General features: G+C 66.2%; 51 protein-coding genes and 2 tRNA genes. 27 read left to right on the top strand and 26 right to left on the bottom strand.

Annotated features, from left to right (window positions below):
• Nucleotides 1-170: 170 nt before the first annotated feature.
• Together BM436_RS17065 and BM436_RS17070 are read left to right on the top strand one after the other, a co-directional pair.
• Nucleotides 171-725 carry an FxDxF family PEP-CTERM protein gene (locus BM436_RS17065; RefSeq protein WP_177307277.1) on the top strand — a complete coding sequence of 185 codons (555 nt, stop codon included), beginning with the start codon at nucleotides 171-173 and terminating at the stop codon, nucleotides 723-725.
• A 157-nt stretch (nucleotides 726-882) separates the two neighbouring features.
• Nucleotides 883-1,968, top strand: coding sequence for a type II asparaginase (locus BM436_RS17070; protein ID WP_093556733.1), 1,086 nt, complete (start codon nucleotides 883-885; stop codon nucleotides 1,966-1,968).
• A gap of 45 nt (nucleotides 1,969-2,013) precedes the next feature.
• Here the strand turns inward: BM436_RS17070 and BM436_RS17075 are convergent, their stop codons facing one another.
• From BM436_RS17075 to BM436_RS17120, 10 genes are all read right to left on the bottom strand, one after another.
• Nucleotides 2,014-3,102: an esterase-like activity of phytase family protein gene (locus tag BM436_RS17075; protein ID WP_229490385.1), complete on the bottom strand. Its 1,089-nt coding sequence runs from the start codon at nucleotides 3,100-3,102 to the stop codon at nucleotides 2,014-2,016.
• A 92-nt stretch (nucleotides 3,103-3,194) separates the two neighbouring features.
• The gene (locus BM436_RS17080; RefSeq protein WP_093556734.1) at nucleotides 3,195-4,109 is read right to left on the bottom strand and encodes a nucleoside hydrolase; all 915 of its coding nucleotides are present in this window, start codon (nucleotides 4,107-4,109) and stop codon (nucleotides 3,195-3,197) included.
• Entirely contained in the window at nucleotides 4,106-5,026 is a 921-nt protein-coding gene (locus tag BM436_RS17085) for a ribokinase (protein WP_093556735.1), read from the bottom strand. The genes BM436_RS17080 and BM436_RS17085 overlap by 4 nt, the downstream gene beginning before the upstream one ends.
• Nucleotides 5,023-6,015: a carbohydrate kinase family protein gene (locus BM436_RS17090; protein WP_177307279.1), complete on the bottom strand. Its 993-nt coding sequence runs from the start codon at nucleotides 6,013-6,015 to the stop codon at nucleotides 5,023-5,025. Before BM436_RS17090 ends, BM436_RS17085 begins: the two co-directional genes overlap by 4 nt.
• A gap of 37 nt (nucleotides 6,016-6,052) precedes the next feature.
• Nucleotides 6,053-7,096, bottom strand: a complete 1,044-nt coding sequence (locus BM436_RS17095; protein ID WP_229490387.1) for an ADP-ribosylglycohydrolase family protein — start codon at nucleotides 7,094-7,096, stop codon at nucleotides 6,053-6,055.
• 2 nt (nucleotides 7,097-7,098) lie between these two features.
• A complete protein-coding gene (locus BM436_RS17100; RefSeq protein ID WP_093556737.1) occupies nucleotides 7,099-8,067 on the bottom strand; it encodes an ABC transporter permease in 969 nt (322 codons plus the stop codon).
• Nucleotides 8,064-9,140, bottom strand: coding sequence for an ABC transporter permease (locus BM436_RS17105; RefSeq protein ID WP_093556738.1), 1,077 nt, complete (start codon nucleotides 9,138-9,140; stop codon nucleotides 8,064-8,066). Before BM436_RS17105 ends, BM436_RS17100 begins: the two co-directional genes overlap by 4 nt.
• Entirely contained in the window at nucleotides 9,137-10,729 is a 1,593-nt protein-coding gene (locus BM436_RS17110) for an ABC transporter ATP-binding protein (RefSeq protein WP_093556739.1), read from the bottom strand. Before BM436_RS17110 ends, BM436_RS17105 begins: the two co-directional genes overlap by 4 nt.
• A 9-nt stretch (nucleotides 10,730-10,738) precedes the next feature.
• Nucleotides 10,739-11,836 (bottom strand): BMP family lipoprotein, encoded by a 1,098-nt coding sequence (locus BM436_RS17115; RefSeq protein WP_093556740.1) that lies wholly within the window; start codon nucleotides 11,834-11,836, stop codon nucleotides 10,739-10,741.
• A gap of 69 nt (nucleotides 11,837-11,905) precedes the next feature.
• A complete protein-coding gene (locus tag BM436_RS17120; RefSeq protein ID WP_143133199.1) occupies nucleotides 11,906-14,374 on the bottom strand; it encodes a TonB-dependent receptor in 2,469 nt (822 codons plus the stop codon).
• 258 nt (nucleotides 14,375-14,632) lie between these two features.
• Between BM436_RS17120 and BM436_RS17125 the strand changes: the two genes are divergently transcribed.
• The gene (locus BM436_RS17125; protein ID WP_093556742.1) at nucleotides 14,633-15,391 is read left to right on the top strand and encodes a GntR family transcriptional regulator; all 759 of its coding nucleotides are present in this window, start codon (nucleotides 14,633-14,635) and stop codon (nucleotides 15,389-15,391) included.
• Between the two features lie 438 nt (nucleotides 15,392-15,829).
• Here the strand turns inward: BM436_RS17125 and BM436_RS17130 are convergent, their stop codons facing one another.
• The gene (locus BM436_RS17130; RefSeq protein ID WP_093556743.1) at nucleotides 15,830-16,336 is read right to left on the bottom strand and encodes a MarR family winged helix-turn-helix transcriptional regulator; all 507 of its coding nucleotides are present in this window, start codon (nucleotides 16,334-16,336) and stop codon (nucleotides 15,830-15,832) included.
• Nucleotides 16,337-16,400: 64 nt separating this feature from the next.
• On the opposite strand from BM436_RS17130, the gene BM436_RS17135 reads away from it, so the two are divergent.
• Nucleotides 16,401-17,714 (top strand): chloride channel protein, encoded by a 1,314-nt coding sequence (locus BM436_RS17135; RefSeq protein WP_307665761.1) that lies wholly within the window; start codon nucleotides 16,401-16,403, stop codon nucleotides 17,712-17,714.
• Between the two features lie 133 nt (nucleotides 17,715-17,847).
• Here the strand turns inward: BM436_RS17135 and BM436_RS17140 are convergent, their stop codons facing one another.
• Nucleotides 17,848-19,581: a cation:proton antiporter domain-containing protein gene (locus BM436_RS17140; protein WP_093556745.1), complete on the bottom strand. Its 1,734-nt coding sequence runs from the start codon at nucleotides 19,579-19,581 to the stop codon at nucleotides 17,848-17,850.
• Nucleotides 19,582-19,615: 34 nt separating this feature from the next.
• A complete protein-coding gene (nhaA, locus tag BM436_RS17145) occupies nucleotides 19,616-20,929 on the bottom strand; it encodes a Na+/H+ antiporter NhaA (RefSeq protein WP_093556746.1) in 1,314 nt (437 codons plus the stop codon).
• Between the two features lie 746 nt (nucleotides 20,930-21,675).
• Here nhaA and BM436_RS17150 point away from each other — a divergent pair.
• The 18 genes from BM436_RS17150 (at nucleotide 21,676) to BM436_RS17225 (ending at nucleotide 35,308) form a co-directional block, all read left to right on the top strand.
• On the top strand, nucleotides 21,676-23,040 hold the full coding sequence (locus tag BM436_RS17150; protein ID WP_093556747.1) for a tyrosine-type recombinase/integrase: 1,365 nt from the start codon (nucleotides 21,676-21,678) through the stop codon (nucleotides 23,038-23,040).
• Nucleotides 23,041-23,184: 144 nt separating this feature from the next.
• Nucleotides 23,185-24,033: a hypothetical protein gene (locus BM436_RS17155; protein WP_093556748.1), complete on the top strand. Its 849-nt coding sequence runs from the start codon at nucleotides 23,185-23,187 to the stop codon at nucleotides 24,031-24,033.
• A gap of 132 nt (nucleotides 24,034-24,165) precedes the next feature.
• Nucleotides 24,166-24,387 (top strand): hypothetical protein, encoded by a 222-nt coding sequence (locus BM436_RS17160; protein WP_093556749.1) that lies wholly within the window; start codon nucleotides 24,166-24,168, stop codon nucleotides 24,385-24,387.
• A complete protein-coding gene (locus BM436_RS17165; RefSeq protein WP_177307281.1) occupies nucleotides 24,387-24,788 on the top strand; it encodes a hypothetical protein in 402 nt (133 codons plus the stop codon). Before BM436_RS17160 ends, BM436_RS17165 begins: the two co-directional genes overlap by 1 nt.
• On the top strand, nucleotides 24,785-26,746 hold the full coding sequence (locus BM436_RS17170) for a plasmid recombination protein (RefSeq protein WP_093556750.1): 1,962 nt from the start codon (nucleotides 24,785-24,787) through the stop codon (nucleotides 26,744-26,746). Before BM436_RS17165 ends, BM436_RS17170 begins: the two co-directional genes overlap by 4 nt.
• A gap of 95 nt (nucleotides 26,747-26,841) precedes the next feature.
• A complete protein-coding gene (locus BM436_RS17175; RefSeq protein ID WP_093556751.1) occupies nucleotides 26,842-27,084 on the top strand; it encodes a hypothetical protein in 243 nt (80 codons plus the stop codon).
• Nucleotides 27,085-27,304: 220 nt separating this feature from the next.
• On the top strand, nucleotides 27,305-27,523 hold the full coding sequence (locus BM436_RS17180) for a hypothetical protein (RefSeq protein ID WP_093556752.1): 219 nt from the start codon (nucleotides 27,305-27,307) through the stop codon (nucleotides 27,521-27,523).
• Between the two features lie 38 nt (nucleotides 27,524-27,561).
• Nucleotides 27,562-27,969: a DUF2280 domain-containing protein gene (locus tag BM436_RS17185; RefSeq protein WP_093556753.1), complete on the top strand. Its 408-nt coding sequence runs from the start codon at nucleotides 27,562-27,564 to the stop codon at nucleotides 27,967-27,969.
• Between the two features lie 257 nt (nucleotides 27,970-28,226).
• Nucleotides 28,227-28,526, top strand: coding sequence for a hypothetical protein (locus tag BM436_RS17190; protein ID WP_093556754.1), 300 nt, complete (start codon nucleotides 28,227-28,229; stop codon nucleotides 28,524-28,526).
• Between the two features lie 331 nt (nucleotides 28,527-28,857).
• On the top strand, nucleotides 28,858-29,094 hold the full coding sequence (locus BM436_RS36255; protein ID WP_143133201.1) for a hypothetical protein: 237 nt from the start codon (nucleotides 28,858-28,860) through the stop codon (nucleotides 29,092-29,094).
• An 839-nt stretch (nucleotides 29,095-29,933) separates the two neighbouring features.
• On the top strand, nucleotides 29,934-30,635 hold the full coding sequence (locus BM436_RS36260) for a hypothetical protein (protein ID WP_143133203.1): 702 nt from the start codon (nucleotides 29,934-29,936) through the stop codon (nucleotides 30,633-30,635).
• A gap of 494 nt (nucleotides 30,636-31,129) precedes the next feature.
• Nucleotides 31,130-31,333: a hypothetical protein gene (locus BM436_RS17195; RefSeq protein ID WP_093556755.1), complete on the top strand. Its 204-nt coding sequence runs from the start codon at nucleotides 31,130-31,132 to the stop codon at nucleotides 31,331-31,333.
• Complete coding sequence (locus BM436_RS17200) at nucleotides 31,330-31,794, top strand: hypothetical protein (protein ID WP_093556756.1); 465 nt, start codon at nucleotides 31,330-31,332, stop codon at nucleotides 31,792-31,794. The genes BM436_RS17195 and BM436_RS17200 overlap by 4 nt, the downstream gene beginning before the upstream one ends.
• Complete coding sequence (locus tag BM436_RS17205) at nucleotides 31,791-32,012, top strand: hypothetical protein (RefSeq protein ID WP_093556757.1); 222 nt, start codon at nucleotides 31,791-31,793, stop codon at nucleotides 32,010-32,012. The genes BM436_RS17200 and BM436_RS17205 overlap by 4 nt, the downstream gene beginning before the upstream one ends.
• Complete coding sequence (locus BM436_RS17210; protein WP_093556758.1) at nucleotides 32,009-32,263, top strand: hypothetical protein; 255 nt, start codon at nucleotides 32,009-32,011, stop codon at nucleotides 32,261-32,263. The genes BM436_RS17205 and BM436_RS17210 overlap by 4 nt, the downstream gene beginning before the upstream one ends.
• Nucleotides 32,260-32,577, top strand: coding sequence for a hypothetical protein (locus BM436_RS17215; RefSeq protein WP_093556759.1), 318 nt, complete (start codon nucleotides 32,260-32,262; stop codon nucleotides 32,575-32,577). Before BM436_RS17210 ends, BM436_RS17215 begins: the two co-directional genes overlap by 4 nt.
• A 14-nt stretch (nucleotides 32,578-32,591) precedes the next feature.
• Nucleotides 32,592-33,779 carry an AAA family ATPase gene (locus tag BM436_RS17220; RefSeq protein ID WP_229490389.1) on the top strand — a complete coding sequence of 396 codons (1,188 nt, stop codon included), beginning with the start codon at nucleotides 32,592-32,594 and terminating at the stop codon, nucleotides 33,777-33,779.
• 962 nt (nucleotides 33,780-34,741) lie between these two features.
• Nucleotides 34,742-35,308 (top strand): recombinase family protein, encoded by a 567-nt coding sequence (locus BM436_RS17225; RefSeq protein WP_093556760.1) that lies wholly within the window; start codon nucleotides 34,742-34,744, stop codon nucleotides 35,306-35,308.
• A gap of 9 nt (nucleotides 35,309-35,317) precedes the next feature.
• Here BM436_RS17225 and BM436_RS36265 read toward each other — a convergent pair whose 3' ends face one another.
• From BM436_RS36265 to BM436_RS17255, 7 genes are all read right to left on the bottom strand, one after another.
• Nucleotides 35,318-35,899, bottom strand: a complete 582-nt coding sequence (locus BM436_RS36265; protein ID WP_143133205.1) for a hypothetical protein — start codon at nucleotides 35,897-35,899, stop codon at nucleotides 35,318-35,320.
• Between the two features lie 88 nt (nucleotides 35,900-35,987).
• Nucleotides 35,988-36,064: transfer RNA gene (locus BM436_RS17230), tRNA-Arg, on the bottom strand.
• Nucleotides 36,065-36,154: 90 nt separating this feature from the next.
• Nucleotides 36,155-36,231 (bottom strand) — tRNA-Pro (locus BM436_RS17235).
• Nucleotides 36,232-36,285: 54 nt separating this feature from the next.
• Nucleotides 36,286-37,635 (bottom strand): phosphoglucosamine mutase, encoded by a 1,350-nt coding sequence (gene glmM, locus BM436_RS17240; RefSeq protein ID WP_093556761.1) that lies wholly within the window; start codon nucleotides 37,633-37,635, stop codon nucleotides 36,286-36,288.
• Between the two features lie 21 nt (nucleotides 37,636-37,656).
• Nucleotides 37,657-38,490, bottom strand: a complete 834-nt coding sequence (gene folP / locus BM436_RS17245) for a dihydropteroate synthase (protein ID WP_093556762.1) — start codon at nucleotides 38,488-38,490, stop codon at nucleotides 37,657-37,659.
• A gap of 65 nt (nucleotides 38,491-38,555) precedes the next feature.
• A complete protein-coding gene (ftsH, locus tag BM436_RS17250) occupies nucleotides 38,556-40,439 on the bottom strand; it encodes an ATP-dependent zinc metalloprotease FtsH (RefSeq protein WP_093556763.1) in 1,884 nt (627 codons plus the stop codon).
• Between the two features lie 181 nt (nucleotides 40,440-40,620).
• Nucleotides 40,621-41,304 (bottom strand): RlmE family RNA methyltransferase, encoded by a 684-nt coding sequence (locus BM436_RS17255; protein WP_093556764.1) that lies wholly within the window; start codon nucleotides 41,302-41,304, stop codon nucleotides 40,621-40,623.
• A 41-nt stretch (nucleotides 41,305-41,345) separates the two neighbouring features.
• Between BM436_RS17255 and yhbY the strand changes: the two genes are divergently transcribed.
• Nucleotides 41,346-41,813 (top strand): ribosome assembly RNA-binding protein YhbY, encoded by a 468-nt coding sequence (yhbY, locus tag BM436_RS17260; protein WP_093556765.1) that lies wholly within the window; start codon nucleotides 41,346-41,348, stop codon nucleotides 41,811-41,813.
• Nucleotides 41,814-41,874: 61 nt separating this feature from the next.
• Here the strand turns inward: yhbY and BM436_RS17265 are convergent, their stop codons facing one another.
• From BM436_RS17265 to carA, 4 genes are all read right to left on the bottom strand, one after another.
• Nucleotides 41,875-42,327, bottom strand: a complete 453-nt coding sequence (locus BM436_RS17265) for a DUF4149 domain-containing protein (protein WP_093556766.1) — start codon at nucleotides 42,325-42,327, stop codon at nucleotides 41,875-41,877.
• A complete protein-coding gene (greA, locus tag BM436_RS17270) occupies nucleotides 42,327-42,803 on the bottom strand; it encodes a transcription elongation factor GreA (protein WP_093556767.1) in 477 nt (158 codons plus the stop codon). Before greA ends, BM436_RS17265 begins: the two co-directional genes overlap by 1 nt.
• A 94-nt stretch (nucleotides 42,804-42,897) precedes the next feature.
• Nucleotides 42,898-46,128 carry a carbamoyl-phosphate synthase large subunit gene (gene carB / locus BM436_RS17275; RefSeq protein ID WP_093556768.1) on the bottom strand — a complete coding sequence of 1,077 codons (3,231 nt, stop codon included), beginning with the start codon at nucleotides 46,126-46,128 and terminating at the stop codon, nucleotides 42,898-42,900.
• A 4-nt stretch (nucleotides 46,129-46,132) separates the two neighbouring features.
• Complete coding sequence (gene carA / locus BM436_RS17280) at nucleotides 46,133-47,293, bottom strand: glutamine-hydrolyzing carbamoyl-phosphate synthase small subunit (protein ID WP_093556769.1); 1,161 nt, start codon at nucleotides 47,291-47,293, stop codon at nucleotides 46,133-46,135.
• A gap of 336 nt (nucleotides 47,294-47,629) precedes the next feature.
• On the opposite strand from carA, the gene BM436_RS17285 reads away from it, so the two are divergent.
• The 3 genes from BM436_RS17285 (at nucleotide 47,630) to BM436_RS17295 (ending at nucleotide 50,575) form a co-directional block, all read left to right on the top strand.
• A complete protein-coding gene (locus BM436_RS17285) occupies nucleotides 47,630-48,604 on the top strand; it encodes a sensor histidine kinase (protein WP_177307283.1) in 975 nt (324 codons plus the stop codon).
• Nucleotides 48,605-48,686: 82 nt separating this feature from the next.
• Nucleotides 48,687-49,103 carry a hypothetical protein gene (locus BM436_RS17290; protein WP_093556771.1) on the top strand — a complete coding sequence of 139 codons (417 nt, stop codon included), beginning with the start codon at nucleotides 48,687-48,689 and terminating at the stop codon, nucleotides 49,101-49,103.
• Nucleotides 49,100-50,575, top strand: a complete 1,476-nt coding sequence (locus BM436_RS17295) for an ATPase domain-containing protein (protein ID WP_093556772.1) — start codon at nucleotides 49,100-49,102, stop codon at nucleotides 50,573-50,575. The genes BM436_RS17290 and BM436_RS17295 overlap by 4 nt, the downstream gene beginning before the upstream one ends.
• Before the next feature lies 1 nt (nucleotide 50,576).
• Here the strand turns inward: BM436_RS17295 and BM436_RS17300 are convergent, their stop codons facing one another.
• Together BM436_RS17300 and BM436_RS17305 are read right to left on the bottom strand one after the other, a co-directional pair.
• Nucleotides 50,577-50,987: a GlcG/HbpS family heme-binding protein gene (locus BM436_RS17300; RefSeq protein WP_093556773.1), complete on the bottom strand. Its 411-nt coding sequence runs from the start codon at nucleotides 50,985-50,987 to the stop codon at nucleotides 50,577-50,579.
• Nucleotides 50,988-51,049: 62 nt separating this feature from the next.
• The gene (locus tag BM436_RS17305) at nucleotides 51,050-52,024 is read right to left on the bottom strand and encodes a patatin-like phospholipase family protein (RefSeq protein ID WP_093556774.1); all 975 of its coding nucleotides are present in this window, start codon (nucleotides 52,022-52,024) and stop codon (nucleotides 51,050-51,052) included.
• 174 nt (nucleotides 52,025-52,198) lie between these two features.
• Between BM436_RS17305 and BM436_RS17310 the strand changes: the two genes are divergently transcribed.
• Nucleotides 52,199-52,457 (top strand): transposase (locus BM436_RS17310; protein ID WP_177307285.1); only part of this gene is annotated, 259 nt, incomplete at its 3' end.

Raw genomic sequence — 52,457 nt, forward strand, 5'->3', positions numbered from 1 at the left:
ATTGCTACGCTGCACCGCAACACATTACATTAATGAAGTAATTTTAAAGCGAGCTGTGCTACATTATCAAGGTTGGTAGATAGGAAAACTTGCTTGAAAGACATTAAACTGTGATGGGGATTGCAGTTTTCCGTCTACCGGCGACGTTTCCACATCTAGAGGGGTATCACATGACGAAAACCTTATTCAGCAAGGCTACGGCCTCGCTGCTGCTGTCGGCCGGCCTGTTGGCAAGCCAGGCGGCAAGCGCGGACGTGCTGGTTTTCGACGAGTCTGGCAACGCCACGTTCGGTGTCACGCACACCGACGCCGGCAGCTATACCGACGAATTCCTGTTCAGCGTGGCCGCTGAAAGCGAGGGCTGGGCCAGCGGAACGGCCATAGCCGGCAAAACCCTCGTTGGCGCAAGCCGGCTCTTCAACTACGGCCTCACCAGTATCGGATTTTTCCAGGTGAACGCCGACAGTACCCGCACCTTGCTGGGCACTGGCTTCAGCGGTGGCGGCACGGCCGATTTCTTTCCGGCCGGCAAGCTCACCGCAGGGAACTACGGCTTCACCGTCCAAGGGCAAACGACTTTGAATGGCCTGGGCGGTTCTTACGCGGGCAACCTGAACCTGGTCACCGCCCCCGTCCCCGAACCGGCAAGCTACGGCATGCTGGCCGCGGGACTGGGCATGCTGGCGTTCACCGCGCGCCGCAAGAAGAACGAGAAGCTCGGCTGAGTTCCTGTTGTGCCTGCAATCCGCGCCGCGCGGGTTGCAGGCCCTTTCCCTTCCCATTTTCTTTCCGATACAGCCTTCCGGGCAGGTATGCAAAATTTGCAACTCGTCGCTTGCGATTTTTGCTAACATCGCCGTTCCCAGCCCTACAGGAGGTTATATGGTCCACCAGAAGACGGCCCGTTTCATGGCCGCGTTGTTTGCAATGTTGATGATTTCCGGCGCACCCGCGCTGGCCGAGCAGGCCGCACCCAAGCTGGCCAATGTCACCATCCTCGCCACCGGCGGCACCATCGCCGGTAGCGGTGCCACTTCCACCACCACCGTCGGCTACACCGCCGCCACCGTCGGCGTGCAGCAGCTGATCCAGAGCGTTCCCGAACTGGCCAAGGTGGCCAATGTGACGGGCGAGCAAGTATTCCAGATCGCCAGCGAAAGCATGACCAACGAACACTGGCTGGCGCTGGCCAAGCGCGTCAACGCGCTGCTGACGCAGAGCAACGTGGACGGCGTCGTCATCACGCACGGCACCGATACGATGGAAGAGACCGCCTACTTCCTGAACCTGGTCGTCAAGAGCCGCAAGCCGGTGGTGCTGGTGGGCGCGATGCGTCCTTCCACCGCCATGTCCGCCGACGGCCCGATCAACCTGTACAACGCGGTGCTGCTGGCCGCCCATCCGGATGCGGTGGGCAAAGGCGTGCTGGTGGCCATGGGCGACCAGATCCACGGCGCGCGCGACGTCTCCAAGACCAACACCTCGACCCCGGACGCGTTCAAGACCACCGAACTGGGCATGCTGGGCTACCTGCAGGGCGGCAAACCGTTCTTCTACCGCGTATCCACCCGCAAGCACACGGCCGACAGCGAATTCGACATCGGCGGCCTGACCGCCCTGCCGCAGGTCGACATCGTGTACGGCTACGCCAACATGAACTCCGTGGCGCTGGACGCCTTCGTCGCCGCCGGCGCCAAGGGCGTGATCCACGCCGGCGTGGGCGACGGCAGCCTGGCCGCCAGGGTCAAGCCGGCGCTGAGCGCGGCGCGCCAGAAGGGCGTCGTCATCGTGCGTTCCAGCCGCGTCGGCCAGGGCATCCTGGCGCGCAACGGCGAGGCCAACGACGACCAGCTGGACTTCGTGGTGTCGGACACGCTGTCGCCGCAGAAGGCGCGCATCCTGCTGATGCTGGCGCTGACCAAGACCAGCGACACCAAGGAACTGCAGCGCCTGTTCTACGCCTACTAACGGCCGATCGCCACCGGCGGCGGCCCGCCGCCGGTGGCCCCCGCCTCACGGCATCGCTTCAAACAGCAGCAACTGCGTCACCTGCGTGGCGCTGAAATTATCGTCCGATACCAGCACCAGGGTGTCGTGGCCATTGGCCAGCCTGGGCCCCCACGCCATCCCCTCCAGATTATCCCGCCGCGCCAGCGGCAGCCGGTCGACATCGAGCACCAGCCTTTTGCGCGCCGCCACATAGGCCGCGCCGGACAAGGCCGCGATGCGCTGGATATCGGTGGCGCCCCCCGTGTCCATCTCATACAGCCGCACATGGAAATGGAAGCGCCCCTCGGCGTCCTGCCTGCCGGCGCGCTCCAGTACATACAGGCGCCGCTCGTCCAGCGCCAGGATTTCGGCAATGCCGTTGTCGGCCGGCCTCCCCGGCGCGGCGGCGTGGGGAATCGCGTCCAGCGGATAGGCGTACTGCGCCAGCACCTTGCCGCCCCGGTCCAGCCGCGTGATGCGCGCCACCGCCCCCGCCTCCGTCGTGGGGGGCGCGCCATCCTGGTACAGCGTCGATTCGGCGGCCAGCCAGAGCGAGGCGCCGTCCGGCGCGAAGTCCAGGCCCTCGAACACCCGGTTGTCGCGCGCGCCGTATTCGCGCCCGGGCCAATAGCGGAACATCTCGGGCACCGGCAGCGTGGCGGAGCCGCCGCCACCGGAATGGCGCACCCAGGGCTGCCAGCCCCGCCCGCGGTCGCCCTCGCTGGCGTACCAGATGCCGCCGTCCAGCGGGTCGTGGCGCACCGTTTCGATGTCCGGCGCCTCGCCATCGGGATGGGCGAAAAAGCGCACGCCGGTCAGCGTCGCCGCCTTGAACGCCCGCGCGTCGTAATCGAGGCGCGCCGTGTAGTAGCGCGCCGGGCTGTGCTCCGAGCGGTCGTCGCTGGCCAGCACCCACTCGCCGCCGGCGGGATCGTAGGCGATGCCGGACAGGCCGCCCACCACCGTCCCCATGAAGGCCATGCGCGGCGGCAGGCGCTGCTCGCCGATGAAGCGCAGGCTGGCGCCGGGGACGTGCGCCGCCGCGCCGCGCCGCGGGGCCTCGGGCATGCCGGCGCAGCCGGCCAGCGACGAGGCCAGCAAACAAGCCGCCACACAAGCCGCCAAATAAGCCGCGGAACAAGGCGCCAAACACGCCAGCGCGGCGGCCGGCGCGCGGCCCGGCCGCGGCATGGCCGGGCGGCGGCTCACGGCAAGGTGCCGATGGCCGCGCGGACCAGCGCCAGCAGGGCGTCGTTGCGCACGGCGGTCATCGCCATGGCGTTGGCCTGGTGCCCGCCGTCCATCATCTCGCCGAAGCGGGCCAGCACATGGCCGGCGGTGGCGCCGGGACGCCAGTCCACCTCCAGGTGGCAGGGTTCGCCGGTGAACAGGGTCTCGTCCAGCAGCCAGGCCACCGGGCAGGCGTCGTGCAGCAGCGGGTCCAGCGCCGCGTAGGCCCGCAGCATGGCGGCGGCCGCGCGGCCGCAGGCCGTGTCCAGCTCACCGAAAGAGCCTATCCACGACGGCGACATGATGGCCGAACTGGTGACGTCCAGCGGGAACAGCATGGTGTTGGCGCCGCTGGCCAGCACCATCTCCGCCGCCACCGGGTCGGCGTAGAAATTGAACTCGGCGGCCGGCGTGACATTGCCCGGCACGCGCAGGGCCCCGCCCATGACCAGCAGCCGCCGCGCGCGTCGCAGGATGCCGGGCGCCAGGCTCTCGGCCAGCGCCAGGTTGGTCAGCGGGCCGACCGCCACCAGTTCCACGCTGTGCGGCGGATGCGCCGCCAGCAGCTCGACCAGGCGCACGGCGGCATGGCCTTCCTGCACCGGCGCCGCCGCGCCCAGGTCGACGCCGCCCACGCCATCCTCGCCGTGCACCAGGTTGCAGCGCGGCTCGGCGTAGCCCAGCGGGCGCGCCGCGCCGGCGTACACCGGCACCCGGCCCCGGCCGGCCAGGTCGAGCAGCCTGCGCGCGTTGACGGAGGTGGTCGCCACCGGGCGGTTGCCGGCCACGGTGGTGACCGCCAGCAATTCCAGCGCCGGGCTGCCGGCCGCCAGCAGCAGCGCCAGCGCGTCGTCTATGCCGGGATCGCAGTCGATAATGATGTGCCTCATGCTTGCTCCTGTCCAGATGGGATGGCGGCGCAGCGCGCCGCGTCGATTTCCTGCCGCGACGGCTGCGCCGCCTGGGCGCCCCGGCGCGTGCACGCCAGCGACGCCGCCACGGCGGCGCGGTCCAGCGCCGCCTGGTAAGACCCGCCCGAGGCCACGGCGGCGGCGAACACGCCGGCGAAGGTGTCGCCGGCGCCGGTGGTGTCGAGCACCGTCACCTGCGGCGCCGGCGCGCGCAGCAGCGCGCCGTCGGCCTGCGCCAGCAGCGCGCCCTCCCCGCCCAGCGTGACCAGCACCGCGTTGCCGTGGCCGCGGGCCAACGCCAGCGCCAGCTCCGCAGGCGCGCCGCCGCGCCCGGCCAGCCGCGCCAATTCGCCCTGATTGACGATCAACACATCCACCGCCAGCAGATCCGGCGGCAGCGCGTCGCCCGGCGGCGAGGCGTTCAGCATCACCAGGCAGCCCAGGGCGCGCGCGCGGCGGGCCAGCGCGGCGGTTTCGGCCAGGTCCGTTTCCAGCTGCAGCAACAGCACGCGGGTGGCGCGCAGCGCCTGGTCCGGCACCTGGGCGGCGCGCGCGGCCTGGTTGGCGCCCGGCGCCACCACGATGCTGTTTTCGCCTTGCGCGTCGAGCACGATCAGGGCCAAGCCGGTGGCCAGCCCCGCGATCACGTCCACGCCGCCGGTGTCGACGCCGGCCTGGCGCAGGCAGCGCAGCGCCGGCGCGCCGAACGCGTCGTCGCCGACGGCGCCGTAAAGGCGCACCGGCGCGCCGTAGCGCCGCGCCGCGTGGGCCTGGTTGGCGCCCTTGCCGCCGGGCGACAGCAGGCCCTGGCCGCCCAGCACGGTTTCGCCGGGCGCCGGCAGATGGCTGGCGGCGACGCTGATGTCGGCGTTGATGGAACCGAACACGGTGATCATGCCCCGCTCCCCGCGGCCGCCGGCGCCGTCGTCCGTGCGGGCGTGCCCCCCGCCTCCCGCGCCAGCACCGCCTCCACGGCGGCGCGCGCCGGCAGCGCCGTGCGCGCGCCCAGCGCGGCCACCGTGCAGCTGGCGGCGGCGCAGGCGAAGCGCAGCGCCCGCGCCAGATCGGCGCCGCCGCGCCAGGCCGCCAGGAAGGCGGCGTTGAAGCTGTCGCCGGCGCCGGCGGTGTCGACCACCGTGGCGGGAAACGCGTCCTGGGAGGCGAAGTCGCCGGCGCTGGCGGCCATCGCCCCGGCCGCGCCCATGCTCACCACCACCAGGCGCGGTCCCAGGGCCAGCACGGCGCGCATCGCCGTCTCGCCGGGCGCCATGCCGGTGCCGGCCTCGAAGCCGGCCTGGTTGAAGAACACGATGTCGGCGCGCGAGGCGCGCAGGCGCATGGCCGGCACGTCCGGCGCCACCGCCGCCTCCAGGTCGATCGCGACCAGGGCGCCGTGCCGCCGCGCCAGCGTGCTCAGCAAATCGAACTCCTCCAGGCCGTAGGGCATGGCGTACACCAGCTCGGCCCGCGCCACCGCCTCGGCCAGTTCCAGCGGGTCCGGCGGCGCCGCCGCCATCGGCTGGTAGATCACCGACTTCTCGCCGCCCGGCGCGACGATGACGATGGCCGACGCCGAGGCCTCGCCGGCGTCGCGCCGCAGGCAGCCGTGGTCCACGCCGAACTGCTCGAACGAGGCGCGCAGCAGGTCGCCGTGGGGGTCCGCGCCGGTGCGGCCGTACACCGCGCTGCGCAGCCCCAGGCGCGCCGCCGCGCAGGCGACGTTGGCGGTGGTGCCGCCGGCCAGCACGCCGAGCGGCCGGCCCAGCACCTTGCCGCCCAGCTCCGGCGGCCGCTCGGCCGCCAGCACGATGTCGGCGCAGGGGTCGCCGTAGGACAGCAGTTGCCAGCGCCGCGGCGGCGGCGCCCCGTTTTCGGTTTGTCTCATGTCTATCGCTCCTGTCATCGGCCGTGTCGTCGCGCGCTCAACGCGCCAGCGCGGCCAGGCCGGCGGCCAGCGCGTCGAGATCGAATTCGGCGGCGTTGGCCTGTTTGAATTCCGCCAGCATACCCGGCGGCAGCGCCGCCGTGCCGCGCAGCGCGCCGACGATGGCGCCGGCCATGGTGGCGATGGAATCGGTGTCGTTGCCGATCGAGGCGGCCAGCGCGATGGTGCGCAGCGGGTCGCCCTGGGCGTAGGCCACCACGCCCAGCGCCGCCGGCACCGATTCGGCCGCCAGCACCGAGTTGCCGACCTCGCTCTCCATGCGGCGCAGGAAGGCGTAGTCGTCGCGCTCCTCGGCGGCGATGCGCAGCGCCATCCGCAGCCGCGCCGGATAACTGGGGCCGGCCACCGCGCGCGCGCTGTCGCGCGCCATGCGCGCGCCCGTTTCGGCGCCGGCCAGCGCCGCCGCCAGCACCGTGTCCAGGTCGCGCGTCGCCAGGGCCTGGGCCGTCGCCGCCGCCACCGAGCAGGCGGCGGCGATGGCCACGTCGGTGTCGTGCGAGGGGAAGCAGGTCACCAGCGCGGCGCGGCAGGCGGCGTCGATGCGGCCGGGATGCAGCAGGCCGGCCGGCGCCACGCGCATGGCCGCGCCGTTGGTGGTGCCCACCGTCGTCATCTTGCGGCGCGAGCTGCCGATCACGCCCACCGCGGCCGTGTCGCCGCCCTCCCGCAGGGCCTTGACGATGCCGGCCGTGCTGGGCCCCATGAAGCCGGCCTTGGGGCTGTGCTCCACCCAGTCCAGCAGGCAGTCGACCCACTGCCGCCCGTCCAGGTCGCCGCCGGCGGCCACCATGGCGCGCGCCAGGTAGTACATCTGGCTGGCGTCGTCGGTCACCTCGGCGCGCCGGCCCAGGTTGGCGCCGGCGAAGGTGTCGGCCGGCGGATCGTCGAAGGCCAGCACCAGGCCGCCGTACTTGGCGGCGATTTCGTCTATCGACCATTGCTCGGTCGGCGCGCCCAGCGCGTCGCCCATGCCGGCCAGCGCCAGCGATGCATGGATGCGGTCTTGCAGATCGGATGTCAAAGTCACTCCTTGGTTTTTTTGTTGGATTGCATGCGTCCGGCCAGCACCAGGGCGGCCAGGGTGGTCAGCGGCGGCAGCATGGCCACCAGCTGGGTCGGCCAGTCCAGCGCGCCCAGCCGCATGGCCAGCACCGAGGCGCCGCCGAACAGCAGGGCCGCCGCCAGCGTGCCCGAGGCGCGGCGCGCGCCGAGGAAGACGGCGGCCAGCGCCAGGAAGCCGCGCCCGGCCGTCATGTCGGCCTGGAACAGGGTCAGGTAGCCCATGCTGAGGTAGATGCCGCCCAGGCCGGCCAGCAAGCCGCTCAGCAGCAGGGCCGCGTACTGCATCCGGCGCACCGGGATGCCGGCCGCCAGCGCGGCGCCGCGGTTTTCGCCCACGGCGCGCAGCCAGACGCCGTGGCGGCCGCGGGCCAGCCAGCCGGCCAGCAGGGCCGCCGTCACCGGCGCCGCCAGCAGCAGCACGTGGTGGCCCTGGCCGGATTCGCCGTTCAGCAGCAGGTCCAGCAGGGGCCAGCCGGACAGGCCGGGGATATGCAGGCCCGGCAACGCCGGGCTGTTGATACCGGCCGTGGAGCCCTTGTCGCCGACCAGCGTGGCCAGCAGGAACACCGTCAGGCCGGCCGCCAGCAGGTTGACGGCGATGCCGGCCACGATCAGGTCCGCCCCCAGCTCCAGGTGGAACACGGCCAGCAGGCCGGCCAGCAGCAGCGCCGCCAGCAGGCCGGCCGCGCAGCCCAGCCACGGATACAGCGCCGGCGCCAGACCGGGGAACCAGCGCTGGCCGTACACCGCGCCCATCACGCCGAAGAAGGCGGCCAGCAGCATGATGCCCTCCAGCGCCACGTTGACGCAGCCGGCCAGCTCGGACACCAGGCCGCCCAGCGCCGCGAACAGGATGGGCGTGGCGGCGCGCAGCACCGCCAGCAGCACGGCGGCGGCGCCGCCCCAGGCCAGTTGGTCGAAGGCGCTCATTGGCCCTCCCCGCGCCGGCGCCGCAACGCCAGCTCCAGGCGCCGCGGCAGCAGCCGGTCCGCCACCACGAACAGGATGATCAGCGCCTGGATCACCAGCACCATCTCGCGCGAGACGTCGCTGCCGCGCTCCATGGCCTGCGCGCCGGTGCGCAGGTAGGCGTAGAACAGCGCGGCCCACGGCACGGCGCGCGGATCGTTGCGGGCCAGCAGCGCCACCAGCAGGCCGTCGTAGCCCAGGCCGGGCGCCAGGTCCACCGGCAGCCGCTTCAGCAGGCCGTTGCCGATGTGCAGCCCGGCCAGGCCGGCGAAGGCGCCGCCGGCCGCCATGGACAGCGCCACCGCGCGCCCCACCGGCAGGCCGGCCTGGCGCGCGAAGGCGGGGGCGGCGCCGGTCAGGCGGATCTCGTAGCCCGCCGTGGTGCGCGCCAGCAGCAGCCAGGCGGCATACGCCGCCAGCGGCGCGGCGAACAGCAGCGGCGTGACATTGGTGTGCGCCAGCAGCGGGGCGAAGGTGGCGGCGGCCGGCAGCATCGGCGTGACCAGGAAGCCGGCGGCCGGATCGCACAGCCAGCGCGTGATGGCCAGGCGGTAGAACTCGATGGCGATCAGGTTCAGCATCAGGCTGGACACCATCTCGTTGGCGCCGTGGCGCGCCTTCAGCAGGCCGGGCAGCAGGCCCCAGGCGAAGCCGGCCAGCATGGCCGCCAGCGCGGCGGCCGGCAGCACCAGCCAGGCCGGTCCGCCCAGGTACAGGCTGACGGCGGCGGCGGCCAGCGCGCCCAGGAACATCTGCCCGTCCGCGCCCAGCGAGAACTGGCGCGCGCGGAACGGCAGCGCCACCGCCAGGCCGAGGAAGGTCAGCGTGACGGCGTCCTCCAGCACGGTGCCGAAGCGCGCCAGGCGGCGCACTTGCCAGCCCTGGGCCGGATCCCAATGGGGCTGCGGCAGCGCGCCGGTCAGCAGGGACAGGTAGGCGTGCACCGGTTCGCGGCTGGCCAGCGCCGTCAGCAGCAGGCCGGCCAGCAGCGCCGCCAGCACGGCGATCAACAGGCGTGGCTGGACCGGGCTCATGCCTGCACCCCGCCGCGCGCGCTGAACGGCGAATCCAGCATGGCGGCCGCGCCCTCGTCGCGCCGCGCGCCCGTCATGCGGGCGCCCAGTTCCTCCGCGCCGGCCTCGCCGCCGCGGAAGTGGCCGACGATGCGTCCCTGGAACAGCACGGCGATGCGGTCGGACAGCTCCAGCACCTCGTCCAGGTCGGCCGAGATCAGCAGCACCGCCGCGCCGCCGTCGCGCAGTTCGGCCAGCTGGCGCCGCAGTTCGCGGGCGGCGCCGATGTCCACCCCGCGGGTGGGCTGGCTGGCCACCAGGAAGCGCGGCCGGCTTTCCAGCTCGCGTCCCATCACCACTTTTTGCATATTGCCGCCCGAGAGCGAACCGATGGCCTGCTCCGGCCCCTGGGCCGCGACCCCGTAGCGTTGTATCAGCCGCCGCGCCATGGCGCGCACCGCGCCCGCGTCCAGCCAGCCGAAGCGCGACAGCGGGGCGCGGTGGTAGGCCGCGGCGATGGCGTTGTCGGCGATGCTCAGTTCCGGGGCGGCGCCGTCGCGCAGCCGGTCCTCCGGGATGGCGGCGACGCCGCCGGCGCGGGCCGCGCGCACGCCGGCGCCGGTGAATGCCCGGCCGCCGATGCTGGCGCCGCCCCGGTCCGGCGCCAGCAGGCCGGCCAGCACGCCGGCCAGCGCGTCCTGGCCATTGCCCTCGACCCCGGCGATGCCGAGGATTTCACCGGCGGCGATGTCGAAGGAGACGTCCCGCAGGCGCGGCGCGCCGTCCGGGCGCAGCAGGCCCAGTTCGCGGGCGCTGACCAGCGGCGCGGCGCCGGGCCGGCCGGCGCGCGCCGACGGCGCCGGCGCCATGGCGCGGCCGACGATCATGCGGGTCAGTTCGGCGGCGTCGGCTTCGCGCGCGGAGCCCCGCCCCGTCACGCGGCCGCCGCGCAGCACCGTGTAGCTGTCCGACACGTCCAGCACGTCGGACAGCTTGTGGGTGATCAGGAGCACCGCGTGGCCCTGTTCGGCCAGCGCGCGCAGGGAGGCGAACAAGGCGCGCGACTCGGCCGGCGCCAGCACCGCGCCCGGCTCGTCGAGCAGCAGCACGCTGGCGCCCCGGTACAGGGTCTTGAGGATCTCGACCCGCTGCTGTTCGCCCAGCGACAGCCCGGCGGCGCGCGCCAGCGGATCGATCTCCAGCCCGAAACGCAGGGCCGCCGCGCGCACCCGGCGCGCCGCCTCGTCCATGTCGACCAGGCCGGCGCGCATGGGCTCGCAGCCCAGCACCACGTTCTGCGCCACGCTGAACGAGGGCACCAGCTGCACATGCTGCGGCACCAGGCCGATGCCGGCGGCGATCGCGTCGCGCGGGCCGCGCAGCCGCAGCGGCCGGCCGTCCAGCAGCATCTCGCCGGCGCTGGGTCGCTCCAGCCCGTAGATCATCTTCATCACGGTCGATTTGCCGGCGCCGTTCTCGCCGACCAGCGCGTGGATCTCGCCACTGCGCAGCGCCAGGCCGACATCGTCGTTGGCCAGCACGCCGTTGTCGTAACGCTTGCGGATGCCGCGCAACTCCAGGCGCGGCGTTTCTAGTCGATTGCCCTGCACTGTTTCCCCTTAACGCGGCACGGCCGCGAATGCGCCGGGCACGCGGATGCGTCCGGCCACGATGGCGTCCCGCTGCGCCTCCAGCTCGCGCCACAGCGGCTCGGGCGCCGCGTCCAGCACGCGCGAGCGGCGCGCCAGGCGGATGCCGCCCTCGGCCAGCCCCAGCGACTCGGCGCTGCCGTACGCCAGCCCGCCGTCCAGCTGCAGGCGCAGCGCGCGCAACAGGCCGGCGTCCACCGCCTTCAGCACCGAGGTGACGATGCCGGCGGCGCGGCGCGGATGGCTCTCGCTGTACAGCGCGTACTGGTCCATGTCCACCGCGATCGCGTAGCGGCCCGCCTCGGCCGCCGCCTCGTTCACGCCCTGGCCGGTGGCGCCGGCCGCGTGGAACACCAGGCCCGCGCCCTGCCCGAACTGGGCCTTGGCGATTTCCTTGCCGGCGGCGGGATCGGAGAAGGCGTTGGCGTACTGGCTCAGTATCCTCACCTCCGGGTCGGCGGCGCGCGCCCCGGCGCCGAAGCCGATGACGAAATCCTCGATCACGGGAAAGCGCATGCCGCCCACCACGCCCAGCGCGCTGCCGGCCGGCGCGCCCGGCAAGCCTTGCCGCATCAGGCGCGCGGCCAGGAAGCCGGCCAGGTAGGCGCCCTCGTTCTGGCGGAACAGCATGGAATACACGTTGGCGCAGGCGCAAGCGCGGTAGTCGACCGAGGCGTCGAACACGATGAAGCGCATGGCGGGGAACCCGGCCGCCAGCTTCTGCACATAGGGCACCATGGTGAAGGTGCCGGCCACCACCACGTCGTACTCGCCGCTGTCGGCCAGGTCGGTCAGCGCCGCCTCCCAGCGCGTGGGATCGGTGCCGCCCTCGATCACCCGGGTGCGCACCGGCAGCGTCAGGCGCGCGTGCGCCATGCCGCGCGCGGCGGCGTCGAAGAAGGACTTGTCGCCCAGCGTGCCGTTGATGAACAGGGCCACGCGCAGGCGCGAGCCGTCGTTCTCGCGCGCCGACAGGCGCTGATCCAGGTAGGCCAGGCCATACAGCGCCAGCAATAGCCCCGCCAGCGCGCACAGCTTCAGCGACAATGCCCTTACCGTCTGCTCCATCTCACTCTCCCGATATGGCGGACCGACACGCCAGTGTACCTTCGGCGCGGCGGCCGGTCCGCCGCCGCGTCACAGGCGCGAACGCAGCGTGAAGAACAGCGTGCGCGGGCTGCCCAGGAAATAGCGCCCCGAGGTCAGCGGGTTGGAGGTGGTCAGCTCCGCGCCCACGCCGCCCAGGTAGCGCCGGTCGAACAGGTTGTCGACATTGAAGGACAGCTCGACGTCGCGCAGCATGCCGAGCAAGCTGCCCCGCGGACGGTAGCTGAGCGCCAGTCCGGCCAGCGTGTAGGCCGGCATGTACTCGCGCGGATAAGTGGCCGGGCCGCCGGCGATGACGGTGTTGGCCACCTCGCCATAGGTGCCGGCGGCCTCGCCCACGTATTTGGCGTTGACGCTCAGGCGCCACTGCGCGGCCGGTTTCCACACCGCCTCGGCGAAGGCGCTGCGCCGCGCCGCGCCCAGCACCGGGTCGCCGGCCTTGATGCCCTCGGCCTTGGTGTCGGACACATAGTGCGCGTCGTTGTAGGCGAAGTTGGCGTACAGCTCGTAGGCCCGGCCGGTGGCGCGCGCCGTCAGTTCGGCGCCGCGCGAGCGGATGCCGCCCTGGTTGGCGAAGGTGGTGGTGGCGTCGCGCGAGAAGATGTCGCCGTTCGGATTGCCGTTCTGGATAGAGATGCGGTCGCGGTAGTCGATCGAATACACCGACATGCCGACGCCGTAGCCGTCGCGCTGCCAGCGCAGGCCCAGGTCCTTGTTGAGCGAGGTTTCCGGCTTGATGCCGTTCTTCGAATCCACCGCCGCCGTGCCCTCGAACACGCTGTCCGGTATGGCGCTGAAGTTCTTCGAGCCGCTGACGAACACTTCCCACTCGTCGCCCAGGCGGTACAGCGCCGCCAGCTTGGGCAGCAGCCCCGAGCCGACGCGCAGCGCGCGCACGCCGGCGAATTCCACCGGCGAGCGGTAGCTTTCGCGGAAGCGCTGCCAGGTGGCGCCGACATCGATCTCCAGCTTGTCGTCGAGCAGGATCATCTTGTCCTGCGCGTAGGCCATGGCCGTGTTGGAGGCGTAGTGGCGGTCCTGGGTGACCGAGTACAGCGAGTCTGGCAGGAAGGCGCCGCTGACCGTGGGATCGGTGGCCTGGAACCAGTTGCGCACCTTCTCGCGCTCGGTATGCTCGTACCAGCCGCCCAGCCGCAGGCGGTGGCCGTCGGCCGGCGTGAACGCCACCTCGCCCAGCGTGCCCTTGCGGTCGATCTGGTTGTCGCTACGGCGCGTGCTGGCCTCGCGCGCGCCCCACTGGCTGACGGGATTCATCGCGTACCTGGCGGCGGCCGGGCAACCGGCGGCGCGCAGCGCGGCGGCGCTGGAGCCGGCCGGGATGGCCACGGCGGCCAGTGGCGTCAGCGCGCCGCCGGCGCCGCGCTGGTACTGGTTCTGGTAGCACTCCTGCGCCACCGGCGTGGCGGCGCCCGCCGTCACCTCGCTGTACACCTTGCCGTTGGCCGGCAACTGCTTGTAGGGAACGTAGAACCAGCCATTGCCCTCCTGCTTGTGCAGATAGGGGCTGAGTTTGAGTTTGCCGGTCTGGCCGAAGCGCTGGGTCCAGTCCACATGGGCAAGGATATCCTTGCTGTTGATGCCGCGCGTGCCGCGGTAATTCTGGTCGATGGCCGGGTTGCCGGTCCAGCGGTCGGTCAGCGCGTCGGTGCCGGGATTGCCCTCGAAGGTGGCCTTGTAGAACGGCGCGGCCAGCGCGCGCAGGGCCACCGCGTCGTAGTCGTTGTCGGCGAAGGAGTTCCAGCTGACGGTGGCGCGCAGGCTGGAGCCGCGGCCCAGGTCCTGCAGCACGCGCAGGTCGGCGTGGCGGCGCTGGTTGCGGCCGGACTGCTCGCCCGGCCAGGTGTGCACGTATTCATACGAGTAGTCCAGGTAGGCGCTGGTGCCGGCCGCGGACTTGCCGCTGTCGGCGCGCAGGAAACCGCGCCGGTAGCCGAAGCTGCCGCCCGACAGTTCCACATCGGCGCCGCGCTCCCTGGCCGGGTCGCGCGTCTTGAAATCGATGTAGCCGCCCAGCGCCTGGTTGGATGGCGTGCCCAGGTCGCCGGCCGTCTGCGAGGCGTCGACGCGCACCAGGTTGGCCGTGTCGAGCAGGCGGTTCGGCATGGTGCCGCCGTTCGACAGCGTGGAACCATTGGGGATGCCGTCGACGGAGACGCCGATCTGCTCCTTGTTCAGGCCACGCATACTCAGGCGCATCGAGAAGCTGCCGGTCAGGGCGTCGCTGGAGCTGACCTGCAGGCCGGGCACGCGCGCCAGCAGCTTGAGCGGATCCAGGCCCGCCGGCTGCTGCTGTATGGTTTCCTTGTCGATCACGCTGTTGGCGCGCGCCTCGCCCTTGCCCAGCAAATTGCCGGTGACCTCCACCACGGTCGGCGCCTGGCCGTCCTGGCCGGACGACGCCTCCTGCGCCAGCGCCGCGCTCCCCCACTGCAGCATGGCGGCCGATCCAGCCGCCAGCAATCCGACTTTTCTATACACGATTCCTCCCGGTTGATGGACACACTTGCGTTTTATCAATGCATGGAGGAATTCTATACTGGTATGTACCACTACTCAACACGAAAAAAATAATGACTAAGTGTTTTTCCATTGTTTTCGCACAAACGCAACACTGGTACGTACCAATAATTCTTTTTATGACAAAATGATGACGTGACGCGCGAGACATTCCGGCATATTGCCCGTGCTCCGGAGTCAAGCAGCTATATGGTACGATCCACTCAGGAGAAGTGAACAATGACGAACAAGACCGACACCCCCGCCGCCAAGACCGCCGGCGCGCCGCTCTACCGCCAGCTGGCGGCCACCCTGCGGCAGGAGCTGGAATCCGGCAAATTCGGCGCCAACGCCCCCTTGCCGGCCGAGCGCGACCTGGCCGCCAGCTTCCAGGTCAGCCGGGACACGGTGCGCAAGGCGATACGCCTGCTGGAGGAACAGGGGGTGCTGTACAGCGACCATGGACGCGGCACCTTCGCCGCGCCCGAGGCGGTGCGCCAGATGTCGCGCTTCCTGGACAGCTTCAGCGAGGACACCATCAAGCGCGGCGGCACGCCGGGGCAGCAAATCCTGTTGATGGAGACGGTGGCGGCCGGCATGGCGATCGCCAGCCTGCTGCAGGCCGAGCCCAGCGCGCCGCTGCTGCGGCTGAAACGGGTGCGCCTGATGAACGGAGTGCCGGTCGGGCTGCAGGATTCCTATCTGAGGCTGCCGCCGGGCGCGACGCTGGAACGGGAACAGCTGGAGCGTCGCGGCTCGCTGTACCGCGTGCTGATCGAGGACCTGGGCATCAAGCCGTCCGAAAGCCTGGAAAGCGTGGGCGCCGTCGCGGCGCTGCCGGAGGAAGCCGGCGTGCTGGGCGTGGCGCCCGGCACGCCGCTGCTGATCTGCGAGCGGGTGATGCTGTCGGACCGGCGCGAGCCCATCGAGTACTGCGAGATGCGCTATGTGCCGTCCTACCGCTACAAAACACGCGTCAATAAATGGAGCCTGGGCTGAGGCGGCCCGCAAAGGAGGTCCTGTACGCTACCGGATCCGACATCCCCGCGACGGCGGGCGCCCGCTCGCTTTCCCGCGATGCCGCTGATTCAGTCATGGTCGTCGTCCTCGCGTGTTTCGCCCACGATCCGCCCCCCAGCGAATTGTCGGCCATGAGCGTGCCGAAACTGACCAGTGAACACACTGAGACGGTCATCGCTGTCTTCTTTTGCCCGCGCCAGGCGCCGCTTGGCGCCAGCGCGGGTCCACGACGGCACCCGTGCCGCGGAATCACTAGACTGCGGCGAGGTGTGTTACCGGGCCTCGCTTCCTGCCCCAGGCATTGCCTGGGTTTTTTTTTGCGCGCGACGTTAGTAAAACCGGCGCATCGGTTACCATATATATTTGTGCAAATATATATAAGGCAGGCAACACCACCACCCGGGTGGGCGCTAGCCGCTACAGCTCGGCAAGAGGAATGCTTGCGCTGGTTTCGTCCGCGTTGATCAGCGCGATCACCCTGGACAGGTCGGTCTCCAGGCGGGCCAGCGTGGCGGCGTCGAGATGCGCAAGCGCTTCCGGCAGCACGCCGGCGAACGGTTGGGGGGCGGCGCGCAACACCTGTATACCGGACTCCTGGATATGCAGGGCGACCGCTCGCCGGTCTCGGCCGCTGCGCTCGGTGGCAATCAGCTTGCGCGCGATCAGGCCTTTGACGAGGTTGCTGGCGGTTGACTGGTGGATATCGAGGGCGCTGGCGAGGTCGTTCACGCCGATGCCCGGCGTGGCATTGATCTCGCTCAGCGCCCATAACTGGGCGCCGCCTATCCCCGCCGCGCGCTCGACCTGGCGGAAATGGGTTTTGACGGCATTGAATACGACGCGGAACTGGCGCAGGACGCGCGTGGCGGCGACGGGCGCGGCGGGTTCCGTCTGATTGGTGGCGTTGTCTTGAGAGGAGTGCATAAGCAATGATAACGGAAAGTTCCTGCCGCATCGGCACCACCGCGGCTCCCGGCAAGGGGCCGCGATGGAGATGAACCATCGGCCCGAATGGCGGGCGGCGCTGCGCAAGCAGTTTCTCGACTTGCACCCATGGCATGCGCGCGGCGCGGTCGCCGCCGCCGCCGTCCTTGCCGGACTGAGCGTGGTAGGCTTCACGTGGCTATCCGAGCACGCGCTGACGCTGTTCTTCCGGCTGCAAAGCGCCTGCTGGTGGGGGCCGCTGTTGTGGACGCCGCTCTGCACGGTCCTGATCGTTTGGCTGACGCGGCTTTACGTCCCCGGCGCGGCAGGTTCTGGCATTCCACAGGCGATGGCCGCGCTGGAAACGGGGCTGGATCCAGTCAAGCGGGGATTGTTTGTATCGTTGAAGCTGAGTGTCGCCAAGATTTTCCTCACGGCGTGGGGCTTGCTCGGTGGGCTTTCGATGGGACGCGAGGGACCATCCGTCCAAATCGCCGCCGGTGTGATGCTGCTCGCCCGGCGTCTCGCGCCGCGGGACGCGCGGCCGTCGCCGCACACCCTGCTGGTTGCCGGTGGCGCCGCCGGCATCGCGGCCGCCTTCAATACGCCTTTGGCCGGGATCATGTTCGCCATCGAGGAACTGTCGCGTACGCCGGAGCACCGCAATAGCGCTCTGATTGTCACCGCCATTGTGCTCGCGGGACTGGTTTCGGTGTCGTTTCACGGCAACGCGACCTACTTCGGCGTGATCCATGCGTCCGCTATCGGCCTGCCGTTATTCTGGTCGGGATTGATGGTCACGCTGGCATGCGGCGTGGCGGGCGGCATTTTCTCGCGCTTGTTGATCGTCTCGCTGAGTGGCGATGGGCGCGACCTCGCCAGCGGCCTGCGCGCGCGCCATCCCGTATTGTTTGCCGGACTATGCGGCTTGGCGGTGGCGGTGCTGGGCGTGGTGACAGCGGGGGCCACTTTCGGCAGCGGTTATGCCGCGACCCGTTCCATGGTCGACGGCGCCGGTGGCATGCCCGCGTCCTATCCCTTGTTTAAATTCATCGCCACCTGGCTGAGCGCATGGTCGGGAGCGCCGGCCGGCATTTTCGCGCCATCGTTGGCGATCGGAGCGGGATTGGGGAACGATGTGGCCATGCTGATCAATGCGGCGCCCACCCCGGCGCTCATCGGATTGGGCATGGTCGGGTTTCTGGCGGCGGTCACGCAGGCGCCATTGACGTCCTTCATTATCGTGATGGAGATGGTTGACGGACACGCGATGGTGCTAAGTCTGATGGCCTGCGCCCTGGTCGCAAGCGCCATATCACGCGCCATCAGCCCGCCCCTTTACGCCACACTTGCCGGTTTCCAACTCCGGCGAATATGAGGAACACGGGCCTGGACCGGAGCGAGCCGCCAGTGCGGCGGGCCAGTCAAACCGACCTCACCGTCGCGCCGGGTATGGAGGAACGACGGTTTGGCCGCTACGCCGTGCCTCGCTGGCGAATGCGCTTGCGGCCTCAATCGGGCGCGGGACCGTCAATCCGGGCCAGGAGGGCGGCCCGCTCCTGTTCCATGTGAAATCCCGCCGTCCCCATCGGCATGCCGGCCGCCCTCAAGGCGAAACTGGCAAGCTGCAGACCGGACTCGATCGCCCCGGAAACCACCTCGGTCGCGCCGGCGGCCTTGAGCGCCCGCGCATGCTTTTCGTCGCGCGCCCTGGCCAGCAGGCACAGCCCGGGATAGTGCCGCCGCAACGCCCTGACCGCATGCAGGGCCGCCCGCGGATCGTCCATGGTCAGCACCACGCAAGCGGCGTGCGTGCTGCCCATACGCCGCAATAGCTCGGGCATGGAGGCGTCGCCGGAGAACACGCAGTCCTCCCGCCGTCGGCGCCTGGCGTCCTCGACCACATGACGGTCGCGTTCGACCGCCATGTAGCTGATTCCCTGGCGGCCGAGGACATCGGCGATCAGCTGTCCAACCCGGCCGTAACCGCCAATGATGATATGCCCCGTGAGCTGGCCGGCCTCTTCCGGGCTCTGGACGGCGGAGCCCGGTCCGGCGCCGGCCCGCCGGGCGATGACGGCGCCGGCCGCGGCGGCGCCCGGGGCGAGCAGCATGCTCAGGCCCACCACCAGCAGGAAAAACTGGCTGCTGGCCGCTGTCAGCAGTTGCGTGCTGACGGCGTAGGCCAGGATGATGAAGGCGAACTCCCCGCCCTGACCCAGCAACAGCCCTCCCTGCAACGCGGCCGCCCAGCCTAGCGGCGAGAGCAATAACATGACCACCAGCGCCTTCACCGCCAGCAGGCCCAGCACGGACGCGGGCAGCAGGAGCGGGAATTCGGCGGCCAGACGCAAATCGATCTCCATGCCAACCGACATGAAGAACAAGCCCATCAACAGTCCTTTGAACGGTTCGACGATGATCTCGACCTCGTACTGGAACTCGGTGTCGGCCAGCAGCAGGCCCGCCAGCAAGGCCCCCAACGCCAGCGACAGGCCGCTGGCCGCGGTCAAGGCGGCTATTCCCAAGGTCAGCAGCAGGATGAGCGCGACGAACACCTCCGGCTGCCGCTGGACGGCGGCCGAGGAGAACAGGGGCCTGGCGACACGCCGCCCCGCCACGTAAAGCAGCGCGATGGCCGCGGCCGCCTTCGCGATCGCCGCCAGAAGCGCCCACCACAGCGCCTCGCCGCCATCGCCGGCGAGCCCCTCGACCAGGATCAAGGCCGGGACCACGGCCAGGTCCTGCAACATCAGGATGGCGAAGCACTTCTGGCCCAGCGCTGTTTTCAGGGCGTGCTGTTTGCCCAGCAGCGCCATCGCCACGGCGGTGCTGGACATCGCCAGCGTCATGCCGATCGCCATGGCGGCCGCGGGCGGGTTGCCGAACGCGAAAGCGATCAGCCCGATCGCGCCGGCCGTGATCGTCACTTGCGCGACGCCGGTGCCGAACACGTCGCGCCGCATGGCCCACAGCCGGGTTGGCGAGAGCTCCAAGCCGATCATGAACATCAGGAACACGATGCCCAGCTCCCCCAGCGGCTTGATCCGGTCGACGTCCTGGAACGCCACCAGCGACAGCCAGGGCAGTTCGCCGGCCCAGCCGCCTATGCCGTGCGGACCAAGACAAATCCCTATCATCAGAAAGCCCAGCATCTGGTTGACCCGCAGCCGCTGCAGCATGGGCACCAGAATTCCCGCCAAGGCCAGGAACAATAGTGCCTCACGTAGATGGTATGCTGACATGCAGGGCCCGGAGTCCCGTAGGGTTGAGTCGATTTTAGGGGCAGGACGGCGTTGGCACAAGCGCGGCATGTCCACATTCGGTGGGCGGCCCCGGTGCGTCCTCCGATGGAGTTGATCGGACGCGGCTTCGTCGTCCTGTGCATGCCGCTGGCCGACCTGTTGCGCACACAAGGCCCCCCCCTTGTATTCGGTCCGGGCCTCCCTTCGCTTTCAGCCACAAGAACCCGGCGATGCCGGAGATCAGCGACGCGGTCAGGATCGCTATCTTCGCCGCGTTGACGATGCCTGGCTGTCCCGGGAACGCCAGGTTCGTAATGAATATCGACATGGTGAAACCAATTCCGCCCAGCAGTCCGGCGCCGAACACGTGGCGCCATGCGAGGTCCGAAGGCAGGCGGCTGATGCCCAGGGCGACCGCGGCGGCGCAGGCAAGGACGATACCGACCGGTTTCCCGACCGCCAGTCCAAGGATGATCCCTAAACTGTTCGACGACAGCAAGTCCTGCGCCCAATTGCTACCGATCACAATGCCAGTGTTGGCAAGGGCGAACGCCGGCAGAATGACGAACGCCACCGGCTTATGCAGGTAGTGCTCGAGGCGATGCGACGGCGACGTGTCGTCGTCTTGCTTGGCAGAGTAAGGGATCGCGAACGCGAGCAGCACCCCAGCGACGGTAGCGTGTACCCCCGACTTGAGCATCAGGAACCACATCAGCGCGCCGCCCACCAGGTACGGAGTCAAGGCCATCACCCGCAGAGCGCGATTCATCAGCAACAGCGCGGTGAAGACTGCCAGTGCGCCCGTCAGGTAGGCGAATGACAGCTTCGCGGTGTAAAACAATGCGATCACCACGATCGCACCGAGGTCGTCCATTACCGCCAGTGCGGCAAGAAAAACCTTCAGCGATGCGGGTACTTTACTGCCAAGCAAGGCAATCACGCCAAGCGCAAATGCGATGTCGGTGGCCATCGGAATACCAAGGCCGGCTTGTGTGGCCGAACCGTTGTTCAGGCCGAAATGGATCAGGGCGGGCACGGCGATACCGCCCGCCGCCGCCAGCATGGGCAGCAGGGCTTTCTTGATGTCCGACAGTTCACCGTTGTACAACTCGCGCTCCAGTTCAAGCCCGATGAGCAGGAAAAATATGGCCATCAGCGCATCGTTGACCCACAATTCGATGCTCAGACCGGCAACCTGCGCATGCCAAAATCCAAGGTAGGCGCCACCGACCGGCGAGTTCGCGATCGCCAGCGAAATCAGCGTGCACAGGATCAGGACAATGCCGCCGGCCTTTCCGGAGTTGACAAATTCCTTGAATGTTCGCGACAGGGGAATCTCAATCTGCATGGTTGTGTCTTTCGAAGCCGGGCATCCGCGCGCTATCGGCTTCGCAGACCAATCGTAAGAAGAACGCGCTCAAGGAGCCGGCAAAGGCTCTCGCCTGCTGGGAAATGAGAACCGTCCTGGCGCAGGAGGTCGCTCGAAGGGGAGATGGAACCAGACCAACGGGGGCCGTCGAGCGTTCGGTGGGGAAAAATAATCCGGCGGCGGAACCACCATACGCTAAATGAAGAGTAGTTTGCATAGGTCGCGATGTAGCCGCGTGGCGGCCCGACCATCGCAAATCCTGTCATACCTGGACGGTATGATCACCCTGTGGGGATTCTAGCATAGTGATGCCAATAAACTTGGGTCATCCGGCATAGCACGATGGCGCGTTCTTTCCTTGGCGAGCTTGTACGCGTCGCGGTCTTGCCCGAGCACCTAGCCGGCCTGGGACAAAAAAACATTGCCTGACTGGTTGCCCCTGGAAAGCCGTCTCGCCCCCCACGATCCCATCTTGGTAAAACGAGGTAAATTCTTGATTTTATTGGTCTGCCCAGCAGGAATCGAACCTGCGACCCTCGGCTTAGAAGGCCGAACAAGCATACTTTCCCATACCTTCCGCATCCGTTATAAAGTCCTGATTTTATTGGAAAATCTCCCATATCCCGGCCAATCTAGTGCCTCAATCGCTGTCGATTCTTTCCCATGGTTTGCTATAATTTGCCTACATGACGCCTACACGGGCGCCTACACGAGGAGTTCGCGCAGTGGCAAAGATCAATTTCACAGCAGACCGGGTAGCGAACTTTCAGTGCGACCCAGGCAAGCAGCAATCCATATTCTGGGATGCCAAAACCCCAGGCCTGGGCCTTCGCGTCACCGCAGGCGGCGCCAAGTCTTATATCTTCGAAACACGCCTGAATGGCAAAACCCTGCGCATCACGATTGGCGACGTCCGCACCTGGACGGTGGCGAAAGCTCAGGCGGAAGCGACACACCATAAGGCGCAGACCGACAAGGGTTCGGATCCGCGTGAGCTGCGCGCGGAGCAACAGGCAAAGGCTGAGGCGACGCGTGCAGAAGCCAAGAGGCACGATTTGACGCTGGGCGACGTGTGGCCGCTCTACTTGGCCGCCCGCAAGCCGCGCTGGGGCGAACGCCACTATCAGGACCATGTGAACTTGGCCGCCGAGGGCGGACAGCCCAAGAAGCGCGGCAAGGGCGAAACCGTGGCAGGCCCACTGGCCCCCCTCATGCCTCTGCGACTGTCCGAGCTTACGCCGACGAGGATTGCGGAATGGCTCGAAGCAGAAGCGGCCGCCCGACCAACCAATGCCGCGCAGAGCTTTCGAAAGTTGCGCGCATTGATTCGATGGGCTGACAACATGCCCGCGTATCATGGGATTATTCCGTCACAGGCATACAGCGCCAGCAACGTGCGCGACGTGCTGCCGGCAAACCGCACGAAGGATGGCGACAGCCTGCAGCGTGAACAGCTACAGGACTGGTTTGCAGCAGTTCGGAAAATCCCCAATCCAACCATCAATTATTACTTGCAAGGATTACTGCTCACCGGCGCCCGCCGCGACGAGTTGGCCGGCCTTCGTTGGGCCGAGGTAGACTTTCAATGGCGCAGCCTCAGCATTCGGGACAAGGTAGAGGGAACGCGCACGATTCCGCTCACCCCTTACTTTGCCAGCCTGCTGGTGGAGCTGAAACGCATCAATGAAACGCCGCCGAACGTAAGGCAAGTGAGGAAACTGGATGCCGCTGGCAAAGAATGGGCGCCCTCCCCTTGGGTGTTCAGTAGCAGCACCGCCGCCAGTGGCCGCCTGGTCGAGCCGCGAATTGCACACACGAACGCGCTTGAGGCCGCTGGCCTGCCTCACGTATCGCTACACGGCCTGCGCCGGTCCTTCGGCACCTTGTGCGAATGGGTGGAGGTGCCCAGCGGCGTGTCGGCCCAAATCATGGGCCATAAGCCCAGCGCCCTGGCGGAAAAGCACTACCGCCGCCGGCCCATCGACATGCTTCGCAAGTGGCACGACCAGATTGAGGTGTGGATGCTGGAGCAGGCCGGCATCGAGTTCAAGCCAGCGCCAGCAGGCCTACGAGTGGTCGCCGCCTCCTGAGACCCACGCGCGCCGGCGCGCACCGCGCCGCAAGCCGCGCTACACTGTTTCACCACGGCCTAGCTTTAGCGGGCGAAAAGCTGGCTCCTTCACCAGCCTGGCCGTGGTCCCTTTTCAATGAAGGCGACACCTGAAGGGGTGCCAATGAACGACGACGATGAGGACACGGCTATCCCCGAGCCGTCTCCCGCTTGGTGCAATCCGCACCGAGCGAAGGATTTGTTATACGGTGGCGCAATTCTCGTGCGCGACATGCTCATCCATGACCATGATGCGCTGCACGAAATGTACGGTCTGCGCCCCGACGAAGCCGCACAAGCCCTTCGATTTGTAGAGCTGGCCGAGCTGCGTTCTTGGGGCGTCGATGAGATGTTGGAAGTCGTGAGCACTGTTCCAAATCAAGCCACTAATGAGGCAGCGTTACGCCGGCGCGTGGTGATGGCAATGAAGGCCGAAACCGGCGCTGACTTCATTCACCCAGGGGACGCGGTATTGCTCTTGGAACGTTCCGGCCTGATGCTATCCACCGAGCTTCGGGAGGCGGTGACGCTCATGAGCATCCGTTTCAGTGGGCCAGAAGGCTTTTCCCTGGACGACGAGAATCGCTTTAGACGGCTGAGAGGGAGGTTGCCATTCCCGGTTGAGGACACATCCACTACTGCTGACGAGAAATGCACAAGTTCCGCTGGAGGTACTGCCGGCACCCCGGTGCCTGCTGCTCCCCCGCCTCCAGTGGTGCACCGGACGAAAAGCCGGGTGCGGCTATTGGACACCGAAATCAAGCGCGCCTGGGAGGCTGTGGGAAGTGCCGACCACCACGCAGTGTGGACAGCATTAAAAGAAATGGCGCTCCAATCGACCTCTCCGTTCACAGGAACTATCGACCCCGAAAAGGGCTTGGAGTACTGGAAGGAAGACAAGCTCGCTTACCTATCGAAAGACGCTTTGCGCAAACGCATCCCGAAGGATGGGGCGTCCGATAACGGCCGGTAACGGCGGATAGTGGCCGATAACGGCGGATAGCGGCCGATAACGGCGGATAGCGGCCTCATCTATCGGAGAAAATCAAAGTAAGGGAAATGATGCACCCATACCGTGAAAACGGGCTCATAAGGAGTGCATCGAATGTCTCAAGTGTCCATCCCGCCAGCGCTGGCCGCTGTCGCCCAAGGCCGCGACCATATCACCACCGCTGAGTTTTCGCATGCGATGAGCTGCGCAGTGGCGACTGTGTGGAAAAACCATTGCTTGGCTGGCGAATGCTACGGTGTCCGTCCCGTCAAGAAAGGCAAACGGCTCTTGTGGCCGGTGCTGGCCACCGCACAGGCGCTGACCGGAGGTGTGTGATGGACCGCCCGCCGCCGGGCGAGCGCCCAAAAAAAAAGTCCGGCCGCCGCCAAGCAGAACCGGACCTTTTTGAAGCAGTAGTACCTGCTGCGAACTCTACCACAGCTGTCCGTTTTGCGGGCACAGACAATCCCCGCTATCTGCGCGCTCTGCACGCGCTGCTGCTGCGCCCGGTACCGCGCGAGCATCTGGATCGCGCTGCGGGTTGCAGCAATGGGCCCGACCTCGTCTCCAACCTGCGTGACCTGGGCTTGGGTCCAACTGGCTTGCCATGCACGTTTATCCCCGACCGCGACCAGGATGGGAAAAAAATCAGACGCGGCGTCTACCACCTGACCGAAGCCGGCCGCCGCGCCGTCAACGCCTGGTTGCGCCTGCGCGACCGGAAAGCGGGCGAATGAGCGCCGGGTACGCACTCAACATCGAGCGTCTGTATGGCCCTGGCATCGTTCGTGTCGCAGCCAAGCACCTGCTGCGCGAGCTTGCGGCCGAGCTTGGCGCCGACAGCCACATCGATGCTGCGCGCATCGGGGAAAACTTCATCTTGCGTGGACCGGACACTTCCGCCGGTGTGGCGGCCCTGGCCAAGTCGCTGCTGGACGCCGCCGGCGTGGTCAAATGCCGAAAAGGCGCAGTGACCGCGCTGGAACTCCTGTTCACGCTGCCGGCGGCGACCACCCTAGACCCGCGCCAGTACTTCGAACAGGCCACCAGGTGGGCCGAGCAGTATTTCGGCGTGCCGGTGCTGTCCTGCGTAGGGCATATGGATGAGGGCTCACCGCACGCCCACGCGCTGCTGCTGCCGCTTGTCGGCGGTCGAATGGGCGGCTCTGACCTGCACGGCGGCAAAGCCAAGCTGGCGGCGATGCAAACGAGCTTCCACGAGGCGGTGGGTGCCCCGCACGGCCTGCCCAAGTACGTCCCGCAAAAGCGCCTCAGCGCGCCCGTGCGCGCGGCGGCAATGGCGCTGGCGCGCGAAACGCTGCAAGCCAATGCAGCGCTCAACGACGACATCATCGACGCGCTGCTGGTGCCGCATGCGAAAGACCCGGCGCCGCTTTTGCTGGCGCTGGGCATCGCCATGCCGTTGGCCGCAAAGTCGAAGAGCAAGAGCTTTATCGAAATAATGACCGCGCCCGCAGCGCCCGAACCTCGTAACCATATCGGGAAAGCAAAATGCAGCCCGATAGGGAAAGCGATTCCAGCCGCGTCGATTTCGTCGCTTCCCGACTCTTGTGTAGGGAAAGGATCTGCCGCCCCTTCCGCCACTGAGCTGCCGGCGGATGGGATAACGCTTCCTGAGCCCACCACCACGCCCCGGCCCGTCCAGCTCTTGCACACCCCCGCCAGCGGGGATGCGCTCAAAACTGAGCCGACCGCGACCGTCGACCAGGCCGCCCCCGGCGAGGTGGCAAAGCACCAACCCATTTCTGAGCAGCGCCAGCAGGCCACCCCCATGACCGGGCCGGCACCCGCCACCAGCATCGAGGCGGCTTCGAACGAAATTTGCACGAAGCCGCCGGGCAGCACCCTGCAAAATCCGTTGCACACCCCGGGCAAGCCCGCCAGCGCGCTGGCCAGCGCCTGCACCGCAGCGCCAGCAGCATGCAATCCGGTTCAGGCCGTCACTTTGGCGCAGGCCCAGGAGGATGTGAGCGGTTTTGCGCATATCTCGCTGGTCGCCGCGACTCTTCCCCAGTGCGACCAGCAAGCCAGCAAACACACGCTTGAGCCGGTCGACCAGCAGCACGCCCAACACGGTGCGCAGCAGCTGCGCCATCAGGATGCGCCTGCGCCAAGCGGTGCTCCCCTGCAGGCCCGCCAAACCGATGGTGTCCAGCAGCTGGACGCCGCCCAGGCCGCGCCGGGCCCGGCCACCAGCAGCAAGCCGCCACGGAAGCGCGCACCGGCCGCCAAGGCTGCGCAGGCGCCCGGCGCCACCAGGCGCACGCCCGGCAGCAGGACACTCAGCGCCATCGCCCCGGCGCCCACCGGCAGGACCGCACCGGAGATTCGGGCCCAGCCCGGCGCCGGCAAAAGCGAAGTCCGAAATTCGGACATCGCGGCCAGCGTCGACGCCGGCCCGATACCGCTGCAGCAGGACCGCTACCAGGCGCCCGTGCCCGGCCCTGTGGAAGCTCACCCCGAAGGGGGCGCTTGGCAGGAAAGCCAGCACCACGATGCCGACGATTATCACCGCCAGCGCGACGCCGACCAGCCGGCCGAGCGCTGGAACTCCGACACCGGCGAGTTTGTGGCGCTGCAGGTCGACCAGCGTACAGGGGCGGCCCGCCGCGGCGCAGCCGATTACGACGCGCGCGCCGCGCCGGGCCGTTCCTCCACCAGGGCACCGCCGTGATTGAGTTCGCCGCGCGCCACCTAAACCGACCGGGCGGCACCCGGACCGAAGTGGGATTTCCTCACTTTGAAAATTGACAATGAAAGGCATCACCCATGAACGCAATCCAAAGAATGGCCATCGCCCGTGCCGCCGACGCCGGAGCAACCCGCCAAGGTGACATCGACCAGGTGCAATACCTGCTGGACAAGGCCGCGCGCCTGAACAGCGAAGCCGCAGCCGCCCAGCAGCAACCGCCACAAGTGGCCAAGCCGGCACCGCCGGTGGAGAGCGACGCCGCCCGCCAGGCGCGGCTCACTGCCATGCTCAATGCGGCGCGCGCTGGTGGCGCTGGTTAATCCAGTCCAGCCGCCGCCAGCAATTGGCCCACTGGGCTGTTGGCGCTGCTGGGCGGCACCGAATCACAGGCAAGGCACGTTCGCAGCGCCACAGCGCGATTTCGGGCCTTGCCGCCTAAACGGAAGCGACATGAACAACGGCCGAGAACTGATACACGCTGCGCTGCAATGGCATGCTGCCCACGCAAGGCGGAGGACAATCGGTGCCGAGAAGCGCCGCTTGGACAAGGAAATCAAGGCCGAGGGCTTCGGCATGCTGTTCTCGGGGGCGCGCGCACAAGAGGGCGACGTCGCCCGCGCGCTGACCGAGGCGAAGCGCAAAGAGCTGGCGGCCCTGCGCTTGCTGGCCAAGGCCTGCGCCCAGCAGCGCAGCCGGCTGGACGTGGCCGACGTCATCGACCTGGACAGCGCCGTAACGCTGCTGCCGGGTGTCGACTGAGCGCCGGTTTGCTTGACCTACCTTGACGGATTGGAATCATGCCCGCTCTCCCTGGATACGTAAGCGCCTATATCGTTGCTGCCTTGGCGTGCTACGACACGCCCGCGCAGGTGGCGGCCGCCGTCAAAGAACGCTTCGGACTCGCGCTGAGCCGGCAACGCATCGAGGCCTACCACCCTGAACGCCGCGCCGGCGCCCGGCTGAATGCGACCTGGCGCGCCATGTTCTACGATGTCCGCGCCCGCTTCCATGCGGAGCTGGACAACATCCCCATCGCTTGCCAAGCGTACCGGCTCCGGGCGCTGGACCGCATCGCCGGTGTGGCCGAGGACATGGGGAACCTGCAACTGGCCATGCAGGTGCTCGAGCAGGCCGCGCGCGAGGCCAGCAACTTGGACCAGGCGGGCCGACAACAGCTGACGCGGCCAGCCGGCATTTGCGGATGACTTTCCGTCCCTCGCAAATCTGCGGCCAACTTGGTGTTACCCGCAAATCCGCGCGGGCCGAGCGGCGCTAGCGACATGCCGATAAGTGCGCGCCGGCACATCCCAAAGTACGCACCTGCCGGGCCAGAACCCGCACAGCGGCAGGGGCGCGGCACTTCTCGTCTCGGAATAGGTGCGCAGATTGGTGCGCATGCGCGGGCCGCGAACGATGGTATTCTGCGGTGCACGGTCACACCGGCCGCCGCTTGGAGCCCGCAATGCAATCCACTGCCGATTTCTTCACCAATACGCCGCTGCCACACTGCATGGACGGCTGGCGCGGAGAATCGCAGGCGCGCCTCGAAAGGCAAGTCCGATGGGCTGGCCATGAAATTGTGGGCGTGAATGGGCGCCTGGTATGGAAGCGCCGCGCGGACATTCAGCCCGACGATATGCGCGTGTTCTACGACGGCGACTACCGCGACGTGCTGGCGCCGGATGACCCGCGCATCGTGATTCCGTGCGCGGAGTGCACCGACCTGCCGGCCTGGCCTGTTCGCCTGGACTGGGACGAGTAGCGCCAGCGGCCATGCGCCAGGCTACATACGGGAAAAGCCCGCATGTACCGGCGCCCGCTAGTTTTACGACCTGGCCGTAATACCCACACCTCAAATTGAGGAATGCCATCGAATCAGGCGCTTAGGGCCGCGTATCGTTCCGCCGCGCGAAACCGCCGGGCCGCCACAATTTGAGGACACCCCGCCCACGCACGGAACGTGCTCGCGTGGTGTGCGACCGTGTCGGGACGTCTCCTCAAATCTGAGGCCTCTTCGGCCCACGTTAAATCTCATGCTGGCGGAATCGCTGCCAAGTAGTATTATCAAAATCCAACCATTTTGGAGATTAACGATGACCGCAAAATACTGGCGTGTTCAATGGACGCATCGTGACGGACGAACAGGCATCACTGAAATCGAGTGGCCGAATGTACCCTCGAAAGAAGACGCTGCAATTCGAGTTCGGACGCATCTGCTTGGAGAGAATTTTCTATTAATCGATATGCCGCGTGGTCAACCTGAACCATCCGTATACCTGCTTCACCATTACGGTTACGAAATCGGTACCATTGAACCTGTCGAGGCATAAATTGGCTAGCGCTGGCCGGAGCGGCAGATGCCGGAAATTCTTCCCGCATCACCGTGACGCCATGGTTCATAACCTACGATTCGTCGGTTTTACTTGGCGGTGCTGACGCTGGTCGGCGCGAACATTCGCGAGGCTTCGCGATGCCGCGCAAGGGCGGTACGAATTTACCGGGGATGTGAGCAAAACTGCGCGCATCACGCGAGGCCCACGCGCGCGGCACGCGTCATGGAACAGTTCTGGAACCCTTTCGATACCCTTTGCCGAAGCCTTCCCGCTGACCGTGTGCCCAGATTTGGGCAGACGGTGGCTTCGTGCCTGGCTGGCGCTGGAAGGCCCACAGAAGGGGCTGACAAGGGGCTTCGCAGGGCCTGCGAACGCTCCCGAACGCGCGGGAACGCATGCGAACGCAATGCGGTGGCGCTGCCGACGCATTGCCGGCGCAGTGAACCACCATCGGTGGACCACCACGTAACACCATGAAACGCCACCGTGCCCCGCGTAACCCGGCCGGTGCCCAGCCGGTACCCAATCGGGAACCAATCCGGTTTTGGTTCGGTTGTGCTGCTGCCCAGCGCCAGCCGGCCGCCGTGCCGTGCGCTCCTGAGAATCTAGGACCGCTATGCGGACGCATGGCCGCCACAGCGCCAGGGCAGAGCGAACGCTGACAGCACCAGCCAATGGCGGGCCCCGCCGACGGCGATAGGGATTTACCGGGGTTGAATCCCACTCGGAACCCTTTGGGAAGCATTTCGAAAACTTGTTCATCAGCAGCACAAAAAAATGTTGCCAGTTGATAACTATGGGTGCATACTAAATTCTCAACCATCTTGATGTCGCGTATGGATAGAAAGCAATTATTAGAGCATTACGAGAAGCAATATATACACGAGATTGAATCTCGTGAAAAATTGAATGCTCGTGTGCAAAACCCTTTAACCATCATTGTTGCTTTTGTCGGCGCTCTTTCCTTCCTATTGCAGAATTACGGGCATCCTGGATTTAATTTAATTTCCATCTCATTTATCTCTCTGTTCACGCTATCCGTTATTGCGGTAATGGTCGCACTATATTTCTTTATAAAAGCATGGCATGGCAATCATTATCGCTTTATGCCGTCGGCTAGCACTAATGAAACGCATCGCATTGCACTCCAGGAATACTACACAACCCATGGAGACGGAGCTACCCAAGCCATTGATAAATTTGATGATTATCTAATGGAGCACTACATAAAATACGCATCATTTAATAGTCAATGCAATGACAAACGTTCTCTGAATATTCACCACGCGAACGGATTTATAATAATTGCTACTGGCTTCGCGTTTTTTTCGTTCCTTGTCTTTTATTTTGGTGATTTAGATAAGGCCAAGCAATCAAAAGCTGTTGAGGTTTCAATTGTTACCCCTATAATCCTGAAAGGAGCGTTAATGCCAAATGATAGAGTTACGCCGCCACCACCACCCCCTCCGCCTCCAGCAAGAGAAATTAAAGAAGGCGTAAGGCCCAGTGCCCCACCACCAAAACCAAACGGGAAGTAAATATGAGCACCGATGAGCGCAGAACGCCGCCCCCTCCACCACCGCCTCCGCCTCCACCGGAGCCGCGAAAGGTGATTGACTCCCCTCGAATAGCGCCGAAGCTATAAGCGTCATGCGTATGGCGGGTGGTTGGACCATTCGCCGCTTTTCCGCCATTTTCATCAATAGCGCAATATTGCTATTTAGGTAGTATTTCCTGATAGAATCGATACCCGACGAAAACGCCTTGACGTTCCACCTGTCGCTGACCTATCCTAAAAAGGCCCCGAAAAAAAGGGCACGGGTTTGGCGACTCGGTAACGGCAAAGGCGGACACCCGCCACCAGGCGGCTTTTTTTCGTCCGTTGCACCATTGCGTCTCTATGAGCGGCGGTGGTGGGGATACCTTCGGGTATGCCGGTTTCCTTTGTCACCGGTTCGCCAACCCCACCACTTGCTGCTCACCCCGTTTGGCGACGGGATGTGCGGTTCATCAACCGACATTGGAGGCCACTATGGTCCATAGCACCCCCACGCCCGCAGAACTGCGCCGCGACACCATCAAACATCTTCGCTGGCAGGCAAAGGCCGTTGCCAACCTGCTGTCCGCCGTCCACCTGCTGCCGGCCGCCGACCAGCAAACCACCATTGAAACGACTACGCGCTTTGCCGATGAGCTGGCGCACGACCTGGCCGCACTGCTGCGAGGTGTAGCATGAGCGCCGCCACCGCGCCGGCCCTGCTGACCGAGCTCCAGCACGCGCACGCCATCATCAAGACGATGTTGGGCGCCTTGACCATCCAGCAGAAATCGAAGGTGCACGAGCAACTGGCCGCCGCCGGCGTGTCCGGCGAGGGCATGACCCGCGCCAATGAGCGGCTGGCCGTCATTGAGGCCGCGACCGCGCAAGCCCAGCTGGCCAGCGCCAGCGGCCAGGTGCTGGGCGGCGGGGCCATCCGCCAGTACGCCGGCGATATCAGCGCGCACGCGGCCCGGCTGGAAATCCTGCTGCTGGAAGTTTTCGACAAGCTCGACGGCATCAAGCCGCAGGACCAGGCGACGCGCAGCGCGGTCGACGCGGTGGAATGCTTCACCACCTGCGCGATGCGCAACGGGGTGCTGATGCGCGAGGCCGCCGACCAGATAGCCGCCCTGGTGGTGGAAGGCGGTGCACCATGAAGACGCCGACCAAGGGAGAGGCCGCCACGCTGGCGTTGGTGCCCGGCACGCTGACCAGCGAGGAGCGGCGCATCCTGGCCCGCTACCGCGCCACCGCCCCGGAATGGCGCTCCGACATCGTGGACTTCGCCAACACCGTGGCAAAGATGTACCCGGCCGACAAACCGGCCGCCGCGCCGCGCATCCGCTTGGTGGGCGACGAAGGAGAACCGAAATGAGCCCGGCCGCGCGTTACCCGCTGCCGGCGCCGCCCGAGGTAGGCCCGCCCCCGCCGTATCGCCTGGGCGGCAACGATATTGCGCTGGAGGATGCGGCGGATGTCATTGTCGAAGTTTACGGACCATCGGGAATGCGCCTGTTCACGCTGGAGCAAACCTTGCGCAGTATCGACCTCATTGCAGAGCCTGGCCGGACGCGCATTTTGTATCTGCTACCGCTCCATTTCGACATGCCTGGAGGGAAGCCATGACCACGCTGGCCGAACTCGCCCGCATCCGCACGGAGTTGGGCCTGGCGCCGGTAGGCGGCGTGCTTTGGCTGGGCGTCGGCTTCCTGCCGCCCAAGCAAAACGCCATCGCAATCGACCCGGCCAACCTGCCCACGGCGCTCGAGTGCCGCGCCGTGGCCGGGCTGGATGTCGTCCTGCTGTTCCCGGGCGACCTCACCCGGTACGGCGCACTGCGCACGCTGTCCGACCGCTTGTACCAGGCCCGGCCCCGGCGCCTGCTGCTGGTTGACAGCGACCACAAGCGCACCGCCTTCCTGAGACTGGCGAAATCATGATGGCGGACAAAACCATGAGCGACCAGCTGGCGGGCTTCACGCTGGGCAAGGAGGAAGACACGGCGCGCGCGGCGCGACTCGAGCTGGAGCAGGCCGGGCCACCCGCCGGCCGCGCCATGCAGCGTGGCGCCCGCGTCGTGAAAATCCGGTGCGGCGCCGATATAAGGCCACTGCCCATCACTTGGCTGTGGCCCGGCTGGGTGCCGGCGGGGAAGCTGACAATACTGGCCGGTGCGGCCGGTACCGGCAAGACCACTCTGGCGCTGGCACTGGCCGCCGTCATCACCGCCGGCGGGCGCTGGCCGGACGGTAGCGCGTGCGAAGGCCGGGGCAACGTGCTGATATGGTCCAGCGAGGACGTGGCCGACGATACGCTGGTGCCGCGGCTGATTGCCGCCGGCGCCGACCTCGGCCGTTGTCATTTCATCGAGGGCATTGCGCAGGACGGCGAGAGCGTTCCCTTCGACCCGTCGCAGGACATCCCGGACCTGCACCGCGTGGCTGAGGGGATGGGCGGCATCAGCCTGCTGCTGATAGACCCGATTGTCTCAGCGGTGGCCGGCGACATGCACCGGGCCAATGACGTGCGGCGCAGCCTGCAGGCGGTGGTGGACTTCGCGGACGCGCATGGTTGCGCCGTCATCGGCATTACCCACTTCGCCAAGGGTGGCGCCGGCAAGGCGCCGCAGGACCGGGTAATCGGCTCCCAGGCCTTCGGCGCGCTCGCCCGCATGGTACTGGTGACGGCGAAAGAGGAAGGGAGCAACCGCCGCGTCATGGCCAGGGCGAAGTCGAACATTGCACCGGACGATGGCGGCATTGCCTATTCGCTCCAGCTGGTGGCCATCGCCGGCGGCATCGAGACGACCCGCGCGGAGTGGGATGGCGTCATCGAGGGCACGGCCCGGGAAATCCTGGGCGACGTAGAGCACGACGACAGCGAGGAAGACGGCGGCGCGCGCGACGACCTGGAGCGGATGCTGATTGACACGCTGACCGATGCCGGCGGCAGAATGACCGCGAAGCAACTGCAGGGTGAAGTCCGCGATGCCGGGCATTCCTGGGATGCGGCTAAGCGCCTGAAGAAATCGCTTGGAATCGAGGCCGTGAAACTCAGCATGGGCGGTGCCTGGGCCTGGTGCCTGCCGAGCGCCATCCCCCGAAGGGAGCACGAAGGGAGCGAAGGGAGCGCAGAAAAATAAGCGCTCCCTTCGCTCCCTTTGGCGCTCCCTTCGTGCAGGGACTGGATATCCATACAGCGCCAGCAGCGCGCTGGCAAACTACGGTAATTCCCGTAGTTGCATTTGAGGAAACTACCGGATTTCCGGTAGTTGCAAGGGTGGATGGTGAAATGCCACCCTTTCCGCTTGCGGCGGCGTCCGGCGCCACCATGTGCTCAATTTTGCGCAGACGGTCATTGTCTTGGCCAATTACCAGATTTCCCGGTATTTGACGCCAGCGGCTGGCGCTGGTCTGCCGCGACCGCCCGAAATCATGGGCCGCCGCACGCCACAGCTTGCGAGTGAACATAGGTGCGAATCTCATTCCGGGATTTTCCCGGATTTACAGAAATCGACGGCGCGCCGCTGCCATGCGTTCAACTGGCGACCAAAGGAAGTGCCGCCAGGTTGCCGGGCACGGCGCATTTAATTGTGGCTGGGACTCACAATTAGCCGCCCGGCGCCGCGCGCGACACCTCCGCAACTTTGCGGAGGCCCCACATCCGGGATTTGTCCGTATCTACCCGCCAGCCCTTCGGAGGCCCTTGCAAGGCCTTCGGAGGGCGTGACACGCCCCGAGCTTTTGGGCCGTGCCGCTGGCGCTGGTCCGGGCGGAGCGAAAGTGCGGGGAGATGCTGGCGCAAACAGAAAAGAACCGCGGTGCCGCTGGTAGCACCGTAGCCATCGCGGTCGAACGATGCGACCGCGATACCCCAACGCTGGCTGAAATGGGGCTGACCAAAGTCCAGTCCAGCCGCTACCAGTAATTGGCGGCCATGCCGGGGGGGCATCCTCAAACTCAGGACGCCCCTGTTAGAAAACGAACGATTTCCAACAGTAGAGAAAGGTAAACCAAATCCATGTTGGAAAGATAGGGGTTGCAATATCTAACAGGTCAGTATATTCTGACACCGTTTTCTAACAGTCTTGAACGGGAGAGCAGCATGGCAACCTTCGCATACGGCCGGGTCAGCACCAGCGAGCAGAGCGCAGACAACCAGCGCATCGAAATCGAAGCCGCCGGCCACCAGGTCGATTACTGGTTTGCCGACACCATCAGCGGGAAGACCAGCGCCAGCCAGCGCCCGCAGTTCGCTGCGCTGCTGAACCAGATTCGCAATGGTGAAACGCTGGTGGTGGCCAAGCTGGACCGCCTGGGCCGCGACGCGCAGGACGTGGGCGCCACCGTCAAGCTGCTGGCCAAGCGCAAGATTGCCGTCATCGTGCTCCAGCTGGGCAAGCTGGACCTGGCCTCACCGGCGGGCAAGATGATGCTGACCATGCTGGCGGCCGTCGCGGAAATGGAGCGGGACTTGCTGGTGGAGCGGACGCAAGCCGGGCTGGCGCGCGCCAAGAGCGAAGGCAAGACGCTGGGCCGGCCGTCGAAGACGACGCCTGAGCAGCGTGCGGACATCGTGGCCAAGTACTCGGCTGGCGAGAGCATCAGCGCACTGGCACGGCAATATGCCGTATCGCGCGCCAACATCCTAGGCGTGGTGAAGCCGAGTTAATTCCCTCGGCTATTCGAGTGCCCCGAATCTTCCAGCCAACAAGTCCTGGTACGAAGCCTCTAGCGTTTCCAATATGCCAATCAGAGAATGCTCCGGAAGCACAATAATTGCCCAGCCTTCCGGTTTCACTTCCTCGAAGAAATACCTTGCTTTGACAAAGACGTCTGACAGCGATGCAATTGCCTCAGTGAACGACGCAAATGCACAGGACGGTGTATGGTCTGGCGTTTCCGGCGCGCTAGCACTCAACCGCAATGCAACATAGTGCACCTTAGTTTCCCTGCCAACTGCCCATCTCGCATATTTTGCCTCAAACGATTCCCTGAACTCAGCGGGAAATTCTTCCAGCAATGCAACGAGTGGATGGCCTAACGTAACTTCGCCGTTCCTGGCTCCCAGCATCAAGGCTTTGAAAAACAGTTCGACAGAAAATGCTGCATTCATGAGCAATGCAAGCAGTTCGCCAGGGTCGTTATCAGGTGCGCCCGGTTGCTCAATTGCCGCGAGCATGCTACGAGCTATATTTGCGTGAGCAATAGCCTGTCGGGCTGCGAGTGCGTGCGTGCCAACAGGTAAATATTTCTTTGCCATACCACCTCCGAAAACCTACACAGCGCCTACATGGAAAAAACTGATACAAGTTTAAATTAGAAAATATCAGATAAGTTCTTGATTTTATTGGTCTGCCCAGCAGGAATCGAACCTGCGACCCTCGGCTTAGAAGGCCGATGCTCTATCCAACTGAGCTATGGGCAGTAATGGATTTGATCGCGAACCGATTGGTTCGCGGAAATGAAAAGCCCAAATGAAAAAGCGGATTGTCTCTCGACAACCCGCTTCAAATTTTGGTCGGAGTACAAGGATTCGAACCTTGGACCCCCTGGTCCCAAACCAGGTGCGCTACCGGGCTGCGCTACACTCCGATGGACGTATGATACTACCTCCGCCCCCCGGGCGTCAATGCGACGGGGAGTCTTTTAGGCCGCAAGCTTGGCGTCGACCTTGTCGGCGATGCGGCGCGCCAGGCTCTGCGCCGCGTCGGCGTCGCGCGCCTCGACCATCACGCGGATCAGCGGCTCGGTGCCGGAGGCGCGGATCAGCACGCGGCCGGTGTCGCCCAGTTCGCGCTCGACGGCTTCCTTCTCCGCCACCATGGCCGGGTTCTTCAGCCAGTCGAAGCCGGCCGGCACGCGCACGTTGATCAGCGTCTGCGGGAACAGCACCAGCTCGGCCGCGCACTGCTCCAGCGACTTGCCGCTGCGCTTGAGCGCGGACAGCACTTGCAGCGAGGACACGATGCCGTCGCCGGTGGTGTGCTTGTCCAGCGCCAGCAGGTGGCCCGAGCCCTCGCCGCCCAGGATCCAGCCGCGCTCCTGCATCACTTCCAGCACGTAGCGGTCGCCCACCTTGGCGCGCGCGAAGCCGATGCCCTTTTCCTTGAATGCCACTTCCAGCGCCATGTTGGTCATCAGGGTGCCGACCGCGCCGTCCACCTGGCCGGTGGCGCAGCGGTCCATCACCATCACGTACAGCAGCTCGTCGCCGTTGTACAGGCGGCCCCTGGCGTCGCACATGATGAGGCGGTCGGCGTCGCCGTCCAGCGCGATGCCCAGGTCGGCGCCGTGCTCGACGACGGCGGCGGCCATCGCGGCCGGCGCGGTGGCGCCGTAGCCGTCGTTGATGTTGAAACCGTCCGGCTGGTTGCCGATGGCGATCACCTCGGCGCCCAGTTCATGGAACACGTGCGGCGCGATGTTGTAGGCGGCGCCGTGCGCGCAGTCGACCACGATCTTCAGGCCGCGCAGGTCCAGCGCGTTGGGGAAGGTGCTCTTGCAGAATTCGATGTAGCGGCCCTGGGCGTCGTCCAGGCGCTTGGCGCGGCCCAGCTTGCGCGGTTCCACGCATTCCATCGGCAAGTCCAGCTGGGCCTCGATGTCGAACTCCACCGCGTCCGGCAGCTTGGTGCCCTGGCCGGAGAAGAACTTGATGCCGTTGTCCTGGAAGGGGTTGTGCGAGGCCGAGATGACGACGCCGGCCGACAGCCGCAGCGCGCGCGTCAGGTAGGCGATGGCCGGGGTCGGCATCGGGCCGGCCAGCTTGACGTCCACGCCGGCGGCCGAGAAGCCGGCCTCCAGCGCCGCCTCCAGCATGTAGCCGGAAATGCGGGTGTCCTTGCCGATCAGGACCGCCGGACGCGCCGCGCCGTCCTTGTTCTTGGCCAGGACCTTGCCCGCGGCGTAGCCCAGGCGCATGACGAAATCGGGCGTGATGGGGGAAACGCCGACCAGACCGCGTACGCCGTCGGTGCCGAAATATTTGCGTGCCATGTTTGTGTTCTCTTTATCCGGTTAGTTTGCTGCCTGCCATACCTTGAGGGCGTCCACCGTCTCCGCGACGTCGTGCACCCTGACTATTTTCGCGCCGTGGGCGACGGCCGCCAGCGCGCCGCCGACACTGCCGGCCATGCGCTGCTCCACCGGCTTGCCGGTGACCGCCCCGATCATGGACTTGCGCGACAGCCCCGCCAGCAGCGGCACGCCGAGCTCGTCCACCATGCGGCGGCCGGCCTTGATCAAAGCATAATTATGCTCGACAGTCTTGCCAAAGCCAAATCCCGGATCGATCCAGAGTCGACGCCGCTCAATGCCGGCCGCCGTCAGCGCGGCGATGCGCCCGCGCAGGAAGTCGGTGACCTCGCGCACCACGTCGCCGTATTCGGGCCGCTGTTGCATGGTGGCCGGTTCGCCGCGCATGTGCATGATACACAACGCGCAATCGCTGTCGCGCACCGCTGCGATGGCGCCGTCGGCGCGGAAGGCGTTGATGTCGTTGATCATGTCCACCCCCGCCAGCACGGCCTCGCGCATCACCTGCGGCTTGCAGGTGTCGACCGAGACGGCGCGGCCGCAGTCGCGCAGCGCGTACAGCACCGGCATCACGCGCCGCAGCTCGTCCTCCAGGGACACGGCCGGCGCGCCCGGGCGGCTGGACTCGCCGCCGATGTCGATGATGTCCACGCCCTGCTCGATCATCTGTTCGGCGTGGGCCAGCGCGAACTCCAGCGAATGATGCTGGCCGCCGTCGGAGAAGGAGTCGGGGGTGACGTTGAGAATGCCCATGACGAGGGCGCCGGCGGGATGCAGCGGCAGGTTGAAGCGGCCGAAGGGTATGGTCTGTTGCATGGTTATCCGGGACAAATGAAAAAAGGGTGAGGATCGCTCCTCACCCTTCGTGTACGGCTGGACGCTTACGCCGGCGCGGTCGCGTTGGGCGACACGCCCGGGCCGTCGCCGCCGCTAGGCTGCTTGCGCAAGGTCACGCCGGCCTTCGGCGGACGCGGCTCGTTGCCGGCCATGATGTCGTTGATCTGGTCCGCGTCGATGGTTTCCCATTCCAGCAGCGCCTTGGTCATCGCCTCGACCTTGTCGCGGTTGTCTTCCAGCAGCTTGCGGGCCGCGGCGTATTGCGTGTCCAGGATGTTGCGGATTTCCGCGTCGACCTTTTGCTGGGTCGCCTCCGAGATGGTCTTGTTGGTGCCGCCCAGGAAGCCCTCGTTCTGGGTGTCCTCGTAGACCATGACGCCCAGCGCGTCGGACATGCCGAAGCGGGTCACCATCGAGCGGGCCAGCTTGGTGGCGCGCGAGAAGTCGTTCGAGGCGCCGGTCGACATCTGGCCGACGAAGATCTCCTCGGCGATGCGGCCGCCGAACAGGATGGAGATCTCTTCCAGCATCTTGTCCTTGTAGCCGGAGATGTTGTCGTGCTCGGGCAGCTGCCAGGTCAGGCCCAGGGCCCAGCCGCGCGGCATGATGGTGACCTTGTGCACCGGATCGGCCTTCGGCAACAGCTTGGCGACGACGGCGTGGCCGGACTCGTGGTAGGCCGTGTTGCGGCGCTCTTCCTCGCGGATCACCATGGACTTGCGTTCCGGGCCCATGAAGATCTTGTCCTTGGCGTCCTCGAAGTCCTGCATGTCGACCAGGCGCTTGGAGCGGCGCGCGGCGAACAGCGCGGCCTCGTTGACCAGGTTGGCCAGGTCGGCGCCGGAGAAGCCGGGGGTGCCGCGGGCCAGGATGTCGGCCTTGACGTCGGTGCCGATCGGCACTTTGCGCATGTGCACGTTCAGGATCTGCTCGCGGCCGCGGATGTCCGGCAGGCCCACCGAAACCTGGCGGTCGAAGCGGCCCGGACGCAGCAGCGCCTTGTCCAGCACGTCGGCGCGGTTGGTGGCGGCGATCACGATCACGCCGGACGAGGCCTCGAAGCCGTCCATTTCCACCAGCAGCTGGTTCAGCGTCTGTTCGCGCTCGTCGTTGCCGCCGCCCATGCCGGCGCCGCGGTGGCGGCCGACGGCGTCGATCTCGTCGATGAAGATGATGCAGGGGGAATGCTTCTTGGCGTTCTCGAACATGTCGCGCACGCGGGACGCGCCCACGCCGACGAACATTTCGACGAAGTCCGAACCGGAGATCGAGAAGAACGGCACTTTCGCCTCGCCGGCGATGGCGCGCGCCAGCAGCGTCTTACCGGTGCCGGGGGGGCCGACCATCAGCACGCCGCGTGGAATGCGGCCGCCCAGTTTCTGGAACTTGGTGGGGTCCTTCAGGAAGTCGACGATCTCGGTCACTTCCTCTTTCGCCTCGTCGCAGCCGGCCACGTCGCCGAAGGTGACGGTGTTGTTGGTCTCGTCCAGCATGCGCGCCTTCGATTTGCCGAAGGAGAACGCGCCGCCCTTGCCGCCGCCCTGCATCTGCCGCATGAAGAAGATCCACACGCCGATCAGCAGCAGCATCGGGAACCACGACACGAACACCTGCTGCAGGAACGATGGCTCCTCCGGCGGCTTGACGTCGAAGCGCACGCCGTTGTCGCGCAGGTCGCCGATCAGACCGCGGTCGAGATAGGTGGAGGTGGTGCGGACCTTGGTGTCGTCGACGCGGGTGGCGGTGATGGTGCTGCCCTCGATCACGACTTCCTTGACGCGTTTGGCTTTTACTTCATCCAGCAGGTCGGAATAAGCGATGGCCTTGGAACCGGCCGCCATGCCATGATTCTCGAATTGCTTAAACAGCATGAATAATAGCAGGGCAACGACGACCCAAATGGCTGATTTAGAAAACATGTTATTCACGAAAACTCCTTCAATGCTGGGCGCATCTCTGACCGATAGCTAGAACAACGATTTTACTCGTAATAAGCCGCCCGTGCCATAAACCTGCCCCAAGGTGCACAAATCCGGCTCTGTGCCTGCCCGCGGGGGCGGAAATCGCGTGCGAAATCCGCCACTACCCGCCCGATGTGCGGCTAGGGTATCAAATATCAAGGGCGGATTGCGCCGGATTGGCCTTATTTTCAACCGGATTCTTCAATCCGCGCCCCAGCAGAAAGATTTCCGATGATTTATCGCGGCTGGCCTTGGGCTTTTTCTGCACCACGGTTTTGAATTCCCTGCGGAATTTCTCGACGATCTGGCTGAATCCCATGTCCTTGAAGCACTTCACCAGCAGCGCGCCGCCCGGCTTCATGTGCAGCTGGGCGAACTCGATGGCGATGTCGATCAGGTCCTCCATGCGGGCCGCGTCGGACAGCGCGATGCCGGACAGGTTGGGCGCCATGTCCGACAGCACCAGGTCGACCTGGCGGCCCTGCAGCACCCGGCCCAGCTCCTCGAGGATCTCCTGTTCGCGGAAATCGCCCTGGATGAACTGCACGTCGGCGATCGGCTCCATCGGCAGGATGTCGAGGCCGATCATGGTGCCGTTGATGCCGCCGCCGTCCTTGCCGGCCAGCTTGCGGCGCACGTATTGCGCCCAGCTGCCGGGGGTGCAGCCGAGGTCGACGATGACCTGGCCGGGCTTGACCAGCTTCTCGTCCTCGTCGATTTCCTTGAGCTTGTAGGCCGCACGGGCGCGGTAGCCGTCTTTCTGGGCCGCCTTCACGTAGGGATCATTTATATGGTCGTGCAACCAGTTTTTGTTTAATTTCTTCTTTGCCATTCGCGTAGAATACTGCCTTTAGAGAACCACCGAAAAATATTATGATAAAACTTACACCCGTTGAACGCGCCGCATTGCGCGCCGAGGCCCACGGCCTGAAACCTGTCGTCATGATAGGCGAATCGGGATTGACCCCTGCCGTCATGAAGGAAATCGAGCTGGGCCTCGACTCCCACGGCCTGATCAAGGTGCGCGTGTTCGGCGACGACCGCGAAGCCCGCGTCGCCATGTACGAATCCATCTGCGAAGAGCTGGAGGCGGCGCCCGTGCAACACATCGGCAAGCTGCTGGTCCTGTACCGCCCGAAAAAGGAAGTGGAAAAGGAACGCAGCTCGAAGGCCGGCAAGGGCATGCGCATGGTCACCATCGTCAAGCCGAGCGCGAGCGGCACCAAGAAGCCGTCCGTGAGCAAGGTCATGCTGAAGGGGAACGAACGCGTCACCGAGGGCGGCACCATCAAGCGCGCCAAGGTACGCCAGAAGAGCACCAAGAAGTCGTCGTTGGGTTAAAACCAGCCCCGAGGGGCTGGGGTCAGACCCATGGGGTCTGACCCCGGAATTTGCACTTGGTTTACTGTTTCAGGACCAGCCAGCCCGCCAGCAGGCTCTGAACCAGGTAGATCATACTCGAAACACCGTGCAGCATGCCGAAGCGGCTTTTCGCCGCAGATTCCATCACGCCGGCCGGCCCGGCCGCCGCGCGCAGTTCGGCCATCATCGGCTGCAGCCCGAAATGGCTGACCACCGTGCACATCACCATCACCACGATCAACGCCAGCATGCCGCGGCGGCGCTTGCCGTCCCAGCCTTGCGTGCCGCGCCACAGCAGCAACAGCATGGCCAGGCCGCAGCCCAGCGACAGCAGCGCCATCGAGTGGAACATGGCGCCGGCGATGGTGCCGGCCAGCACCCGGTCGCTCAAAGTGGCGAACAGCGTGGGCGCCACCAAGTAGCCCACGGCCCACAGGCTGCCCGCCCACAGGGCGGCCACCAGCAAACGGGCCTTGGGCAAAATGGGCGCCATCAGATGTAGCGCACTTCCAGGATCTCGTATTCGCGCGGGCCGGACGGCGCCTGCACTTCCACCACGTCGCCGGCCGACTTGCCGATCAGCGCGCGGGCGATCGGCGAGGTCACCGACACCTTGCTCAGTTTCAGGTCCGCCTCGTCGAGGCCGACGATCTGGTAGGTCACCTTCTGGCCCGAATCCAGGTCTTCCAGGTCCACGGTGGAGGCGAAGACCACGCGGCCTTCGGCGTCCAGCTGGGTGGGGTCGATGATCTGCGCGGCGCTCAGTTTGCCTTCCAGTTCCGCGATGCGGCCTTCCACGAACGCCTGGCGCTCCTTGGCAGCGTCGTATTCGGCGTTTTCGGACAGGTCACCGTGCGAACGCGCTTCGGCGATCGCGTCGATCACAATGCGGCGCTCCTTGGTCTTCAACTGATGCAGCTCTTCTTTCAGGAGCTCGGCGCCAAATTTGGTCAATGGAACTGAAGTCATGTTGGTCTCTCTAAGTTACGAAAAGCACAGAGCCCGCGCCATGCTTCGGCGCGGGCTCCGTGGTTATGTTTTTACTGCGTACGTCTAAAGGAGCTTAGTGTAAGGTTTTATGCAGCCCTTGTAAATCGTACACGCGCAACTCGTCCAGATGGCGGATGCCCTCGACAGCCGCTTCCGCGCCGGCGATGGTGGTGTAGGTCGTCACGCGGGCGGCCAGCGACGAGGTGCGGATCGCGCGCGAATCGGTGATGGCGCTGCGCTTCTCCTCCACCGTGTTGATGACCAGCGCGATCTCGTGGTTCTTGATCATGTCCACGATGTGCGGACGGCCCTCGACCATCTTGTTCACCGCGGTGACCGGGATGCCGGCCGCCGTGATGACGGCGGCGGTGCCCTTGGTGGCCACCAGCGTGAAGCCGGCGTCGACCAGGTCGCGCGCCACTTTCACGGCGCGCGGCTTGTCGGACGCCTTCACCGACAGGAACACCTTGCCCGACTTCGGCAGGTTGATGCCGGCGCCCAGTTGCGATTTCACGAAGGCCTCGCCGAAGGTCATGCCCACGCCCATCACTTCGCCCGTCGATTTCATCTCGGGGCCCAGGATGGTGTCCACGCCCGGGAATTTCACGAACGGGAACACGGCTTCCTTGACGCTGTAGTACGGCGGCACGACTTCCTTGGTGACGCCCTGCGATTCGAGCGACTGGCCGACCATGCAGCGCGCGGCGATCTTGGCCAGCTGCAGGCCGGTCGCCTTCGACACGTACGGCACGGTGCGCGAGGCGCGCGGGTTCACTTCCAGCACGAACACCACGTCTTTCAGTTCGCCGTCGATTTCCTGCTTCTGGATCGCGAACTGCACGTTCATCAGGCCGACCACGTTCAGGCCCTTGGCCATCAGCGAGGTCTGGCGTTTCAGTTCGGCGATGGTCTCGTCGGACAGCGAATACGGCGGCAGCGAGCAGGCGGAGTCGCCCGAGTGCACGCCGGCCTGTTCGATGTGTTCCATCACGCCGCCGATGAAGGTGGTCTCGCCGTCGGAGATGCAGTCCACGTCGCACTCGATGGCGTCGTTCAGGAAGCGGTCCAGCAGCACCGGCGAGTCGTTCGACACCTTGACCGCTTCGCGCATGTAGCGTTCCAGGTCGCGCTGCTCGTGCACGATTTCCATCGCGCGGCCGCCCAGCACGTAGGAGGGACGGACCACCAGCGGGTAGCCGATTTCCTGCGCCAGGGTCAAGGCCTCGGCCTCGGTGCGCGCGGTGCGGTTCGGCGGCTGGCGCAGGCCCAGGTCCTGCAGCAGCTTCTGGAAGCGCTCGCGGTCCTCGGCGGCGTCGATCATGTCGGGCGAGGTGCCGATGATCGGCACGCCGTTCGCTTCCAGGTCCAGCGCCAGTTTCAGCGGGGTCTGGCCGCCGTACTGCACGATCACGCCCACCGGTTTTTCCAGCGCCACGATTTCCAGCACGTCTTCCAGGGTCAGCGACTCGAAGTACAGGCGGTCGGAGGTGTCGTAGTCGGTCGACACGGTCTCGGGATTGCAGTTGACCATGATGGTCTCGTAGCCGTCCTCGCGCATCGCCAGCGCCGCGTGCACGCAGCAGTAGTCGAACTCGATGCCCTGGCCGATGCGGTTCGGGCCACCGCCCAGCACCATGATCTTCTTCTTGTCGGTCGGGTTGGACTCGCATTCCTCGTCGTAGGTCGAGTACATGTACGCGGTGTCGGTCGAGAACTCGGCGGCGCAGGTGTCCACGCGCTTGTACACCGGACGGATGTTCAGCGCGTGGCGCTGGTTGCGCACGGCGGTGTCGGTGGTCTGCAGCAGGAAGCCCAGGCGGCGGTCCGAGAAGCCCTTCTGTTTCAGCTTGTACAGGGTGTTCTTGTCCAGGTTGTCCAGCTTCTGCGTGTCCAGCCACAGCTCCAGGTCCACGATCTCCTTGATCTGGATCAGGAACCACGGATCGATGTGGGTCAGCGCGTGCACTTCCTCCAGGGTGAAGCCCTGGGCGAAGGCGTCGCCCACGTACCAGATGCGCTCGGGACCGGGCTCGCCCAGTTCCTCTTCGATCTTCTCGCGGTCCTTGGTCTTCTCGTTCATGCCGTCCACGCCCACTTCCAGGCCGCGCAGCGCCTTCTGGAAGGATTCCTGGAAGTTGCGGCCGATGGCCATCACTTCACCGACGGATTTCATCTGGGTGGTCAGGTGGTGGTCGGCGGTCGGGAACTTCTCGAACGTGAAGCGCGGCACCTTGGTGACCACGTAGTCGATCGAAGGCTCGAACGAGGCCGGGGTCGCGCCGCCGGTGATCTCGTTGCGCAGCTCGTCCAGCGTGAAGCCGACGGCCAGCTTGGCCGCCACTTTCGCGATCGGGAAGCCGGTCGCCTTCGAGGCCAGCGCGGACGAACGCGACACGCGCGGGTTCATCTCGATGACGATCATGCGGCCGTCTTTCGGGTTGATCGAGAACTGCACGTTGGAACCGCCGGTGTCCACGCCGATCTCGCGCAGCACGGCCAGCGAGGCGTTGCGCATGATCTGGTATTCCTTGTCCGTCAGCGTCTGCGCCGGGGCCACGGTGATCGAGTCGCCGGTGTGCACGCCCATCGGATCCAGGTTTTCGATCGAGCAGATGATGATGCAGTTGTCCGCCTTGTCGCGCACCACTTCCATCTCGTACTCTTTCCAGCCGATCAGCGATTCCTCGATCAGCAGTTCGGAGGTCGGCGAGGCTTCCAGGCCGCGCTTGCAGATGGCCTCGAACTCCTCCTCGTTGTAGGCGATGCCGCCGCCGGTGCCGCCCATCGTGAACGAGGGGCGGATGATGACGGGGAAGCCCAGCGTGCGCTGCACGGCCCAGGATTCCTCCATGGTGTGCGACACGCCCGATTTCGCCGAGCCCAGGCCGATCTTGGTCATCGCGTCCTTGAACTTGGAGCGGTCCTCGGCCTTGTCGATGGCTTCCGGCGTGGCGCCGATCAGCTCGACCTTGTACTTGTCCAGCACGCCGTGCCGGTGCAGGTCCAGCGCGCAGTTCAGCGCGGTCTGGCCGCCCATGGTCGGCAGGATCGCGTCCGGCTTTTCCTTGGCGATGATGCGTTCCACGACTTGCCAGGTGATCGGCTCGATGTAGGTGACGTCGGCCATTTCCGGGTCGGTCATGATGGTCGCCGGATTGCTGTTGACCAGAATGACCTTGTAACCCTCTTCGCGCAGGGCCTTGCAGGCCTGGGCGCCGGAATAGTCGAACTCGCAGGCCTGGCCGATGACGATGGGGCCGGCGCCGATGATCAGAATACTTTTAATGTCTAAACGTTTTGGCATCTTATTATTTCTCCACCGCTGCCATCATGGTGATGAAGCGGTCAAACAGGTAGGCGACGTCGGTGGGACCGGGCGACGCTTCCGGGTGGCCCTGGAAGCAGAACGCCGGGGTGTCGGTGCGGGCGAAGCCCTGCAGCGAACCGTCGAACAGCGAATTGTGGGTCACGCGGCAGTTGGCCGGCAGGGTCGCGGCGTCCACCGCGAAGCCGTGGTTCTGCGACGTGATCAGGACCTGCTTGCTGTCCAGGTCCTGCACCGGGTGGTTGGCGCCGTGGTGGCCGAACTTCATCTTCAGCGTCTTGGCGCCGGAGGCCAGCGCCATGATCTGGTGGCCCAGGCAGATGCCGAACACGGGGATGCCCCTGGCCATCAGCTCGCGGGTCGCCTTGATGGCGTAGTCGCACGGCTCCGGGTCGCCGGGGCCGTTGGACAGGAAGATGCCGTCCGGGTTCAGCGCCAGCGCCTCCTCGGCGGTCGCCTGGGCCGGCAGCACGGTCACCTTGCAGCCGCGCGCGGTCAGCATGCGCAGGATGTTGCGCTTGACGCCGTAGTCGAAGGCCACCACGTGGAATTTGGGATCGGCCAGCTTGCCGTAGCCCTCGCCGAGTTTCCACTCGGTTTCGGTCCATTCGTAGGCTTCCTTGGTGGAGACCACCTTGGCCAGGTCCATGCCGGACAGGCCGGGGAAGGAGCGCGCCAGTTCCAGCGCCTGCTCGACGGAGGGTTCCTTGCCCTGGGTGCCAGTGACGATGGCGCCGCTCTGCGCGCCCTTTTCGCGCAGCAGGCGCGTCAGCTTGCGGGTGTCGATGCCGGCGATGGCGACGATGTTCTCGGCCTTCAGGTAGTCGGACAGCGATTGGGTGGAACGGAAATTCGAGGCCAGCAGCGGCAGGTCGCGGATGATCAGGCCGGCGGCGTGGACCCTGGTCGATTCGACGTCTTCAGGATTGACGCCGTAATTGCCGATGTGCGGATACGTCAGGGTGACGATCTGGCGGCAATAGCTGGGGTCGGTCAGGATTTCCTGGTAGCCGGTCATGGAAGTGTTGAACACCACTTCGCCTGTCGTGTGACCGACCGCGCCGATGGAAAAACCTTTGAAAATGGTGCCGTCAGCAAGGGCCAGAATGGCTGGGACGGCGGGGCCAGAAAAAAATGGCGGCAAGGGCAACTCCTGATAAAGTTACCGTAGCGGCGCCACGTCAGACGACCAGCATGGAACCCGGGCGTTTTGCCGGGCGGGCGGGTCAGATGATGATGGAGTGTGAGGTAGGCGCTACGGTCGATGTGTAATTGGCTAAACCTTTGAATTATAACCCAAAGATCGCCGTCCGGCAATGGCGCCGCGGACCGGATGGGGCCGCCGATAGCCGCGGGCCGCGCCCCGACTCCGCGCATGATTACAAATACAATAAGATTAGCCAGAAATTAGCGTATGGTGGGGAGACCAGGCCCGTGTCCATCGTGGACGCGGGCCGCTCCCACCATGCAAGGCTTCCCATTGAGCAATCTTGAGCCCCCCGCGCCGTCGCCTCCGGCCCCTCCGCCGGCGACATCCGAACCGGCCGCGCTGCACACCGTCCACACCGCCGAACTCACGCGCTTGCGCGACACCATCGATGAACTGCTGCTGCTCGTGCACCAACAAAACGCGGAGAAGCAGCAACTGCTGCTGACCCTGGCCACGCAGGTGCCGCGCCTGCGCGAAGCCAACGAGCACCTGATACTGGCCACGTTCGGCGCGCAGGACATGCAGAACCGCGCCGAGACCGCCAACCGCAGGCAATCGGAGTTCATGGCCATGCTGGCGCACGAGCTGCGCAATCCGCTGCAGCCGGTGGCCGTGGCGAACGAGCTGATCGGCCGTCTCAGCGGAGCCCATCCGGACCTGCCGCGGCTGCACGCCGTGATCCAGCGCCAGACCAGCCACATGGCGCGCCTGGTGGACGACCTGCTCGACGTGGGCCGCATGCGGGCCGGCAAGCTGACCATCGCGCCGCAATCCGTCACACTGGCCGACATCCTGGACGCCGCACTGGAAACCACGCTGCCCCTGTTCGAGCGGCGCAGGCAGGCGATCCGCCTGGCCTTGCCGGACGTGCCGGTGCGGTTGACGGGCGACATGGTGCGGCTGACCCAGGTGTTCAGCAACCTGCTGATCAACGCCAGCAAATTCACGGGCGACGGCGGCGCCATCACCGTGACCGCCGAACTGCAAGGCGGCATGGTCGAGATCCATGTGGAGGACAACGGCGCCGGCATCCCCCTCGCGCTGCAGCCGCGCATCTTCGACCTGTTCACGCAGGGCGAGATTCCGCACGACCAGGTGCGGGCCGGACTGGGCATCGGCCTGGCGCTGGTGCGCGCGATCTGCGAGTTGCACGGCGGCTCAGCCGGCGTGCACAGCGCCGGGCCCGGCCTGGGCAGCCGGTTCACAGTCAGCCTGCCGGCGCACGCCAGCCATGCCCCCGAATGAGCGCCCGGGCCGGGGCCGCCCGGTGCTATACTCGCTCACCGTCGCCCCCCTTCCGCGGCCGGGCAGCAAAGAAGACTGACTCATGGCCACCAGCACCCCACAGCGGCACCAACTGATCGCCAAGGCCGTCCTGCGCCAGCCGGACGACGTGGCGGGCACCAGCGCGCTGCTGTGGCAGCGCCTGGCCAGCCGGCTCAGTCCCGTCATCGGCGAAGGCGGCTTCATGGCGCTGTATCTGCGCAGCCTGCACGTGGCCCGAAGCGAGCACGGCTGGCTGCCGCTGCACGACGCGCTGCCGTGCGGCGCGGCCTTCACCGAACTTGAACAGGCGCTGCGGCGATGCGATCCCGCCCAGGCCGCCCCCGCCAGCACGGCCCTGCTGTGCGGCTTTCTCGACACCCTCATCTTACTGATAGGCGAACTCTTAACAACCAGCATCCTGCGCGAAGCCTGGGGCGATGACGTTGAGAACCATGCTGGAACGGAGCTTCCCAAATGAACAAAGTAATCATACAAAGGCTGCCGACGGGCGTGCCGGGGCTGGACCAGCTGCTGGGCGGCGGCGTTCCCGAATACTCGTTCAACCTGTTGGCCGGCACGCCGGGCAGCGGCAAGACCACGCTGGCCCACCAGATCATGTTTTCGCTGGCCACGCCGGAGCGCCGCGCGCTGTTCTTCACGGTGCTGGGCGAGCCGCCGCTGAAGATGCTGCGCTACCAGCAGCAGTTCCCCTTCTTCGACATCGCCAAGGTCAACCAGTCGATCAAGTTCGTCAACCTGGCGGCCGACCTGCTGGACGGCGATTTCGAGCGAGTGCTGGCGCGCATCGCGGCCGAGGTCGCGGCCTTCCAGCCCAGCCTGGTGTTTGTCGATTCCTTCCGCTCGGTGGCGCAATCGTCGCGCGCGATGGACGATGGCACCGCCGGCCTGCAGCACTTCGTGCAGCAACTGGGCATGCAGATGACCGGCTGGCTGGCGACCACCTTCCTGATCGGCGAATACCTGGCGCCGGAGGCCGAGTCCAGCCCGATCTTCACCGTGGCCGACGGCATCCTGTGGCTGTCGCAGCAGGTGCAGCGCGACTCCATGGTGCGCAAGATCCAGGTGGTGAAAATGCGCGGCCAGGCGCAGACGCTGGGCGTGCACACCTTCCGCATCAACGAGCAAGGCGTGCAGATCTTCCCGCGCGCCATGCTGCGGCCGGACAGCGCGCACGACGCCGCGATCACGGGCAACGAGCGCGTCTCGATGGGCGTGCCCGAGCTGGACAGCATGCTGGGCGGCGGCCTGCCGGCGGCCTACTCGATGCTGCTGGTGGGGCCGTCCGGCTCCGGCAAGACGGTGCTGGCGACCCAGTTCCTGGCCGAGGGCGTGCGCAACGGCGAGCCGGGGGTCATCGCGGCGTTCGAGAAAAGCCCGAACCAGCTGCTGAGCCGGCAGCTCAACGACCTGGTGCGCAGCGGCCAGGTGGGCATGATCGACACGCGCACGCTGGACATGTCGATCGACGAGGTGTTGCACGACATGGTGGCCATGATCGTGCGCATGAAGGCCAAGCGGGTCGTGATCGACTCGCTGTCGGGCTTCGAGCTGGCGCTGGCGGCGATGTTCCGCGATGACTTCCGCGAGTCGCTGTACCGCCTGATCGCGGTGCTGACCGGCATGGGCGTGACGGTGCTGATGACGGCCGAGCTGGAGGACCGCTACACCGCGCTCAGCTTCAGCTCGTACGGCAACGCCTTCCTGGCCGACGCCATCGTGATGCAGCGCTATGTCGAAATCGAGAGCCGCCTGCAGCGCGTGATCGCCGTCGTCAAGGTGCGCGCCAGCGCGCACAGCAAGGACATCCGCTTCTTCGAAATCGATGGCGACGGCATCCGGATCGGCGCGCCGCTGGCGGGCTACGAGGGCATCCTGTCCGGCCAGCCCGCCCGCGTCGCGGGCCAGGGCCAGGCCGACGCCCAGTTCTAGCCTAGGCCGCCGGCAGCGCGGCGATGCCGGCCTTGGCGATCTGCGCGTCCTCGTTCGACTTCACACCCGACACGCCGACCGCGCCGATCACGTGGCCGTCGACGACGATGGGCACGCCGCCCTCGAGCGGGCCGTCCACGTTCGGCACGCCGATGAAGGACACGCGGCCGTTGTTGATCATTTCCTCATAGACCTTGGTTTCGCGGCGGCCCAGGGCCGAGGTGCGCGCCTTGGCCGGGGCGATGTGCGAGGACAGCGGCGCCGCGCCGTCCAGGCGCTGGAACCACAGCAGGTGGCCGCCGTCGTCGACGATGGCGATCGACACCGCCCACTTGTTGGCGACCGCTTCCGCCTCGGCGGCTACGGCGATTTTCTTCACGTCTTCGAGGGTCAGCACGGGTTTGGTCTGCATGATACTTCCTGGTTTTTATAGGGTGGAACGGTGGATGTCGGCCGGCGGGCGCGGCGGCCCGCCTACTGCTCGCGCAGGGCCTTCAGCTTTTGCTTGATCTGCGCCATCACCGCGTTGGTGGCGCGCTCGCCGGCCAGGATGGCCTTGCTGCGGTTACCGAAGTCGTTGCCGGCCATGCGACCCAGCGGGGGCTGGATCACGATGTCGGCGTCCTTCAGCTCGTACTGGTTGATGCGCTGCCCCATGATGCTGAAGGTCTGCATGATGACCTCCAGCGAGCTGACCGCCGCCTGGGCGTCGGTCTGGGTCGAGATGTTGACGGCGATGATGAAGTCGGCGCCCATTTCGCGCGCGAAGCGCACCGGCACCGGCGCCACCAGGCCGCCGTCGACGTAGGTCTTGCTGCCGATCACGACCGGCTGGAACACGCCGGGCACCGAGGAACTGGCGCGCACGGCCATGCCGGTGTTGCCGCGCTGGAACAGCACGGGCTGGCCGTTTTTCAGGTCGGAGGCGACGGCGCCGAAGGGGATCTTGAGTTTTTCGATGGGGCGGTTGCCGACCGCCTTGTTGACGTAGGCCTGCAGCGCCTCGCCCTTTAGCACGCCGGAGGACTTGCCGAACAGCGGCATGGCCCAGTCGGAAATGGCGGCCTCGTCCATGTCGTAGGCCATTTTCTGCAGCGCGGCGGCGGAGTTGCCGGCCGCGTAGAGGGCGCCGACCACGCTGCCTGCGCTGGTGCCGACCACCAGGTCGGGCACGATGCCCTGCGCCTCCAGCGCCTTGATGACGCCGATGTGGGCGAAGCCGCGGGCGGCGCCGCCGCCCAGCGCCAGGCCGATCCTGATCTTGCGCAGCGACGGCGCCTGCGGCGTGCCGGCCAGCGGATTGACCGGCGTGGCGGGCGCGGTCACGCTGGCCGCCGGATTGGCGGGCACGACCGGGGGCGGCACGGATGGCGGCGTGACGGGGGCGGTGGAGCATCCGCCCAGCGCGACGGCGGCCAGGGCGGACAGGAACAGGCGTTTCAGGGACATATGACAATCTGCGCGGTTGGAGCGGGCAGATTGTAACGCAAAAGTCGAGCCCGCCGGACGGCTCGCCGAAACCGCGCCGCGCTAGCCCGGATATTTCATGAGAAGAGGTCGGCGGCCACGCCATGAAGCGCGTTGTTATTGGTTCTCACGCCTAACAACAACCGAGGACCGCCGATGCCAAATTGTACCGTTGAACCAGTGGATTTGGGGAGGGTCGGACGCCGCGTGATTGAGGCGGCATTCGATGGCGGCGATATCGTCAGTGATGGTGGCGTGCTGCTGCTGCGGCAGGTCGACCAACGCATTGGCTTGACCAAGTCGATCGCGCGCGTGTTCGATGACCAGCGCCGTCGCGCCAGCGTTGCACACAGCATGCGGGACCTGCTTGCGCAGCGGATCTATGGGCTGTGTTGCGGCTGGGAGGATGTGTGCG

It is taken from the genome of Pseudoduganella namucuonensis, assembly GCF_900116645.1.
Taxonomy (GTDB): Bacteria; Pseudomonadota; Gammaproteobacteria; order Burkholderiales; family Burkholderiaceae_D; genus Rugamonas; species Rugamonas namucuonensis.

Bases quoted from the DNA above. Each gene is read 5' to 3' on its own strand.
- folP (WP_093556762.1), bottom strand. From the start codon at position 38,490: ATGCAACAGACCATACCCTTCGGCCGCTTCAACCTGCCGCTGCATCCC.
- BM436_RS17140 (WP_093556745.1), bottom strand. From the start codon at position 19,581: ATGTCAGCATACCATCTACGTGAGGCACTATTGTTCCTGGCCTTGGCG.
- BM436_RS17220 (WP_229490389.1), top strand. From the start codon at position 32,592: ATGAGCGACCAGCTGGCGGGCTTCACGCTGGGCAAGGAGGAAGACACG.
- BM436_RS17225 (WP_093556760.1), top strand. From the start codon at position 34,742: ATGGCAACCTTCGCATACGGCCGGGTCAGCACCAGCGAGCAGAGCGCA.
- BM436_RS17305 (WP_093556774.1), bottom strand. From the start codon at position 52,024: ATGTCCCTGAAACGCCTGTTCCTGTCCGCCCTGGCCGCCGTCGCGCTG.
- BM436_RS17070 (WP_093556733.1), top strand. From the start codon at position 883: ATGGTCCACCAGAAGACGGCCCGTTTCATGGCCGCGTTGTTTGCAATG.
- BM436_RS36265 (WP_143133205.1), bottom strand. From the start codon at position 35,899: ATGGCAAAGAAATATTTACCTGTTGGCACGCACGCACTCGCAGCCCGA.
- BM436_RS17130 (WP_093556743.1), bottom strand. From the start codon at position 16,336: ATGCACTCCTCTCAAGACAACGCCACCAATCAGACGGAACCCGCCGCG.
- carB (WP_093556768.1), bottom strand. From the start codon at position 46,128: ATGCCAAAACGTTTAGACATTAAAAGTATTCTGATCATCGGCGCCGGC.
- BM436_RS17210 (WP_093556758.1), top strand. From the start codon at position 32,009: ATGAGCCCGGCCGCGCGTTACCCGCTGCCGGCGCCGCCCGAGGTAGGC.
- BM436_RS17170 (WP_093556750.1), top strand. From the start codon at position 24,785: ATGAGCGCCGGGTACGCACTCAACATCGAGCGTCTGTATGGCCCTGGC.
- BM436_RS17160 (WP_093556749.1), top strand. From the start codon at position 24,166: ATGTCTCAAGTGTCCATCCCGCCAGCGCTGGCCGCTGTCGCCCAAGGC.
- BM436_RS17135 (WP_307665761.1), top strand. From the start codon at position 16,401: ATGGAGATGAACCATCGGCCCGAATGGCGGGCGGCGCTGCGCAAGCAG.
- greA (WP_093556767.1), bottom strand. From the start codon at position 42,803: ATGACTTCAGTTCCATTGACCAAATTTGGCGCCGAGCTCCTGAAAGAA.
- BM436_RS17165 (WP_177307281.1), top strand. From the start codon at position 24,387: ATGGACCGCCCGCCGCCGGGCGAGCGCCCAAAAAAAAAGTCCGGCCGC.
- BM436_RS17155 (WP_093556748.1), top strand. From the start codon at position 23,185: ATGAACGACGACGATGAGGACACGGCTATCCCCGAGCCGTCTCCCGCT.
- BM436_RS17175 (WP_093556751.1), top strand. From the start codon at position 26,842: ATGAACGCAATCCAAAGAATGGCCATCGCCCGTGCCGCCGACGCCGGA.
- BM436_RS17105 (WP_093556738.1), bottom strand. From the start codon at position 9,140: ATGAGCCCGGTCCAGCCACGCCTGTTGATCGCCGTGCTGGCGGCGCTG.
- BM436_RS17080 (WP_093556734.1), bottom strand. From the start codon at position 4,109: ATGAGGCACATCATTATCGACTGCGATCCCGGCATAGACGACGCGCTG.
- BM436_RS17215 (WP_093556759.1), top strand. From the start codon at position 32,260: ATGACCACGCTGGCCGAACTCGCCCGCATCCGCACGGAGTTGGGCCTG.
- BM436_RS17295 (WP_093556772.1), top strand. From the start codon at position 49,100: ATGAACAAAGTAATCATACAAAGGCTGCCGACGGGCGTGCCGGGGCTG.
- BM436_RS36255 (WP_143133201.1), top strand. From the start codon at position 28,858: ATGACCGCAAAATACTGGCGTGTTCAATGGACGCATCGTGACGGACGA.
- BM436_RS17085 (WP_093556735.1), bottom strand. From the start codon at position 5,026: ATGATCACCGTGTTCGGTTCCATCAACGCCGACATCAGCGTCGCCGCC.
- BM436_RS17200 (WP_093556756.1), top strand. From the start codon at position 31,330: ATGAGCGCCGCCACCGCGCCGGCCCTGCTGACCGAGCTCCAGCACGCG.
- nhaA (WP_093556746.1), bottom strand. From the start codon at position 20,929: ATGCAGATTGAGATTCCCCTGTCGCGAACATTCAAGGAATTTGTCAAC.
- BM436_RS17115 (WP_093556740.1), bottom strand. From the start codon at position 11,836: ATGGAGCAGACGGTAAGGGCATTGTCGCTGAAGCTGTGCGCGCTGGCG.
- BM436_RS36260 (WP_143133203.1), top strand. From the start codon at position 29,934: ATGGATAGAAAGCAATTATTAGAGCATTACGAGAAGCAATATATACAC.
- BM436_RS17090 (WP_177307279.1), bottom strand. From the start codon at position 6,015: ATGAGACAAACCGAAAACGGGGCGCCGCCGCCGCGGCGCTGGCAACTG.
- BM436_RS17195 (WP_093556755.1), top strand. From the start codon at position 31,130: ATGGTCCATAGCACCCCCACGCCCGCAGAACTGCGCCGCGACACCATC.
- BM436_RS17190 (WP_093556754.1), top strand. From the start codon at position 28,227: ATGCAATCCACTGCCGATTTCTTCACCAATACGCCGCTGCCACACTGC.
- glmM (WP_093556761.1), bottom strand. From the start codon at position 37,635: ATGGCACGCAAATATTTCGGCACCGACGGCGTACGCGGTCTGGTCGGC.
- BM436_RS17255 (WP_093556764.1), bottom strand. From the start codon at position 41,304: ATGGCAAAGAAGAAATTAAACAAAAACTGGTTGCACGACCATATAAAT.
- BM436_RS17205 (WP_093556757.1), top strand. From the start codon at position 31,791: ATGAAGACGCCGACCAAGGGAGAGGCCGCCACGCTGGCGTTGGTGCCC.
- BM436_RS17265 (WP_093556766.1), bottom strand. From the start codon at position 42,327: ATGGCGCCCATTTTGCCCAAGGCCCGTTTGCTGGTGGCCGCCCTGTGG.
- BM436_RS17300 (WP_093556773.1), bottom strand. From the start codon at position 50,987: ATGCAGACCAAACCCGTGCTGACCCTCGAAGACGTGAAGAAAATCGCC.
- BM436_RS17125 (WP_093556742.1), top strand. From the start codon at position 14,633: ATGACGAACAAGACCGACACCCCCGCCGCCAAGACCGCCGGCGCGCCG.
- BM436_RS17290 (WP_093556771.1), top strand. From the start codon at position 48,687: ATGGCCACCAGCACCCCACAGCGGCACCAACTGATCGCCAAGGCCGTC.
- BM436_RS17100 (WP_093556737.1), bottom strand. From the start codon at position 8,067: ATGAGCGCCTTCGACCAACTGGCCTGGGGCGGCGCCGCCGCCGTGCTG.
- BM436_RS17065 (WP_177307277.1), top strand. From the start codon at position 171: ATGACGAAAACCTTATTCAGCAAGGCTACGGCCTCGCTGCTGCTGTCG.
- BM436_RS17185 (WP_093556753.1), top strand. From the start codon at position 27,562: ATGCCCGCTCTCCCTGGATACGTAAGCGCCTATATCGTTGCTGCCTTG.
- yhbY (WP_093556765.1), top strand. From the start codon at position 41,346: ATGATAAAACTTACACCCGTTGAACGCGCCGCATTGCGCGCCGAGGCC.